The sequence below is a fragment of the Citrobacter sp. CK198 genome (assembly GCF_030333295.1).
Taxonomy (GTDB): Bacteria; Pseudomonadota; Gammaproteobacteria; order Enterobacterales; family Enterobacteriaceae; genus Citrobacter_B; species Citrobacter_B koseri.
Genome location: NZ_JAOWGE010000036.1, coordinates 176,811 through 233,833 on the forward strand (window position 1 = coordinate 176,811; position 57,023 = coordinate 233,833).

At 56.1% G+C, this 57,023-nt stretch carries 55 protein-coding genes (2 of these 55 cut by a window edge); 37 read left to right on the plus strand and 18 right to left on the minus strand.

The window, feature by feature from the left end; all coding sequences use genetic code 11:
* Nucleotides 1–1,578, minus strand: the 5' portion of a protein-coding gene (barA, locus tag OGY62_RS21815) for a two-component sensor histidine kinase BarA (protein WP_049009494.1). Its footprint begins 1,179 nt before the window's first position; the window shows 1,578 of its 2,757 coding nt (coding positions 1–1,578); the start codon lies at nucleotides 1,576–1,578; the stop codon falls past the left edge of the window.
* A gap of 57 nt (nucleotides 1,579–1,635) precedes the next feature.
* Here barA and rlmD point away from each other — a divergent pair, with 57 nt between their 5' ends.
* The 6 genes from rlmD (at nucleotide 1,636) to queE (ending at nucleotide 10,329) form a co-directional block, all read left to right on the plus strand.
* Complete coding sequence (rlmD, locus tag OGY62_RS21820) at nucleotides 1,636–2,934, plus strand: 23S rRNA (uracil(1939)-C(5))-methyltransferase RlmD (protein WP_283317586.1); 1,299 nt, start codon at nucleotides 1,636–1,638, stop codon at nucleotides 2,932–2,934.
* Nucleotides 2,935–2,985: 51 nt separating this feature from the next.
* Nucleotides 2,986–5,220, plus strand: coding sequence for a GTP diphosphokinase (gene relA, locus OGY62_RS21825; RefSeq protein ID WP_047461598.1), 2,235 nt, complete (start codon nucleotides 2,986–2,988; stop codon nucleotides 5,218–5,220).
* A 130-nt stretch (nucleotides 5,221–5,350) separates the two neighbouring features.
* A complete protein-coding gene (gene mazG, locus OGY62_RS21830; RefSeq protein WP_110493880.1) occupies nucleotides 5,351–6,142 on the plus strand; it encodes a nucleoside triphosphate pyrophosphohydrolase in 792 nt (263 codons plus the stop codon).
* A gap of 353 nt (nucleotides 6,143–6,495) precedes the next feature.
* On the plus strand, nucleotides 6,496–8,133 hold the full coding sequence (gene pyrG / locus OGY62_RS21835; RefSeq protein ID WP_012134890.1) for a glutamine hydrolyzing CTP synthase: 1,638 nt from the start codon (nucleotides 6,496–6,498) through the stop codon (nucleotides 8,131–8,133).
* An 89-nt stretch (nucleotides 8,134–8,222) separates the two neighbouring features.
* Complete coding sequence (gene eno / locus OGY62_RS21840) at nucleotides 8,223–9,521, plus strand: phosphopyruvate hydratase (RefSeq protein WP_012134889.1); 1,299 nt, start codon at nucleotides 8,223–8,225, stop codon at nucleotides 9,519–9,521.
* A gap of 136 nt (nucleotides 9,522–9,657) precedes the next feature.
* Entirely contained in the window at nucleotides 9,658–10,329 is a 672-nt protein-coding gene (queE, locus tag OGY62_RS21845; protein WP_286460538.1) for a 7-carboxy-7-deazaguanine synthase QueE, read from the plus strand.
* Nucleotides 10,330–10,423: 94 nt separating this feature from the next.
* On the opposite strand, the gene queD is transcribed toward queE, so the two are convergent.
* Complete coding sequence (gene queD / locus OGY62_RS21850; protein WP_012134875.1) at nucleotides 10,424–10,786, minus strand: 6-carboxytetrahydropterin synthase QueD; 363 nt, start codon at nucleotides 10,784–10,786, stop codon at nucleotides 10,424–10,426.
* Between the two features lie 307 nt (nucleotides 10,787–11,093).
* Here queD and cysJ point away from each other — a divergent pair, with 307 nt between their 5' ends.
* The 3 genes from cysJ (at nucleotide 11,094) to cysH (ending at nucleotide 15,447) form a co-directional block, all read left to right on the plus strand.
* On the plus strand, nucleotides 11,094–12,899 hold the full coding sequence (gene cysJ, locus OGY62_RS21855; protein WP_104868258.1) for an NADPH-dependent assimilatory sulfite reductase flavoprotein subunit: 1,806 nt from the start codon (nucleotides 11,094–11,096) through the stop codon (nucleotides 12,897–12,899).
* A complete protein-coding gene (gene cysI, locus OGY62_RS21860; RefSeq protein ID WP_286460539.1) occupies nucleotides 12,899–14,611 on the plus strand; it encodes an assimilatory sulfite reductase (NADPH) hemoprotein subunit in 1,713 nt (570 codons plus the stop codon). The genes cysJ and cysI overlap by 1 nt, the downstream gene beginning before the upstream one ends.
* Nucleotides 14,612–14,712: 101 nt before the next feature.
* On the plus strand, nucleotides 14,713–15,447 hold the full coding sequence (gene cysH, locus OGY62_RS21865) for a phosphoadenosine phosphosulfate reductase (RefSeq protein WP_058668019.1): 735 nt from the start codon (nucleotides 14,713–14,715) through the stop codon (nucleotides 15,445–15,447).
* 177 nt (nucleotides 15,448–15,624) lie between these two features.
* Here cysH and OGY62_RS21870 read toward each other — a convergent pair whose 3' ends face one another.
* Nucleotides 15,625–16,668 carry an aminopeptidase gene (locus tag OGY62_RS21870; RefSeq protein WP_248622652.1) on the minus strand — a complete coding sequence of 348 codons (1,044 nt, stop codon included), beginning with the start codon at nucleotides 16,666–16,668 and terminating at the stop codon, nucleotides 15,625–15,627.
* Between the two features lie 253 nt (nucleotides 16,669–16,921).
* On the opposite strand from OGY62_RS21870, the gene cysD reads away from it, so the two are divergent.
* From cysD to rpoS, 12 genes are all read left to right on the plus strand, one after another.
* Nucleotides 16,922–17,830, plus strand: a complete 909-nt coding sequence (gene cysD, locus OGY62_RS21875) for a sulfate adenylyltransferase subunit CysD (RefSeq protein WP_012134868.1) — start codon at nucleotides 16,922–16,924, stop codon at nucleotides 17,828–17,830.
* A gap of 9 nt (nucleotides 17,831–17,839) precedes the next feature.
* A complete protein-coding gene (cysN, locus tag OGY62_RS21880) occupies nucleotides 17,840–19,267 on the plus strand; it encodes a sulfate adenylyltransferase subunit CysN (RefSeq protein ID WP_286460540.1) in 1,428 nt (475 codons plus the stop codon).
* A complete protein-coding gene (cysC, locus tag OGY62_RS21885) occupies nucleotides 19,267–19,872 on the plus strand; it encodes an adenylyl-sulfate kinase (protein WP_058668017.1) in 606 nt (201 codons plus the stop codon). Before cysN ends, cysC begins: the two co-directional genes overlap by 1 nt.
* 49 nt (nucleotides 19,873–19,921) lie before the next feature.
* Nucleotides 19,922–20,245 carry a DUF3561 family protein gene (locus OGY62_RS21890; RefSeq protein ID WP_110493889.1) on the plus strand — a complete coding sequence of 108 codons (324 nt, stop codon included), beginning with the start codon at nucleotides 19,922–19,924 and terminating at the stop codon, nucleotides 20,243–20,245.
* A gap of 201 nt (nucleotides 20,246–20,446) precedes the next feature.
* A complete protein-coding gene (gene ftsB, locus OGY62_RS21895; protein WP_012134864.1) occupies nucleotides 20,447–20,758 on the plus strand; it encodes a cell division protein FtsB in 312 nt (103 codons plus the stop codon).
* A gap of 18 nt (nucleotides 20,759–20,776) precedes the next feature.
* On the plus strand, nucleotides 20,777–21,472 hold the full coding sequence (ispD, locus tag OGY62_RS21900) for a 2-C-methyl-D-erythritol 4-phosphate cytidylyltransferase (RefSeq protein WP_012134863.1): 696 nt from the start codon (nucleotides 20,777–20,779) through the stop codon (nucleotides 21,470–21,472).
* A gap of 139 nt (nucleotides 21,473–21,611) precedes the next feature.
* Entirely contained in the window at nucleotides 21,612–22,091 is a 480-nt protein-coding gene (gene ispF, locus OGY62_RS21905) for a 2-C-methyl-D-erythritol 2,4-cyclodiphosphate synthase (protein ID WP_012134862.1), read from the plus strand.
* Complete coding sequence (gene truD / locus OGY62_RS21910; protein WP_058668015.1) at nucleotides 22,088–23,137, plus strand: tRNA pseudouridine(13) synthase TruD; 1,050 nt, start codon at nucleotides 22,088–22,090, stop codon at nucleotides 23,135–23,137. Before ispF ends, truD begins: the two co-directional genes overlap by 4 nt.
* Nucleotides 23,118–23,879, plus strand: a complete 762-nt coding sequence (gene surE / locus OGY62_RS21915; protein ID WP_286460541.1) for a 5'/3'-nucleotidase SurE — start codon at nucleotides 23,118–23,120, stop codon at nucleotides 23,877–23,879. Before truD ends, surE begins: the two co-directional genes overlap by 20 nt.
* Complete coding sequence (gene pcm / locus OGY62_RS21920; RefSeq protein ID WP_012134859.1) at nucleotides 23,873–24,499, plus strand: protein-L-isoaspartate O-methyltransferase; 627 nt, start codon at nucleotides 23,873–23,875, stop codon at nucleotides 24,497–24,499. The genes surE and pcm overlap by 7 nt, the downstream gene beginning before the upstream one ends.
* Before the next feature lie 138 nt (nucleotides 24,500–24,637).
* Complete coding sequence (nlpD, locus tag OGY62_RS21925) at nucleotides 24,638–25,765, plus strand: murein hydrolase activator NlpD (RefSeq protein WP_024130899.1); 1,128 nt, start codon at nucleotides 24,638–24,640, stop codon at nucleotides 25,763–25,765.
* Nucleotides 25,766–25,827: 62 nt separating this feature from the next.
* A complete protein-coding gene (gene rpoS, locus OGY62_RS21930) occupies nucleotides 25,828–26,820 on the plus strand; it encodes an RNA polymerase sigma factor RpoS (RefSeq protein WP_000081498.1) in 993 nt (330 codons plus the stop codon).
* Between the two features lie 150 nt (nucleotides 26,821–26,970).
* On the opposite strand, the gene OGY62_RS21935 is transcribed toward rpoS, so the two are convergent.
* Complete coding sequence (locus OGY62_RS21935; protein ID WP_104868265.1) at nucleotides 26,971–27,375, minus strand: MarR family winged helix-turn-helix transcriptional regulator; 405 nt, start codon at nucleotides 27,373–27,375, stop codon at nucleotides 26,971–26,973.
* Nucleotides 27,376–27,543: 168 nt separating this feature from the next.
* Between OGY62_RS21935 and OGY62_RS21940 the strand changes: the two genes are divergently transcribed.
* Genes OGY62_RS21940 through OGY62_RS21950 form a run of 3 tightly spaced genes read left to right on the plus strand, consistent with a single transcriptional unit; the run spans nucleotide 27,544 to nucleotide 29,811 of the window.
* On the plus strand, nucleotides 27,544–28,137 hold the full coding sequence (locus tag OGY62_RS21940) for a non-oxidative hydroxyarylic acid decarboxylases subunit B (protein WP_286460542.1): 594 nt from the start codon (nucleotides 27,544–27,546) through the stop codon (nucleotides 28,135–28,137).
* Entirely contained in the window at nucleotides 28,137–29,564 is a 1,428-nt protein-coding gene (locus tag OGY62_RS21945) for a non-oxidative hydroxyarylic acid decarboxylases subunit C (protein ID WP_071257925.1), read from the plus strand. The genes OGY62_RS21940 and OGY62_RS21945 overlap by 1 nt, the downstream gene beginning before the upstream one ends.
* A 10-nt stretch (nucleotides 29,565–29,574) precedes the next feature.
* The gene (locus OGY62_RS21950; RefSeq protein WP_012134852.1) at nucleotides 29,575–29,811 is read left to right on the plus strand and encodes a non-oxidative hydroxyarylic acid decarboxylases subunit D; all 237 of its coding nucleotides are present in this window, start codon (nucleotides 29,575–29,577) and stop codon (nucleotides 29,809–29,811) included.
* Nucleotides 29,812–29,906: 95 nt separating this feature from the next.
* On the opposite strand, the gene mutS is transcribed toward OGY62_RS21950, so the two are convergent.
* From mutS to sitA, 5 genes are all read right to left on the minus strand, one after another.
* Nucleotides 29,907–32,468 carry a DNA mismatch repair protein MutS gene (gene mutS, locus OGY62_RS21955; protein WP_012134851.1) on the minus strand — a complete coding sequence of 854 codons (2,562 nt, stop codon included), beginning with the start codon at nucleotides 32,466–32,468 and terminating at the stop codon, nucleotides 29,907–29,909.
* Nucleotides 32,469–32,616: 148 nt separating this feature from the next.
* Nucleotides 32,617–33,465 (minus strand): iron/manganese ABC transporter permease subunit SitD, encoded by an 849-nt coding sequence (gene sitD, locus OGY62_RS21960; RefSeq protein WP_112001673.1) that lies wholly within the window; start codon nucleotides 33,463–33,465, stop codon nucleotides 32,617–32,619.
* Nucleotides 33,456–34,316, minus strand: coding sequence for an iron/manganese ABC transporter permease subunit SitC (sitC, locus tag OGY62_RS21965; RefSeq protein WP_012134848.1), 861 nt, complete (start codon nucleotides 34,314–34,316; stop codon nucleotides 33,456–33,458). Before sitC ends, sitD begins: the two co-directional genes overlap by 10 nt.
* Complete coding sequence (gene sitB / locus OGY62_RS21970) at nucleotides 34,313–35,134, minus strand: iron/manganese ABC transporter ATP-binding protein SitB (protein WP_058668011.1); 822 nt, start codon at nucleotides 35,132–35,134, stop codon at nucleotides 34,313–34,315. Before sitB ends, sitC begins: the two co-directional genes overlap by 4 nt.
* Complete coding sequence (sitA, locus tag OGY62_RS21975) at nucleotides 35,131–36,048, minus strand: iron/manganese ABC transporter substrate-binding protein SitA (RefSeq protein WP_047461652.1); 918 nt, start codon at nucleotides 36,046–36,048, stop codon at nucleotides 35,131–35,133. Before sitA ends, sitB begins: the two co-directional genes overlap by 4 nt.
* A 187-nt stretch (nucleotides 36,049–36,235) precedes the next feature.
* Here sitA and OGY62_RS21980 point away from each other — a divergent pair, with 187 nt between their 5' ends.
* Nucleotides 36,236–36,580 carry a nitrous oxide-stimulated promoter family protein gene (locus OGY62_RS21980; protein ID WP_024130896.1) on the plus strand — a complete coding sequence of 115 codons (345 nt, stop codon included), beginning with the start codon at nucleotides 36,236–36,238 and terminating at the stop codon, nucleotides 36,578–36,580.
* A 76-nt stretch (nucleotides 36,581–36,656) separates the two neighbouring features.
* Here the strand turns inward: OGY62_RS21980 and OGY62_RS21985 are convergent, their stop codons facing one another.
* The 7 genes from OGY62_RS21985 to hypA form a co-directional block, all read right to left on the minus strand.
* A complete protein-coding gene (locus OGY62_RS21985; protein WP_012134844.1) occupies nucleotides 36,657–37,085 on the minus strand; it encodes a TOBE domain-containing protein in 429 nt (142 codons plus the stop codon).
* Between the two features lie 44 nt (nucleotides 37,086–37,129).
* Nucleotides 37,130–39,208: a formate hydrogenlyase transcriptional activator FlhA gene (gene flhA / locus OGY62_RS21990; protein WP_286460543.1), complete on the minus strand. Its 2,079-nt coding sequence runs from the start codon at nucleotides 39,206–39,208 to the stop codon at nucleotides 37,130–37,132.
* A gap of 217 nt (nucleotides 39,209–39,425) precedes the next feature.
* Nucleotides 39,426–40,436 carry a hydrogenase expression/formation protein HypE gene (gene hypE, locus OGY62_RS21995; RefSeq protein ID WP_286460544.1) on the minus strand — a complete coding sequence of 337 codons (1,011 nt, stop codon included), beginning with the start codon at nucleotides 40,434–40,436 and terminating at the stop codon, nucleotides 39,426–39,428.
* The gene (gene hypD, locus OGY62_RS22000) at nucleotides 40,433–41,554 is read right to left on the minus strand and encodes a hydrogenase formation protein HypD (RefSeq protein WP_198448590.1); all 1,122 of its coding nucleotides are present in this window, start codon (nucleotides 41,552–41,554) and stop codon (nucleotides 40,433–40,435) included. Before hypD ends, hypE begins: the two co-directional genes overlap by 4 nt.
* Nucleotides 41,554–41,826 (minus strand): hydrogenase 3 maturation protein HypC, encoded by a 273-nt coding sequence (hypC, locus tag OGY62_RS22005; RefSeq protein WP_047461662.1) that lies wholly within the window; start codon nucleotides 41,824–41,826, stop codon nucleotides 41,554–41,556. The genes hypD and hypC overlap by 1 nt, the downstream gene beginning before the upstream one ends.
* Entirely contained in the window at nucleotides 41,817–42,689 is an 873-nt protein-coding gene (hypB, locus tag OGY62_RS22010) for a hydrogenase nickel incorporation protein HypB (RefSeq protein WP_012134839.1), read from the minus strand. The genes hypC and hypB overlap by 10 nt, the downstream gene beginning before the upstream one ends.
* Before the next feature lie 103 nt (nucleotides 42,690–42,792).
* Nucleotides 42,793–43,164, minus strand: a complete 372-nt coding sequence (hypA, locus tag OGY62_RS22015; RefSeq protein WP_024130894.1) for a hydrogenase maturation nickel metallochaperone HypA — start codon at nucleotides 43,162–43,164, stop codon at nucleotides 42,793–42,795.
* Nucleotides 43,165–43,373: 209 nt separating this feature from the next.
* Between hypA and hycA the strand changes: the two genes are divergently transcribed.
* From hycA to hycI, 9 genes are all read left to right on the plus strand, one after another.
* Entirely contained in the window at nucleotides 43,374–43,835 is a 462-nt protein-coding gene (hycA, locus tag OGY62_RS22020; RefSeq protein ID WP_047461665.1) for a formate hydrogenlyase regulator HycA, read from the plus strand.
* 146 nt (nucleotides 43,836–43,981) lie between these two features.
* The gene (gene hycB / locus OGY62_RS22025) at nucleotides 43,982–44,593 is read left to right on the plus strand and encodes a formate hydrogenlyase subunit HycB (protein ID WP_047461668.1); all 612 of its coding nucleotides are present in this window, start codon (nucleotides 43,982–43,984) and stop codon (nucleotides 44,591–44,593) included.
* Nucleotides 44,590–46,416, plus strand: coding sequence for a formate hydrogenlyase subunit 3 (gene hycC / locus OGY62_RS22030; RefSeq protein WP_286460545.1), 1,827 nt, complete (start codon nucleotides 44,590–44,592; stop codon nucleotides 46,414–46,416). The genes hycB and hycC overlap by 4 nt, the downstream gene beginning before the upstream one ends.
* Before the next feature lie 2 nt (nucleotides 46,417–46,418).
* A complete protein-coding gene (locus OGY62_RS22035) occupies nucleotides 46,419–47,342 on the plus strand; it encodes a respiratory chain complex I subunit 1 family protein (RefSeq protein ID WP_104868271.1) in 924 nt (307 codons plus the stop codon).
* 17 nt (nucleotides 47,343–47,359) lie between these two features.
* Complete coding sequence (gene hycE / locus OGY62_RS22040) at nucleotides 47,360–49,069, plus strand: formate hydrogenlyase subunit HycE (protein WP_286460546.1); 1,710 nt, start codon at nucleotides 47,360–47,362, stop codon at nucleotides 49,067–49,069.
* A 9-nt stretch (nucleotides 49,070–49,078) separates the two neighbouring features.
* On the plus strand, nucleotides 49,079–49,621 hold the full coding sequence (locus OGY62_RS22045) for a formate hydrogenlyase complex iron-sulfur subunit (RefSeq protein ID WP_012134831.1): 543 nt from the start codon (nucleotides 49,079–49,081) through the stop codon (nucleotides 49,619–49,621).
* Complete coding sequence (gene hycG / locus OGY62_RS22050) at nucleotides 49,621–50,388, plus strand: formate hydrogenlyase subunit HycG (protein ID WP_047461678.1); 768 nt, start codon at nucleotides 49,621–49,623, stop codon at nucleotides 50,386–50,388. Before OGY62_RS22045 ends, hycG begins: the two co-directional genes overlap by 1 nt.
* Entirely contained in the window at nucleotides 50,385–50,795 is a 411-nt protein-coding gene (locus OGY62_RS22055) for a formate hydrogenlyase maturation HycH family protein (protein WP_058668007.1), read from the plus strand. The genes hycG and OGY62_RS22055 overlap by 4 nt, the downstream gene beginning before the upstream one ends.
* Nucleotides 50,788–51,243, plus strand: coding sequence for a hydrogenase maturation peptidase HycI (gene hycI / locus OGY62_RS22060; RefSeq protein WP_286460547.1), 456 nt, complete (start codon nucleotides 50,788–50,790; stop codon nucleotides 51,241–51,243). The genes OGY62_RS22055 and hycI overlap by 8 nt, the downstream gene beginning before the upstream one ends.
* 82 nt (nucleotides 51,244–51,325) lie before the next feature.
* Here hycI and OGY62_RS22065 read toward each other — a convergent pair whose 3' ends face one another.
* The gene (locus OGY62_RS22065) at nucleotides 51,326–52,750 is read right to left on the minus strand and encodes a 6-phospho-beta-glucosidase (RefSeq protein ID WP_115625850.1); all 1,425 of its coding nucleotides are present in this window, start codon (nucleotides 52,748–52,750) and stop codon (nucleotides 51,326–51,328) included.
* A 22-nt stretch (nucleotides 52,751–52,772) separates the two neighbouring features.
* On the minus strand, nucleotides 52,773–54,227 hold the full coding sequence (gene ascF / locus OGY62_RS22070; RefSeq protein ID WP_012134826.1) for a PTS cellobiose/arbutin/salicin transporter subunit IIBC: 1,455 nt from the start codon (nucleotides 54,225–54,227) through the stop codon (nucleotides 52,773–52,775).
* Between the two features lie 263 nt (nucleotides 54,228–54,490).
* Between ascF and OGY62_RS22075 the strand changes: the two genes are divergently transcribed.
* From OGY62_RS22075 to hypF, 3 genes are all read left to right on the plus strand, one after another.
* Nucleotides 54,491–55,504, plus strand: coding sequence for a LacI family DNA-binding transcriptional regulator (locus tag OGY62_RS22075; RefSeq protein ID WP_286451168.1), 1,014 nt, complete (start codon nucleotides 54,491–54,493; stop codon nucleotides 55,502–55,504).
* A gap of 154 nt (nucleotides 55,505–55,658) precedes the next feature.
* The gene (hydN, locus tag OGY62_RS22080) at nucleotides 55,659–56,204 is read left to right on the plus strand and encodes an electron transport protein HydN (RefSeq protein WP_024130889.1); all 546 of its coding nucleotides are present in this window, start codon (nucleotides 55,659–55,661) and stop codon (nucleotides 56,202–56,204) included.
* Nucleotides 56,205–56,347: 143 nt separating this feature from the next.
* Nucleotides 56,348–57,023, plus strand: partial view of a carbamoyltransferase HypF gene (gene hypF, locus OGY62_RS22085; protein ID WP_286460549.1) — the beginning only. The gene runs 1,565 nt beyond the window's last position; the window shows 676 of its 2,241 coding nt (coding positions 1–676); the start codon lies at nucleotides 56,348–56,350; its stop codon lies beyond the right edge, outside the window.

The window sequence follows — 57,023 nt, forward strand, 5'->3', positions numbered from 1 at the left end:
GCTTATCACATTCGGGTTGAGATCGAGATTAATGTGGAACCAGAAAGTGGAACCGCGATTGGGCTGACTGTGGAACGAGATATCGCCGCCCATCTCATTGACCAGTTTTTGCGTAATCACCAGCCCCAGACCGGTTCCTCCATGACGGCGTGAAATGCTGGCGTCCGCCTGGCGGAAAGCCTGGAACAGACGCGACTGGTCGCGCTCGGGAATGCCGATGCCGGTATCGCGGATCTGGATTTCAATCTGTACTTTGGTATTACTGAGCGCGCGCTTTTCAACCAGAATGTCGATATTGCCGCTTTCGGTAAATTTAATGGCATTACCGACCAGATTGGTAATGACCTGCTGTAGGCGCAGCGGGTCGCCGATGACGTTATCCGGTACGTCATTTTTGATGTTTAACGTGAGCTCCAGCCCTTTGTCATGGGATGAATGCGCCAGCAGCGTCACCACTTCATCCAGCGTGCTGCGTAGCGGGAAGGGAATGCTTTCCAGAATCAGCTTGCCCGCTTCCAGCTTGGAAAAATCGAGCACGTCATTGATGATCGCCAGCAGGTTGTTGGCCGAACGCTCGATAGTATTGAGGTGATCGCGCTGGGTTGTATTGAGTTCGGTTTTTAGCGTCAGACGGGTAAAGCCAATCACGCCGTTAAGCGGCGTACGCAGTTCGTGCGACATGTTGGCCAAAAACTCAGACTTAATACGCGCCGCTTCCTGAGCGCGCTTCTTCGCCAGATCCAGCTCAACGTTCTGGATCTCCATCTGTTCCAGCGTTTCGCGCAGATCCGAAGTGGCCTGATCGATATTATGCTGCATCTCTTCATGGTAAGCGGCAAGCGACATCGCCATCGAGTTGATGCCGTTTTTCAGCATATCCAGCTCGCCCAGCATAAAGCCCTCGACGCGGCTGTCGAGCTGCCCACGACGAATGCGGTCAACGGTATTGACCATATTACGAATGGGGCCGGTGACGTCGCGCATCAGGCGCCAGCCAAAAATTAAGGCAATGCCGATACAGAACAGCATCATCACGCTGGAGATGAAAATCTCTTTGTACTGTTGCAGGCGGACGGACTTGAGATCCAGTTCAAGCGCCACATATCCCAACATATTTCTCGGCGTTTTGGCATCTGTTACGGGGGATTCGTCCGGCGAATACCTTTCGGAGATAATCGGCGTTCGCAGGATCATAATGTCCCCGTGGCGGGTCACGCTCAGCCTGCGGGGAAACGGCTCCCCGGTGGCGAGCTGCATTTCTGACGGATCGAGATGGAAATTGGATGTGACAAACAGCCGGTTATTCTCGTCATAAACGGAAATGGCGCGCACGATGTCGGAGTGGCGGCGATGGAGAACGCTGATGAGCTGCCCGATTGATTCGCGGTTTTGCAGGTTCATGCCATATTCGCTGGAGACCGCAAGAGGTTCGATAATGCTGGCGCCAGCATCTTCCAGTTGACGCTGCAAGTCGTTATAGCGATGCACAACGAAAAAGATACTGAGCAGTAAACCAATGAGGACGGTCGGGGCCAGGATCAGAATCATCATGCGTGCGCGCAGGCTGTAGTTGGTCATGGAGTTCCGTTATGGGACAATTAGGGTCACACTGTTCAATTGAGAAATATCTCGTCGATGGCGCAATTCTACTCTGCAAAACGACGCGTGACGACGCGTCAGATCATAACCGTTACGGTCAATGACCTCGATCCTTTTGGTCAGGGCGTGGCTCGCCATAATGGAAAGGCGCTGTTTATACCGGGATTACTGCCCCAGGAAAAGGGCGACGTCGTCATTACTGAAGATAAAAAACAGTTCGCCCGCGCGCAAGTTAAGCGTCGCCTGAATGATAGCCCGGAACGGGAAACGCCGCGCTGCCCACACTTTGGCGTCTGTGGCGGCTGCCAGCAGCAGCATGCCAGCGTCGCGCTGCAACAACGCAGCAAAAGCGCCGCGCTGTCGCGCTTAATGAAATGCGATGTCGCCGAGGTGATCGCCGATACGCCGTGGGGCTATCGACGCCGTGCGCGTTTAAGCCTGAATTATCTGCCTAAAACTCAGCAATTGCAGATGGGATTTCGCAAGGCGGGCTCCAGCGATATCGTGGATGTCAGGCAGTGCCCCATTCTGGTGCCCCAGCTTGAGGCGCTGCTGCCCCGCGTCAGGGCGTGTCTGGAAAGTTTGCAAGGACACCGCCACTTTGGCCATGTCGAGCTGGTACAGGCGGGGAATGGCACCCTGATGGTGCTGCGTCATACGGCGCCCTTGAGCGCGGCGGACAGAGAAAAACTGGAACGCTTTTCGCATTCTGAGGGACTGTCTCTGTTTCTGGCCCCTCAAAGCGACATACTTGAACCGCTTACCGGGGAGACGCCCTGGTATGATTCAAACGGGCTACGCTTAACCTTCAGCCCGCGCGACTTTATTCAGGTCAACGAAGGGGTGAACCAGAAAATGGTCGCCCGGGCGCTGGAATGGCTGGATATTCAACCTGGCGACCGGGTTCTGGATCTGTTCTGCGGCATGGGGAATTTTACTCTGCCGCTGGCGACGCGCGCCGCCAGCGTTGTGGGCGTTGAAGGCGTTCCGGCGCTGGTGGAAAAAGGCCGGGAAAACGCGCGGCGTAACGGATTACAGAATGTGACATTCTTTCACGAAAATCTCGAAGAAGATGTCACGAAGCAGCAATGGGCGAAAAATGGTTTTGACAAAATTTTGCTCGATCCCGCTCGTGCCGGGGCGGCAGGCGTGATGAAACACATTATAAAGTTAAAACCAATTCGTATTGTTTATGTATCCTGTAATCCTGCTACGCTGGCACGGGATAGCGACGCCTTGTTGAATGCCGGATACCAAATTCAGCGGCTGGCGATGCTCGACATGTTCCCACACACTGGGCATCTGGAATCAATGGTGTTGTTTGAGCGTTTGTAATGAGTCATGGCTTGCTGACTTCGGTAGGCCTGGTCCCTTAAGGAGAGGACAATGGTTGCGGTAAGAAGTGCACATCTTAATAAAGCTGGTGAGTTTGATCCGAAAAAATGGATCGCGAGTCTGAGTATCTCCAGCCAGCAGTCGTGTGAACGCTTAGCCGAAACCTGGGCGTATTGCCTGCAACAGACACAAGGACATCCCGATGCGGAACTGTTGCTGTGGCGTGGCGTGGAGATGGTGGAAATCCTCTCTACGTTAAGTATGGATATCGACACGCTGCGGGCGGCGCTGCTCTTCCCTCTGGCTGACGCCAATGTTGTCAGCGAAGATATCCTGCGCGAGAGCGTGGGGACATCGATCGTCAATCTGATTCACGGCGTGCGCGATATGGCGGCGATTCGTCAGCTGAAAGCGACGCATAACGATTCCGTCTCCTCCGAGCAGGTGGATAACGTTCGTCGGATGCTGCTGGCGATGGTGGACGACTTCCGCTGCGTGGTCATCAAGCTGGCGGAACGCATCGCCCATCTGCGCGAGGTTAAAGACGCGCCGGAAGATGAACGCGTACTGGCGGCGAAAGAGTGCACCAATATCTATGCTCCGCTGGCTAACCGGCTGGGCATCGGGCAACTGAAGTGGGAGCTGGAAGATTACTGCTTCCGCTATCTGCACCCGGCGGAATACAAGCGGATCGCCAAACTGCTGCACGAACGCCGCATTGACCGCGAGCATTACATTGAAGAGTTTGTCGGGCATCTGCGTTCTGAAATGAAAACTGAAGGCGTGAAGGCGGAGGTCTATGGCCGCCCGAAACACATCTACAGCATCTGGCGCAAAATGCAGAAAAAGCATCTGGCGTTTGACGAGCTGTTTGACGTGCGCGCCGTGCGTATTGTGGCCGAACGTTTGCAGGACTGCTATGCCGCGCTGGGGATTGTGCATACGCACTATCGCCATCTGCCGGACGAGTTCGATGATTACGTCGCCAACCCGAAACCTAATGGCTACCAGTCAATCCATACGGTGGTACTTGGCCCTGGCGGTAAAACCGTTGAGATCCAGATTCGTACCAAACAGATGCACGAAGATGCCGAACTGGGCGTCGCGGCGCACTGGAAGTACAAAGAGGGAGCGGTCTCCGGGGGCGCACGCACGGGCCATGAAGACAGAATTGCGTGGCTGCGTAAGCTGATCGCCTGGCAGGAAGAGATGGCGGATTCTGGCGAAATGCTGGATGAAGTGCGTAGCCAGGTCTTTGACGACCGGGTGTATGTCTTTACGCCAAAAGGCGATGTGGTGGATCTGCCCGCAGGCTCCACGCCGCTTGACTTTGCCTACCATATCCACAGCGATGTGGGGCATCGCTGCATCGGGGCGAAAATCGGCGGGCGTATCGTGCCGTTTACCTATCAGTTGCAGATGGGCGATCAGATTGAAATCATCACCCAGAAGCAGCCAAACCCTAGCCGGGACTGGCTCAATCCGAACCTGGGCTATGTGACGACCAGCCGTGGCCGTTCTAAAATCCACGCCTGGTTCCGCAAGCAGGATCGGGACAAGAACATTCTCGCCGGGCGGCAAATCCTCGACGATGAACTGGCGCATTTGGGCATCAGCCTGAAAGAGGCGGAAAAACACCTGCTGCCGCGCTACAACTTCAATGAGCTGGAGGAACTGCTGGCGGCGATTGGCGGCGGGGATATTCGCCTTAACCAGATGGTGAACTTCCTGCAATCGCAGTTTAATAAGCCGAGCGCCGCCGAACAGGATGCCGCCGCGCTGAAACAGCTTCAGCAGAAAACATACGCTCCGCAGAATCGCCGTAAAGACGATGGTCGCGTGGTGGTGGAAGGGGTCGGCAACCTGATGCACCACATTGCGCGTTGCTGCCAGCCGATTCCAGGAGATGAGATTGTCGGGTTTATCACCCAGGGGCGCGGAATCTCCGTTCACCGGGCGGACTGCGAACAGCTTGTGGAACTGCGTTCTCATGCACCGGAACGTATCGTGGATGCGGTGTGGGGCGAGAGCTACTCTGCGGGATATTCGCTGGTGGTACGCGTTCAGGCCAACGATCGTAGCGGCTTGTTGCGGGATATCACCACCATTCTGGCTAACGAGAAGGTAAACGTGCTGGGGGTGGCCAGCCGCAGCGACACCCGGCAGCAGCTCGCCACCATCGATATGACCATCGAAATTTACAACCTGCAAGTGCTGGGGCGCGTACTCAGTAAACTCAACCAGGTGCCGGATGTGATCGACGCGCGTCGTTTGCACGGCAATTAATTTTTCCAGGTCGGATACGCTTTGTAGGCCTGATAAGACGCGTCAGCGTTGCCATCAGGCATTGCCAGTTGCCGGATGGCGGCTGTCGCCTTATCCGGCCTACGTTGGTGACAATTTTCAGGATATTCCAATGAATCAAATCGATCGCCTGCTTGGCATCATGCAACGCTTGCGCGACCCGGAAAACGGCTGCCCGTGGGACAAAGAGCAGACGTTTGCCACCATTGCGCCGTATACCCTTGAAGAAACCTATGAAGTGCTCGACGCCATTGCCCGTGAGGACTTTGACGACCTGCGCGGAGAGCTGGGCGATCTGCTGTTTCAGGTCGTGTTTTATGCGCAGATGGCTCAGGAAGAAGGGCGCTTTGACTTTAATGATATTTGCGCCGCCATCAGCGATAAACTGGAACGTCGCCACCCACACGTCTTTGCGGACGTAGCCGCTAACAACAGTACCGAGGTATTAGCCCGCTGGGAGCAAATCAAAACCGAAGAGCGCGCGCAGAAAGCGCAGCATTCGGCGCTGGATGATATTCCCCGCAGCTTACCGGCGTTAATGCGCGCGCAAAAAATCCAGAAGCGCTGTTCGAACGTCGGCTTTGACTGGACGACGTTAGGGCCGGTTGTCGATAAGGTGTATGAAGAGATCGACGAGGTCATGTTCGAGGCGCGGCAGGCTGTCGTAGACCAGGCTAAACTGGAGGAGGAAATGGGCGACCTGCTCTTTGCCACCGTCAATATGGCGCGTCATTTAGGGACAAAAGCAGAGACCGCGTTACAAAAAGCCAATGAAAAGTTCGAACGGCGTTTTCGTGAAGTTGAGCGGATTGTTGCGGCGCGAGGCCTGGAAATGACGGGAGTTGATCTGGAAACAATGGAAGAAGTCTGGCAGCAGGTAAAACGCCAGGAAATTGATCTCTAACGAATTTAGGCAGTCAAGGGCGTTTTGTGTGATTTTTTAAATAACAAGCTCTTGATTTACGTCAAAAACATTTACCCCAAAGGGGCTATTTTCTCTTCCCGTTATGTTGATGAAACACCTTGTATACTGCCTCTTCGAGTTATTCGAGTCGCAACAAGGCGGCGACTGAAAGAATCCCCAGGAACATAGAAATGCGATGTGACTGGGGTGAGTGAAGGAAGCTAACACTGGTGCGGCTTGAAGAACGAAGGAGAGGGGATAATGAAAGTTTGTGGCGTACGCCATGTTCGGGTATACTGCTTTCCCGTCCTGGTTATTCCATCGTCTTTTAAACCTAACTTCTCAGGTTCAGCATGACAACGAACTATATTTTTGTGACCGGCGGGGTCGTATCCTCTCTGGGTAAAGGCATTGCCGCAGCCTCCCTCGCAGCCATTCTTGAAGCCCGTGGCCTCAACGTGACCATCATGAAACTGGATCCGTACATCAACGTCGATCCTGGTACTATGAGTCCAATCCAACACGGGGAAGTGTTCGTTACTGAAGACGGCGCCGAAACCGATCTGGACCTGGGTCACTATGAGCGCTTCATTCGCACCAAGATGAGCCGCCGCAACAACTTCACCACGGGTCGTATTTACTCCGACGTTCTGCGTAAAGAACGCCGTGGCGACTATCTGGGCGCAACCGTACAGGTTATCCCGCACATCACCAACGCGATTAAAGAGCGCATCATCGAAGGCGGCGAAGGCCACGACGTGGTGCTGGTCGAAATCGGCGGTACTGTCGGTGATATCGAGTCCCTGCCGTTCCTGGAAGCGATTCGTCAACTGGCGGTTGATATCGGTCGTGAGCACGCGCTGTTTATGCACCTGACGCTGGTGCCGTACATGGCCGCGGCAGGCGAAGTCAAAACGAAACCGACGCAGCACTCCGTTAAAGAACTGCTCTCCATCGGTATCCAGCCGGATATTCTGATCTGCCGTTCCGATCGTGCCGTTCCGGCCAATGAACGTGCGAAGATTGCATTGTTCTGTAACGTTGCTGAAAAGGCCGTTATTTCTCTGAAAGACGTCGATTCTATTTATAAAATTCCGGGCATGTTGAAATCTCAGGGTCTGGACGATTATATTTGTAAACGATTCAGCTTAGACTGCCCGGAAGCGAACCTGGCCGAATGGGAACAGGTTATCTACGAAGAAGCGAACCCGGCGGGCGAAGTGACTATCGGTATGGTCGGCAAGTACATTGAACTGCCGGATGCCTATAAGTCGGTGATTGAAGCGCTGAAACACGGTGGCCTGAAGAACCGTGTCACCGTCAACATCAAGCTGATCGATTCGCAGGATGTTGAAACGCGCGGCGTCGAAATTCTGAAAGATTTAGACGCTATCCTGATCCCAGGCGGCTTCGGCTACCGTGGCGTTGAAGGTAAGGTCGCGACGGCGCGTTATGCGCGTGAGAACAATATTCCTTATCTGGGTATTTGCCTGGGTATGCAGGTTGCGCTGATTGAATTTGCGCGCAACGTAGCGGGTATGGAAAACGCCAACTCAACGGAATTTGTGCCAGACTGTAAGTACCCTGTTGTGGCGCTGATTACCGAGTGGCGTGACGAGAACGGCAACGTTGAAGTCCGTACTGAGAAGAGCGATCTGGGTGGCACCATGCGTCTTGGCGCGCAGATGTGTCAGCTTTCCGATGAGAGCCTGGTTCGCCAGATGTACGGTACGCCGACAATCACTGAGCGCCATCGTCACCGCTATGAAGTCAACAACATGTTGTTGAACCAAATTGAAGCTGCGGGTCTGCGCATTGCGGGCCGTTCCGGGGATGATCAGTTGGTCGAGATCATCGAAGTGCCGAACCATCCGTGGTTCGTTGCCTGTCAATTCCACCCGGAATTTACTTCAACGCCGCGTGACGGGCATCCGCTGTTTGCAGGCTTTGTGAAAGCCGCCAGCGAATATCAGAAGCGTCAGGCGAAGTAAGAAGTAAAAAAAGTTAGAACGGCAACGCGTACCAAAGGTACGCGTTGTTTGTCTGGAGTTTTAGTTTAACTTGTACTGAGGAAAACCTAATGTCCAAAATCGTTAAAGTCATCGGTCGTGAAATCATCGACTCCCGTGGTAACCCGACTGTTGAAGCCGAAGTACACCTGGAAGGTGGTTTCGTTGGTATGGCAGCCGCTCCGTCAGGTGCTTCTACGGGTTCCCGCGAAGCGCTGGAACTGCGCGATGGCGACAAATCCCGTTTCCTGGGTAAAGGCGTAACCAAAGCTGTTGCAGCGGTTAACGGCCCGATCGCTCAGGCAATCCTTGGCAAAGATGCCAAAGATCAGGCTGGCATTGATAAAATCATGATCGACCTGGACGGTACTGAAAACAAATCTAACTTCGGTGCGAACGCGATCCTGGCTGTGTCTCTGGCTAACGCCAAAGCCGCTGCGGCCTCTAAAGGTCAGCCGCTGTACGAGCACATCGCTGAACTGAACGGCACCCCGGGCAAATACTCCATGCCGGTTCCGATGATGAACATCATCAACGGCGGCGAGCACGCTGACAACAACGTTGATATCCAGGAATTCATGATTCAGCCGGTTGGCGCTAAAACCCTGAAAGAAGCAGTACGTATGGGTTCTGAAGTGTTCCACAACTTGGCTAAAGTTCTGAAAGCTAAAGGTATGAACACTGCTGTTGGTGACGAAGGCGGCTATGCGCCGAACCTGGGCTCCAACGCTGAAGCACTGGCTGTTATCGCTGAAGCGGTTAAAGCTGCTGGCTACGAGCTGGGCAAAGACATCACTCTGGCGATGGACTGCGCAGCATCTGAATTCTACAAAGACGGCAAATACGTTCTGGCTGGCGAAGGCAACAAAGCATTCACCTCTGAAGAATTCACTCACTTCCTGGAAGACCTGACCAAACAGTACCCGATCGTTTCCATCGAAGACGGTCTGGACGAGTCTGACTGGGACGGTTTCGCATACCAGACCAAAGTGCTGGGCGACAAAATCCAGCTGGTTGGTGACGACCTGTTCGTAACCAACACCAAGATCCTGAAAGAAGGTATCGACAAAGGCATCGTTAACTCCATCCTGATCAAATTCAACCAGATCGGTTCTCTGACCGAAACGCTGGCTGCTATCAAGATGGCGAAAGACGCTGGCTACACTGCCGTTATCTCTCACCGTTCTGGCGAAACTGAAGACGCGACCATCGCTGACCTGGCTGTTGGTACTGCGGCAGGCCAGATCAAAACCGGTTCTATGAGCCGTTCTGACCGTGTTGCTAAATACAACCAGCTGATTCGTATCGAAGAAGCGCTGGGCGAAAAAGCTCCGTACAACGGTCGTAAAGAGATCAAAGGTCAGGCGTAATCCTGCTCTTCACTCTTAACGTAAAAAACCCGCTCCGGCGGGTTTTTTTATGGCGTGCGTTTGGCGCAGCTGCTGTGCATGACCTTAGCGAGGCTTTCTGCGATAATCACTGATTATCCCCTTAACAGAGAATGCTATGCAGTACCCGATTAACGAGATGTTCCAGACCCTGCAAGGTGAGGGTTACTTTACCGGCGTCCCCGCCATTTTTATTCGTTTACAGGGATGCCCGGTTGGCTGTGCCTGGTGCGATACCAAACACACCTGGGATAAGCTTAAAGATCGGGAGGTGTCGTTGTACAGCATCCTGGCGAAGACCAAAGAGAGCGACAAGTGGGGCGCGGCAAGTAGCGAAGACCTGCTGGCGGTGATAAACCGACAGGGGTATACCGCGCGTCATGCCGTGATCACCGGCGGTGAGCCCTGCATCCATGACCTGATGCCATTGACTGATTTACTCGAGAAGAATGGATTCAGCTGTCAGATTGAAACCAGCGGTACCCACGAAGTGCGCTGTACGCCGAATACCTGGGTGACGGTCTCGCCGAAGGTGAATATGCGCGGTGGCTATGACGTCCTGTCGCAGGCGCTGGAGCGTGCGAATGAAATCAAGCACCCTGTTGGTCGCGTCCGTGATATTGAAGCGCTGGATGAGCTATTGGCGACGCTGAGCGACGATAAGCCGCGAATCATTGCCTTGCAGCCAATCAGCCAGAAAGAAGACGCGACGCGTCTGTGCATTGAAACCTGTATCGCGCGTAACTGGCGCTTATCAATGCAGACACACAAATATCTGAATATTGCGTGATAAAAAATCGTTAGCGCGCTTGCCGGGCCTACGGTCATGCTCATTTGTAGGCCGGATAAGACGCAACGCGTCGCCATCCGGCAAAACGAAAAAATCACTCGCCGCGATACACGCAGCCTGCTGTGCAGGTCTCTTTTACCATTACCGCGCTCAGCAGCGGTACGGCAGGTTTAACCTGATCCCAAATCCATTTTGCCAGCACTTCGCTGGTTGGATTTTCCAGACCTGGAATATCGTTCAGATAATAATGATCCAGACGATCGTACGTCGGTTTGAACGCGGCTTTCAGTTCGGCGAAATCCATGATCCAACCGGTATGCGGATCGACGTCACCGGTAATTTCAAGGCGCACCATAAATGAATGACCATGCAGGCGGCCACATTTATGCCCTTCCGGTACGTGGGGCAGGCGGTGAGCGGCTTCAAAGGTGAAATCTTTAAACAAGGTGGTGGACATGGATGATTAACTCTCAAGAATACAAAAACCGCCGTAGGGTACCGGAAAGCACATTTTTTATCATTAACTAAAACGGCGTTGACGCGCGGATAATGAGATTTACACAAGAATTGTGAATTATTTCTTTCTATTTCAATAGGTTGTTTAATCGCTTTTGTTGTTAATAACTATAACTAAAACAGGTTAGTCCATTTGGTTATTTGTTATTTCCATCCCTTCTTTAATTGTTATTATCCCCGCCGTTAACCTTATCGCTAGTTTGGTCTTTTTGCATAAATTCCGCTTTGCTACTGGAACATAACGACGCATGACAACACAGGCCCCACCATCCGCTTTGCTTCCGCTAAACCCGGAGCAGCTGGCACGCCTTCAGGCGGCCACAACCGATCTTTCCCCCACCCAGCTTGCCTGGGTTTCCGGCTATTTCTGGGGAATGCTGAACCAGCAGCCGGGCACGCTCGCCGCCACGCCAGCGCCTGTCGCTGAAATGCCGGGTATTACGCTCATTTCTGCATCGCAAACCGGCAATGCGCGGCGCGTGGCGGAAGCCCTGCGCGATGACCTGCTGGCGGCGAAACTGAGCGTCACGCTGGTTAATGCGGGCGACTACAAATTCAAACAGATCGCCAATGAAAAGCTGCTGGTTGTGGTCGCGTCCACGCAGGGCGAAGGTGAGCCGCCGGAAGAAGCCGTTGCGCTGCGTAAGTTTCTGTTCTCTAAAAAAGCGCCGAAGCTCGACAACACCGCCTTCGCCGTCTTTGGCCTCGGTGATACCTCCTATGAATTTTTCTGCCAGGCGGGTAAAGATTTCGACAGCAAGCTGGCGGAACTGGGGGGGGAGCGTCTGCTCGATCGCGTCGATGCGGATGTGGAATATCAGGCTGCGGCACAAGAATGGCGGGCTCGCGTTGTTGACGTACTGAAAGCGCGTGCGCCGAGCGCATCGGCAGCGCAGGTCGCTGTCGCGGCAACGGGGGCCGTGAATGACGTGCATTCCAGCCCTTATACCAAAGAAGCGCCGCTGAGCGCCTCGCTCGCCGTCAATCAGAAAATCACCGGCCGCGACTCGGAAAAAGATGTGCGCCATATCGAAATCGATCTGGGCGATTCCGGCCTGCGTTATCAGCCGGGCGATGCCCTGGGCGTCTGGTATCAGAACGATCCTGAACTGGTCAAAGAGATCGTCGAACTGGTCTGGCTGAAAGGCACGGAGCCGGTTACCGTTAACGGTAAGGTGCTGCCGCTTGCCGAAGCCTTGCAGTGGCATTTTGAGCTGACGGTGAACACCGCCAATATCGTGGAAAACTACGCCACGCTGACCCGCAGCGAATCGCTGTTGCCGCTGGTGGGTGATAAAGCCCAGTTGCAGCATTACGCCGCGACGACGCCTGTCGTTGATATGCTGCGTTTCTCTCCGGCTCAGCTGGATGCTGACGCGCTGGTGGGGCTGCTGCGCCCGCTGACGCCGCGTCTTTACTCGATAGCCTCTTCCCAGGCGGAAGTTGAGAGCGAAGTGCATATCACCGTAGGCGCCGTGCGTTATGAAATAGAAGGCCGGGCGCGGGCGGGCGGGGCATCAAGCTTCCTGGCCGACCGCGTGGAAGAAGAGGGTGAAGTGCGCGTATTTATCGAACACAACGATAATTTCCGTCTGCCGGCCAACCCGGAAACACCGGTGATCATGATAGGTCCAGGCACCGGGATCGCCCCTTTCCGCGCCTTTATGCAGCAGCGTGCGGCAGATGAAGCGCCGGGTAAAAACTGGTTGTTCTTTGGCAACCCGCACTTTACCGAAGATTTCCTCTACCAGGTGGAATGGCAGCGCTACGTCAAAGAGGGCGTCCTGAGCCGCATCGATCTGGCCTGGTCCCGCGATCAAAAAGAAAAAATATACGTACAAGACAAACTGCGCGAACAGGGCGCAGAGCTGTGGCGCTGGATTAATGACGGCGCGCACATTTATGTCTGCGGCGACGCCAATCGCATGGCGAAAGACGTTGAGCAGGCACTGCTGGAAGTGATTGCCGAATTCGGCGGTATGGATGCCGAAGCGGCGGATGAATTTTTAAGTGAGCTGCGCGTTGAGCGCCGTTATCAGCGAGATGTCTACTAATGAGCGAAAAACATCCAGGCCCACTGGTGGTCGAAGGTAAACTGGCAGATGCCGAGCGCATGAAGCTTGAGAGCAACTACCTGCGCGGCACCATTGCTGAAGATTTGAATGACGGCCTGACCGGCGGTTTTAAAGGCGACAACTTTCTGCTGATCCGTTTTCACGGTATGTACCAGCAGGATGACCGCGACATTCGCGCCGAGCGCGCCGAGCAGAAGCTGGAGCCGCGTCATGCGATGCTGCTGCGTTGCCGTCTGCCGGGTGGGGTTATCACCACCAGACAGTGGCAGGCGATCGATAAATTCGCCGCGGAAAATACGATTTACGGCAGCATTCGCCTGACTAACCGTCAGACCTTCCAGTTCCACGGCATTCTGAAAAAGAACGTGAAGCCGGTACATCAGATGCTGCACTCCGTTGGGCTGGACGCGCTGGCGACCGCCAACGACATGAACCGTAACGTGCTGTGCACCTCTAACCCGTATGAGTCTGAGCTGCATGCCGAAGCCTATGAGTGGGCGAAAAAGATCTCCGAGCATTTGCTGCCGCGTACTCGCGCCTATGCGGAGATCTGGCTTGATCAGGAAAAGGTCGCCACAACGGATGAGGAGCCGATCCTCGGCCAGACCTATCTGCCGCGTAAGTTCAAAACGACCGTGGTGATCCCGCCGCAGAACGACATCGATCTGCACGCCAACGACATGAACTTTGTCGCCGTGGCGGAAAACGGCAAGCTGGTGGGCTTTAACCTGCTGGTCGGCGGCGGGCTTTCTATTGAGCACGGGAACAAGAAAACGTATGCCCGCACCGCGAGCGAGTTCGGCTATCTGTCGCTGGAGCATACCCTGGCGGTGGCGGAAGCGGTGGTGACGACTCAGCGCGACTGGGGTAATCGCACCGATCGTAAAAACGCCAAAACCAAATACACTCTGGAGCGTGTTGGGGTCGAGACGTTCAAGGCGGAAGTTGAGCGTCGTGCAGGCATCAAATTTGAACCGATCCGCCCGTATGAATTTACCGGGCGCGGCGATCGCATCGGTTGGGTGAAAGGCATCGACAACAAATGGCACCTGACGCTGTTTATTGAGAATGGCCGTATTCTGGATTATCCGGGGCGCCCGCTGAAAACAGGTCTGTTGGAGATCGCGAAGATCCACAAGGGCGAATTCCGTATTACCGCCAACCAGAACCTGATCATTGCCGGCGTGCCGGAAAGCCAGAAAGCGAAGATTGAAAAACTGGCGCGCAACCACGGCCTGATGAATGCGGTCACGTCGCAGCGTGAAAACTCGATGGCCTGCGTATCGTTCCCGACCTGCCCGCTGGCGATGGCGGAAGCGGAGCGTTTCCTGCCGACCTTCGTCGATAAAGTGGACGCGTTGATGACCCACCACGGCGTGAGCGATGAGCACATCGTGCTGCGCGTGACGGGCTGCCCAAATGGCTGCGGACGCGCCATGCTGGCGGAAGTCGGTCTGGTGGGGAAAGCGCCAGGTCGTTATAACCTGCATCTGGGCGGCAATCGCATCGGAACGCGTATCCCGCGTATGTTCAAAGAGAACATTACCGAGCCGGAAATTCTGGCGTCGCTGGATGAACTGATTGGGCGCTGGGTGAAAGAGCGCGAAGCGGGTGAAGGCTTCGGCGACTTTACGGTGCGTGCGGGCATCATTCGCCCGGTGCTCGATCCCGCCCGGGATTTCTGGGAATAACGTGCATCGCCGGATGGCGGCATAAATGCCTTATCCGGCCTACGTAGACAGTAGGCCTGATAAGCGCAGCGCCATCAGGCAAGGCAAACAGTGAGGAACTTATGTCCGTACTCGATCTAAACGCCCTGAATGAATTGCCGAAAGTCGAGCGCGTCATGGCGCTGGCTGAAACCAACGCGCAGCTGGAAAAGTTGGATGCTGAAGGACGCGTGGCGTGGGCGCTGGAGAATCTACCCGGTGAATACGTGCTCTCGTCGAGCTTTGGTATTCAGGCGGCGGTCAGCCTGCATCTGGTTAACCAGATTCGCCCGGATATTCCGGTTATCCTGACCGATACCGGCTATCTGTTCCCGGAAACCTACCAGTTTATTGATGAGCTGACGGAAAAGCTGAACCTGAACCTGAAAGTCTATCGTGCGACGGAAAGCGCGGCCTGGCAGGAAGCCCGCTACGGTAAACTGTGGGAGCAAGGCGTTGAGGGCATTGAGAAATACAATGACATCAACAAAGTCGAGCCGATGAACCGGGCGTTAAAAGAGCTTAACGCGCAAACGTGGTTTGCTGGCCTGCGCCGCGAACAATCCGGGAGCCGGGCGCATCTTCCTGTGCTGGCGATTCAGCGCGGCGTTTTTAAAGTGCTGCCCATCATCGACTGGGATAACCGGACGGTGTACCAGTATCTGCAAAAACACGGTCTGAAATACCATCCGCTATGGGATCAGGGCTATCTGTCGGTTGGCGATACCCACACCACCCGTAAATGGGAGCCCGGCATGGCAGAAGAAGAGACGCGATTCTTCGGGCTGAAGCGCGAGTGCGGGCTGCACGAAGGGTGATTGTTTTGCCTGATGGCGCTGCGCTTATCAGGCCTACCAGACAGCACGAAGGGTGATTGTTTGCCTGATGGCGCTACGCTTATCAGGCCTACAAGACACGGATAAGGCGTTTACGCCGCCATCCGGCAAGTGCAGCTCTGTAGGCCCGGTAAGGCGTAGCCGCCACCGGGCGACACATCAGGCTTTACCGGCTTTCGCCAGTTCTTTTACCAGCGGCAACATGATGCGCACGACATCGCGACTGCGGTGTTCAATTCTTCCTGGTAGCGCCTTGTCGATGTGCTGTTGGTTATCCAGACGCACATCGTGCCAGCTGTTTCCGGTCGGGAATGAAGGCGTTTTCGCACGCTGCTGATAGCCGTCTTTTTTCCCCAGATTCCAGTTGGTAGCCTCAACCGACAGCACGGAAATACCGGCTTTATCGAAGACTTCGGCGTCGTTGCAGCAGCCTGTGCCTTTCGGGTAATCCTTGTTCAGACCCGGATTGGTCGCGGCGGCGATACCGTGGCTGCGCGCAATCGCCAGCGCCCGGTCGCGCGTCAGTTTGCGTACGGCTTCCGGCGTTTGCTGCCCGCTGTTGAAGTAGAGTTTGTCGCCGACAATCAGGTTATCAAGGTTAATTACCAGCAGCGTATTTTTCTTCTCAGCGGCGCTCATCCGCTTAAGCAGGTTTTCTGCGCCCAGTTTTCCCTCTTCTTCACCGCTGGTGGCGATAAAGCGGATGCCGTACTGCGTCGGGATGTCTTTCAGGCGTTCAGCCAGTTCCAGCATCACGCCCAGCCCGGCGGCGTTATCGTCAATGCCCTGCAAGGTTAAACCGCCGAGATTGGCGTCGGTATCAGCATCGCTCAGCGGCGCATAGGTATCCAGGTGCGCCATAATAATAATTTGTTGCGGCGCTTTCCCTTCGTGCGCCGCAATAACGGTACTGCCCGTCACGTTATGCCAGTTCTTGCGATTATTCCTGGCGGTATAAATATAGCGGCTATTAAATGTTCGGATATCGCTGCGATATCCCATCTGCTCAAATTGTTGACGTAAATAATCGGCAGAGAGCATCTCCGCCGGTGTTCCGGTCATTCTGCCGGGAAAGAATGTTGCAATGTGTCGTGCCTGAATAGTGGCGATATCGCCAGGCTTCGGTGACGTTGCCTGCGCGGGAAGGATAAAGCATACGCCGAGCGCCAGGAGCGCTGCACGGAGGCGCGATGCGGAAAACATAGTGAGTCCTTAAATACAGAGCAGAAATTTTTACCCGCTTAGTATGAAACCGTGATTGCCGTAAAACAATTTCATTTGCTCTGAAATGCCCTAAATTCGGTGGGTTAAGCACTTTTTGATATTTGCTTTCTCAAATCGTTATTCCTTTGAGGAACTACTCATTCCAATTCGTAATTTCATTCGTTCTCCTGCGCTCCCTATAGTCGTGTTATCTGAATGTTTAGCAAAATAGCGGTATTGCAAAGGAACGGTTATGGACCAAAAACGACTCACCCACCTGCGGCAGCTGGAAGCGGAAAGCATCCATATCATTCGCGAGGTGGCCGCCGAATTTTCTAATCCGGTGATGATGTATTCCATCGGTAAAGATTCCAGCGTCATGCTGCATCTGGCGCGTAAAGCGTTTTATCCAGGTACGTTGCCGTTTCCGCTGCTGCACGTTGATACCGGCTGGAAGTTTCGTGAGATGTACGAATTCCGCGATCGCACCGCAAAGGCCTATGGTTGTGAACTGCTGGTGCATAAAAACCCGGAAGGGGTGGCGATGGGGATTAACCCGTTCGTTCACGGCAGCGCTAAACACACCGATATTATGAAAACCGAAGGGTTGAAACAGGCGTTGGATAAATATGGCTTTGACGCCGCGTTCGGCGGCGCGCGCCGCGACGAAGAGAAGTCGCGCGCCAAAGAGCGTATTTACTCCTTCCGCGACCGTTTTCATCGCTGGGACCCGAAAAACCAGCGCCCGGAGCTATGGCACAACTACAACGGGCAGATTAACAAAGGCGAAAGCATCCGCGTTTTCCCGCTCTCTAACTGGACCGAGCAGGATATCTGGCAGTACATCTGGCTGGAAAATATCGAGATCGTGCCGCTGTACCTGGCCGCTGAGCGCCCGGTGCTGGAGCGCGACGGCATGCTGATGATGATCGATGACGATCGTATTGACCTGCAACCCGGCGAGGTGATCAAAAAACGCATGGTGCGTTTCCGTACCCTCGGCTGCTGGCCGCTCACGGGAGCGGTGGAATCCAGCGCGCAGACGCTGCCGGAAATTATTGAAGAGATGCTGGTCTCGACCACCAGTGAACGTCAGGGGCGCGTGATTGACCGCGACCAGGCGGGCTCAATGGAGCTGAAGAAACGTCAGGGGTATTTCTAAGGAGCCGCCATGAACACCACACTTGCACAACAAATCGCTAATGAAGGCGGCGTCGAAGCCTGGATGGTTGCCCAGCAACACAAAAGCCTGCTGCGTTTCCTGACCTGCGGCAGCGTCGATGACGGTAAAAGCACGCTGATTGGCCGACTGCTGCACGATACGCGTCAGATTTATGAAGATCAGCTCTCGTCGCTGCATAACGACAGTAAGCGTCATGGCACGCAGGGTGAAAAACTCGATCTGGCGCTGCTGGTCGACGGGTTGCAGGCTGAGCGCGAGCAGGGAATTACCATTGATGTGGCATACCGCTATTTCTCGACCGAGAAACGCAAATTTATTATTGCCGACACGCCAGGGCACGAGCAGTACACGCGTAACATGGCGACCGGCGCATCGACCTGCGATCTGGCGATCCTGCTGATCGACGCCCGCAAAGGCGTGCTGGATCAGACCCGCCGCCACAGTTTCATCTCTACGCTGCTGGGCATTAAGCACCTGGTGGTGGCGATCAACAAGATGGATCTGGTGGGGTTCAGCGAGGAGACGTTCGCCCGTATTCGCGAAGATTACCTGACGTTTGCCGGGCAGCTGCCGGGGAACCTGGACATCCGCTTTGTGCCGCTTTCTGCGCTGGAAGGGGATAACGTCGCGACCCAGAGCGCCAGTATGCCGTGGTACAACGGCCCGACGCTGCTGGAAGTGCTGGAGACGGTTGAGATCCAGCGGGTTGTCGACACCCAGCCGATGCGCTTCCCGGTACAGTATGTGAACCGTCCGAACCTCGATTTCCGTGGTTATGCCGGAACGCTGGCCTCCGGCAGCGTGAAGGTCGGGCAGCGTGTCAAAGTTCTGCCGTCCGGCGTTGAATCCAACGTGGCGCGCATCGTCACCTTTGATGGCGATCTGCAAGAAGCGCACGCCGGTGAAGCGATTACGCTGGTGCTGAAAGATGAAATTGACATCAGCCGTGGCGATCTGTTGCTGGATGCAGGCGAAAACCTGCCAGCCGTACAGAGCGCCGCCGTTGATGTGGTATGGATGGCGGAACAACCGCTGTCGGCCGGGCAGAGTTATGACATCAAGATTGCCGGTAAAAAGACCCGTGCGCGCGTCGATGCCATTCACCATCAGGTTGATATCAACAACCTGACCCAGCGCGAGGTGGAAAGCCTGCCGTTGAACGGTATCGGCCTGGTCGAACTGACTTTTGACGAACCGTTAGTGCTGGATACATACCAGCAGAACCCGGTCACTGGCGGGTTAATCATCATCGACCGGCTGTCCAACGTGACCGTTGGCGCGGGGCTGGTACGTGAGCCTATTGAGCGCACCGCCGCGACGCCTTCCGGGTTCAGCGCCTTTGAGCTGGAACTGAACGCGCTGATCCGTCGCCACTTCCCGCACTGGGGCGCGCGTGATTTGCTGGGAGGCAAGTAATGGCGCTGCATGACGAAAACGTCGTCTGGCATGCCCATGCGGTAACGCGCGAAGATCGTGAAGCGCTGCATGGGCATAAAGGGGCTGTGGTCTGGTTTACGGGACTTTCCGGTTCGGGGAAATCAACGATTGCAGGCGCGCTGGAAGAGGCCCTGCATAAGCTGGGCGTCAGCACCTGGCTGCTGGATGGCGATAATGTCCGTCACGGCCTGTGCAGCGATCTTGGCTTTAGCGACGCAGACCGTAAAGAGAATATCCGCCGGGTGGGGGAGGTTGCGAACCTGATGGTGGATGCCGGGCTGGTGGTGCTGACGGCGTTTATTTCGCCGCATCGCGCGGAGCGGCAGATGGTGCGCGAGCGCATCGGGGAGGGGCGGTTTATCGAGGTTTTTGTCGATACGCCGCTGGCAACCTGTGAAGCGCGCGATCCTAAAGGGCTGTACAAGAAGGCCAGGGCGGGTGAGCTGCGTAATTTCACCGGCATTGATTCGGTATATGAAACGCCTGAATCGCCTGAAGTTCATCTGGATGGTGAACAATTAGTAACAAATTTGGTTGCCCAATTATTAGATCTACTGAGACAGGGCGATATTATCAGATCCTGAGACACCGCCGGGCTTGTATGCCCGGTGAGTCAAGGTTACAGGATTCGATATGCGTAATAGCCATAACATTATTATCACAAGGTCAGATGCCCTCACGACCGACGACGACACAACCTGGTCACTGCCGGGCGCCGTGGTCGGTTTTGCCTCGTGGCTGCTGGCGTTGGGAATTCCCTTTCTCATCTATGGCCCTAACACGCTGTTTTTCTTCCTCTATACCTGGCCCTTTTTCCTGGCGCTCATGCCCGTTGCGGTTGTGGTCGGCGTGGCCCTGCATTCAATCATGAGCGGCAAACTGTTCTACAGCATTACGGCTACGCTATTAACGGTAGGCGCGATGTTTGGCGCGCTCTTCATGTGGCTGTTGGGGTAGGTCAGCCCTCCCTTTTCATGACGGGCGAGAGTGGCCATAATTCAAACCGTAACCAACAATAAGATTATGTTCTCCCTGCACGAGATATGCGGATCGGCGGATAAATGTGGTACATTTGCCCGCGTTGTCGCGGCATTCCCGCCTCAGAGTAGAGTCTCTGGGAAAGTTATGGGATGATGGTGCCGTTTTTCAGGGGGCAGGATGGGTAAACTAACGCTGCTGCTGCTGACTTTACTGGTCTGGTTGCAGTATTCGCTGTGGTTCGGTAAGAACGGCATACATGACTACAGCCGCGTCAACGATGATGTGGCTGCGCAGCAAGCTACGAATGCGAAACTTAAAGCGCGTAACGATCAGCTTTTCGCCGAAATTGACGATCTCAATGGCGGCCAGGAAGCGATCGAGGAGCGCGCGCGTAATGAACTCAGCATGACCAAACCGGGCGAAACTTTTTACCGTCTGGTGCCTGACGCGTCTAAACGTGCTCAGGCTGCGGGGCAAACTAATCGATAAATCAGCCCAGGAAATGACATGGCAGCCACTTTATTGGACGTTTGCGCTGTGGTACCGGCTGCCGGATTTGGCCGCCGAATGCAAACGGAATGTCCTAAGCAATATCTCTCTATTGGCAATAAAACCATTCTTGAACACTCGGTGCATGCGCTGCTGGCGCATCCCCGGGTGACGCGCGTCGTTATCGCAATCAGCCCTGGCGACAGCCGCTTCGCCGAACTTCCTCTGGCGCAACATCCGCAGGTCACTGTCGTGGACGGGGGTGACGAACGCGCCGATTCCGTACTGGCTGGCTTACGGGCGGCCGGTGACGCGCAGTGGGTGCTGGTGCATGACGCCGCCCGGCCTTGTCTGCATCAGGATGACCTTGCGCGCCTGCTCTCGCTTAGCGAAACCAGCCGCACGGGTGGAATCCTCGCCGCTCCGGTACGCGACACCATGAAACGCGCCGAGCCGGGTAAAGCCGCCATTGCGCATACCGTAGAGCGTACCGACCTGTGGCACGCGTTAACGCCGCAATTCTTCCCACGCGAGCTGCTGCATGATTGCCTGAGCCGTGCGCTGAACGAAGGCGCGACCATTACCGATGAGGCGTCCGCGCTGGAGTATTGCGGTTTTCATCCCCAACTGGTTGAAGGCCGGGCTGATAATATAAAAGTCACCCGCCCGGAAGATCTGGCGCTTGCGGAATTTTATCTGACCCGAACAATCTAGACACAAAATCATTCAAGCTGCATCGAGGCGGCAACTGAGTGCATCCCCAGGAGCTTACATAAGTAAGTGACTGGGGTGAACAAAGGCAGCCAACAAAGAGGCAGCTTGAAGGATGATGTGTATATCAGGAGAATGCATAATGCGAATCGGACACGGTTTTGACGTACACGCTTTTGGCGGAGAAGGCCCAATTATCATTGGTGGCGTGCGCATCCCGTATGACAAAGGGCTGCTGGCGCATTCTGATGGCGACGTGGCGCTGCATGCGCTGACTGATGCGCTGCTCGGCGCGGCGGCGCTTGGCGATATCGGCAAACTTTTCCCGGATACCGATCCGGCCTTTAAAGGCGCGGACAGCCGCGAATTGCTGCGGGAAGCATGGCGACGCATTCAGGCCAAAGGCTATACCCTTGGTAACGTGGACGTGACCATTATCGCCCAGGCGCCGAAGATGCTGCCGCATATCCCGCAAATGCGCGTGTTTATCGCGGAAGATCTTGGTTGTCATATGGATGATGTCAACGTCAAGGCGACCACCACGGAGAAACTCGGGTTCACCGGGCGTGGGGAAGGGATTGCCTGCGAAGCGGTGGCGCTACTGATTAAGGCCGCGAAATGACCGAGTTTGAAAACCTGACGTACCTCCACGGAAAGCCGCAGGGCGCCGGGCTGCTTAAAGCGAACCCGGAAGATTTTGTGGTGGTTGAAGATTTAGGTTTTGAGCCAGATGGCGAAGGCGAACATATTCTGGTTCGCATTCTGAAAAACGGTTGTAACACCCGTTTTGTGGCCGATGCGCTGGCGAAATTCCTTAAAATTCATGCCCGTGAAGTGAGCTTTGCCGGGCAGAAAGACAAGCATGCCGTCACTGAACAGTGGCTGTGCGCGCGCGTGCCGGGCAAAGAGATGCCAGACCTGAGCGCATTCCAGATTGAAGGCTGTAAAGTGCTGGAGTACGCGCGTCACAAACGTAAGCTGCGTTTAGGCGCGCTGAAGGGCAACGCGTTTACGCTGGTGCTGCGTGAAGTCAGCCATCGTGATGATGTCGAAGCCCGGCTACAGGCTATCAATACGCGCGGCGTACCAAACTATTTTGGCGCGCAGCGATTCGGTATTGGCGGCAGCAACCTGCAAGGCGCGCTGCGCTGGGCGCAAAGCAATGCGCCGGTGCGCGATCGCAATAAACGCAGTTTTTGGTTGTCGGCGGCCCGCAGTGCGTTGTTTAATCAGATCGTCAACGAACGCGTGAAAAAACCAGACTTTAATCAAGTTGTTGATGGCGATGCGCTACAATTAGCGGGGCGCGGGAGCTGGTTTGTGGCCACGCAGGAAGAACAGGCGGAATTGCAGCGTCGCGTTGACGAAAAAGAACTGATGATTACGGCGGCGCTTCCCGGTAGCGGCGAGTGGGGAACCCTGCGCGACGCGCTGGCGTTTGAAGAGGCTGCCATTGCGGATGAGAGCGAACTGCAATCGTTACTGCTGCGCGAAAAGGTTGAAGCGGCGCGCAGAGCGATGCTGCTCTATCCGCAACAATTACGCTGGAACTGGTGGGATGACGTCACCGTTGAGCTGCGCTTCTGGCTACCGGCAGGCAGTTTCGCCACCAGCGTCGTAAGGGAACTGATTAACACAATGGGTGATTATGCGCATATTGCTGAGTAACGATGATGGGGTCCACGCGCCCGGTATACAAACGCTGGCGAAAGCGCTGCGTGGGTTTGCTGACGTACAGGTCGTCGCCCCGGATCGTAACCGCAGTGGCGCGTCAAACTCGCTGACGCTGGAGTCCTCGCTTCGTACCTTTACCTTTGATAACGGCGATATCGCCGTGCAGATGGGCACACCGACCGACTGCGTCTACCTGGGCGTGAACGCGCTGATGCGTCCGCGCCCGGATATTGTGGTTTCAGGCATTAACGCGGGCCCTAATCTGGGCGATGATGTCATCTATTCCGGGACCGTCGCCGCAGCGATGGAGGGCCGTCACCTGGGTTTTCCCGCGCTGGCGGTATCGCTTGACGGCCATCAGCATTATGAGACGGCGGCAGCGGTAACCTGCTCTATTTTGCGTGCATTACGTCGGGAGCCGCTGCGTACCGGACGCATTCTGAATATCAATGTCCCGGATCTGCCGCTGGATCAAATCAAAGGCATTCGCGTAACCCGCTGCGGCAGCCGCCATCCGGCCGATCAGGTTATTTCACAGCAGGACCCGCGCGGCAACACGCTGTACTGGATCGGCCCGCCGGGCGGCAAATGCGACGCCGGGCCGGACACCGATTTTGCAGCGGTGGATGAGGGCTATGTCTCCGTTACCCCGCTGCATGTGGATTTAACGGCGTATAGCGCGCATGATGTGGTTTCGGACTGGTTAGACAGCGTGGGAGTTGACGCGCAATGGTAAGCAGACGCGTACACACTCTTCTTGAACAATTGCGCGCTCAGGGCATCAAAGATGAGCAAGTGCTGGATGCGCTTGCCGCCGTCCCGCGTGAAAAGTTTATTGATGAAGCGTTTGAACATAAAGCCTGGGACAATATCGCTTTGCCGATTGGCCAGGGGCAGACCATTTCGCAGCCCTATATGGTGGCGCGAATGACAGAATTGCTTGAGCTGACGCCGCAATCCAGAGTGCTGGAGATCGGCACTGGCTCCGGGTATCAGACGGCGATTCTCGCGCATCTGGTACAGCATGTGTGCTCGGTGGAGCGCATTAAAGGGCTGCAATGGCAGGCGCGTCGTCGCCTGAAACAGCTTGATTTACACAATGTTTCAACTCGTCATGGCGATGGATGGCAAGGTTGGCAGGCTCGCGCCCCGTTTGACGCCATCATCGTGACGGCAGCTCCGCCGGAAATTCCGACGGCGTTAATGACGCAACTGGATGAAGGCGGGATTCTCGTTTTACCCGTGGGTGAGGAGCATCAGTTCTTGAAACGGGTGCGTCGCCGGGGAGGCGAATTTATTATCGATACCGTGGAGGCCGTCCGCTTTGTGCCTTTAGTGAAAGGCGAACTCGCTTAAGCATCCTTTAATACCCGGATTTTTCCTGGTTATTTTATAAAGGGTAAGCGTATTGTGGGGACGTTTCCAGCGTCCAGGCCGATGCCTTGCACGGTTATTACGTCACTGGTTGTTAACCAAATTTTTCCTGGGGGATAAATGAGCGCGGGAAGCCCAAAATTCACCGTTAGCCGCATTGCGGCATTGTCGCTGGTTTCGCTATGGCTGGCAGGTTGTTCCAATTCTTCGAATCCTCCTGCGCCGGTAAGCTCAGTTAATGGTAATGCCCCGTCGAGCACCAGTTCCGGGATGCTGATCACGCCGCCGCCCAAAATGGGGACAACGGCGCAACAAACGCCGCAGATTCAGCCCGTGCAGCCTGTTCAACCGGTTGCCCAGTCCCGGCAGATTCAGCCGGTCGCTGAGCAGCCTGTGCAAATGGAAAATGGCCGTATCGTGTACAACCGCCAGTATGGGAACATTCCGAAAGGCAGCTACACCGGCGGCAGCACATACACCGTTAAAAAAGGCGACACGCTTTTTTATATCGCCTGGATCACCGGGAACGATTTCCGCGACCTTGCTCAGCGTAACAACGTTCCGGCCCCATACGGCCTGAATGTGGGGCAAACGCTCCAGGTCGGCAATGCCTCAGGCACGCCAATTACCGGCGGCAACGCGATTACGCAGGCGGATGCAGTAGAGCAAGGAGTTGTGACCAAACCTGCACAAAATTCCACCGTTGTAGTTGCGTCGAAACCGACAATTACGTATTCTGAGGATTCAGGTGAACAAAGTGCTAATAAAATGTTGCCGAACAACAAGCCTGCTGGGACCGTGGTCACAGCGCCTGTAACGGCACCAACAGCGAGCACAACCGAACCGACTGCAAGCAGTACGTCAACCAGTTCGCCAATCTCCACATGGCGCTGGCCGACTGAGGGCAAAGTGATCGAAAACTTCGCGGCTACCGAAGGTGGCAACAAAGGGATCGACATTGCAGGCAGTAAAGGACAGGCTATTGTCGCGACCGCAGATGGACGCGTCGTATATGCCGGTAACGCGCTGCGCGGTTACGGTAATCTTATTATCATCAAACACAACGATGATTACCTGAGTGCCTACGCCCATAACGATACGATGCTGGTCCGGGAACAACAAGAAGTTAAGGCGGGGCAAAAAATCGCTACCATGGGTAGCACCGGAACCAGTTCTACACGCTTGCATTTTGAAATTCGTTACAAGGGGAAATCCGTAAACCCGCTGCGCTATTTACCGCAGCGATAATTCGGCGGAACCAGGCTTGCACTTGCTAGTTCCGTCCAGGGATCACGGGTAGGAGCCACCTTATGAGTCAGAATACGCTGAAAGTTCATGATTTAAATGAAGACGCGGAATTTGATGAGAACGGAGTAGAGGCTTTTGACGAAAAAGCCTTGAGTGAAGAGGAACCCAGTGATAACGACCTGGCTGAAGAGGAGCTGTTATCGCAAGGGGCCACACAGCGTGTGTTGGACGCGACTCAGCTTTACCTTGGTGAGATTGGTTATTCGCCACTGTTAACGGCCGAAGAAGAAGTTTATTTTGCGCGTCGCGCACTGCGTGGAGATGTTGCCTCTCGCCGTCGCATGATTGAGAGTAACTTGCGTCTGGTGGTAAAAATTGCCCGCCGTTATGGCAATCGTGGACTGGCGTTGCTGGACCTGATTGAAGAGGGCAATCTGGGGCTTATCCGTGCCGTCGAGAAGTTTGACCCTGAACGTGGGTTCCGTTTCTCAACATACGCTACCTGGTGGATTCGCCAGACGATCGAACGGGCCATTATGAACCAAACCCGTACGATTCGACTGCCGATTCACATTGTTAAAGAGCTGAACGTCTATCTGCGTACCGCACGAGAGTTGTCGCATAAACTGGACCACGAACCGAGCGCGGAAGAGATAGCAGAGCAACTGGATAAACCGGTTGATGACGTCAGCCGTATGCTTCGTCTCAACGAGCGCATAACCTCGGTAGACACCCCGTTGGGTGGTGATTCCGAAAAAGCGTTGCTGGATATCCTGGCCGATGAAAAAGAGAACGGCCCGGAAGACACCACGCAAGATGATGATATGAAACAGAGTATCGTCAAATGGCTGTTCGAACTGAACGCCAAACAGCGTGAAGTGCTGGCGCGTCGTTTCGGTCTGCTGGGGTATGAAGCGGCGACACTGGAAGATGTGGGGCGTGAAATTGGTCTCACCCGTGAACGTGTTCGTCAGATTCAGGTTGAAGGCCTGCGTCGTCTGCGCGAAATTTTGCAGACTCAGGGGCTGAATATCGAAGCGCTGTTCCGTGAGTAAGTGATTATTCGTCAAAAAAAGGCCAGTCTCGCGACTGGCCTTTTTCTTTGGCCGTCAGTTCGTAGGCCGGATAAGGCGTAGCCGTCATCCGGCACTTATTGCCCGATGGCGCTTTGCTTATCGGGCCGACAAAAATATCCCAGGCTGACTTTACCCCATCATCTTGCGCACCAGCTGCGTGAACTGCTCACGCTCATCGTCGCTCAGGCGCCCTAAAAATTCATCATCCACACGATCCCCCAACGGTATGGCGCCGGTCAGCAGCGTTTCTCCTTCGCCAGTGAGATAAACAAAGCGGCGGCGTTTATCTTGTGGATCGCTTTCCCGCGTCACCAGTCCCCGGCTTTCCATTCGGCTTAGCATCTCCGCCAGCGTCGCTTTTGTACTGACCGCCGCCTCCATTAGGGCAATCTGCTCAATGCCTGGATGCTCAGCAATAGCGCGCATTACCGCATACTGTGGCTTGGTCAGTTCCGGTAATTCGTGCTGCCAGCGGGACGTATGCTGTTGAAAAAGCTGACGTAACAGATGAAACGCTGTGTTTCGTAACTCCATGTGCGCTCCTGGCAAAATATCTGTTGCTATCATAACGGGTTGTAGCAATTTTTATAATGCTCAATCTTTTAGCTCTCCGTGCGGCTATGGGGAATGAAGCTTGTCCAGGTATTCCGGGTAGCGTATTTTATCTAAAACGTTCGTATACGAACAAAAATGGAGTAATGAATGAGACTGATTGTGGGGATGACTGGCGCAACGGGGGCGCCGCTAGGCATTGCGTTGCTACAGGCGCTGCGGCAAATGCCGACAGTAGAAACACACCTGGTAATGTCTAAGTGGGCCAAAACGACCATTGAGCTGGAAACGCCTTACAGTGCGCGAGATGTTGCCGGACTGGCTGATTACTGCCATAACCCGGCGGATCAGGCGGCGACGATCTCTTCCGGCTCATTTTGCACCGACGGCATGATCATTATGCCTTGCAGTATGAAAACGCTGGCGGGGATTCGCGCAGGATATGCCGAGGGGTTAGTTGGCCGTGCCGCCGATGTGGTGCTGAAAGAAGGGCGCAAACTGGTGCTGGTGCCGCGTGAAATGCCGCTCAGCACGATCCATCTGGAAAACATGCTCGCCCTTTCCCGCATGGGGGTTGCGATGGTGCCGCCCATGCCTGCTTTCTACAACCATCCGCAAACTATTGATGATATTACGCAGCATATTGTGGCGCGTGTGCTGGATCAGTTTGGTCTGGAGCATCCGCGTGCCCGGCGCTGGCAGGGGTTGCAGCAGGCGCAGAATTTTTCACAGGAGAATGAATAATGGCATTTGATGACTTACGCAGCTTTTTGCAGGCGCTCGACGAGCAGGGGCAACTGCTGAAAATCAGTGAAGAAGTGAATGCAGAGCCGGATCTGGCTGCTGCGGCTAACGCAACCGGGCGCATTGGCGACGGCGCGCCCGCGCTGTGGTTCGACAATATCCGTGGCTTCACGGATGCGCGCGTGGCGATGAACACTATTGGCTCCTGGCAGAACCATGCCATCTCTTTAGGCTTGCCGCCTAATACGCCAGTAAAAAAGCAAATTGATGAATTTATCCGCCGCTGGGACACGTTCCCCGTCGCCCCCGAGCGCCGTGTCAACCCGGCGTGGGCGGAAAACACCGTTGATGGCGAGGCGATCAACCTGTTTGATATTCTGCCGCTGTTTCGCCTCAACGATGGCGATGGCGGCTTCTATCTGGATAAAGCCTGTGTCGTCTCCCGCGATCCGCTCGACCCGGATCACTTCGGCAAGCAGAATGTGGGTATTTACAGGATGGAAGTGAAAGGCAAGCGCAAGCTGGGCCTGCAACCGGTGCCAATGCACGATATCGCGCTGCATCTGCATAAGGCGGAAGAGCGTGGCGAAGATCTGCCGATTGCTATTACGCTCGGTAACGATCCGATCATCACTCTGATGGGCGCCACGCCGCTGAAATACGATCAGTCTGAGTATGAAATGGCGGGCGCGCTGCGCGAAAGCCCATACCCGATCGCCACCGCGCCGCTGACCGGCTTTGATGTGCCGTGGGGCTCAGAAGTGATCCTTGAAGGGGTGATCGAAAGCCGTAAGCGTGAAATTGAAGGGCCGTTTGGCGAGTTTACCGGCCACTATTCTGGTGGGCGCAATATGACGGTAGTGCGCATCGACAAAGTGTCTTATCGCACTAAACCGATTTTTGAATCGCTCTATCTGGGGATGCCGTGGACTGAAATCGACTACCTGATGGGACCAGCGACCTGTGTGCCGCTGTATCAGCAGTTGAAAGCGGAGTTCCCGGAAGTGCAGGCGGTTAACGCCATGTATACCCACGGTCTGCTGGCGATTATCTCGACCAAAAAACGCTACGGCGGATTTGCCCGCGCAGTCGGCCTGCGGGCAATGACCACGCCGCATGGTCTGGGCTATGTGAAGATGGTGATTATGGTTGATGAGGATGTCGATCCGTTCAACCTGCCACAGGTGATGTGGGCGCTGTCGTCGAAGGTCAACCCGGCAGGCGATCTGGTGCAGTTGCCGAACATGTCGGTGCTGGAACTGGACCCAGGCTCAAGCCCGGCGGGGATCACTGACAAACTGATCATCGACGCCACAACGCCGGTTGCGCCGGATAATCGCGGCCACTACAGCCAGCCGGTATGTGATTTACCGGAAACCAAAGCCTGGGCTGAAAAGCTGACTGCCATGCTGGCCAACCGTAAATAAGGAGTAGCAGATGATTTGTCCACGTTGTGCTGATGAACATATTGAATTGATGGCGACCTCTCCGGTCAAAGGGATCTGGACGGTGTATCAGTGCCAGCATTGTCTGTACACCTGGCGTGATACCGAGCCGCTACGCCGTACCAGCCGTGAACATTACCCGCAAGCGTTTCGCATGACGCAGAAAGATATTGATCAAGCGCCGATGGTGCCGGGCATTCCACCGCTGCTGGCGGAAGATAAGCGTTAATAAAAAAGCCGGATGGCGGCTACGCCTTATCCGGCCTACTTATTGTGATGCTTCTTGTAGGCCCGGTAAGCGTAGCGCCACCGGGCGTTTCTGATTTACACCAGACTCTTCAACCGGTAGATCCACTCCAGCGCCTGGCGTGGCGTCAGAGAGTCAGGGTCGAGGTTCTCCAGCGCTTCAACGGCAGGAGAGGTCTCTTCCGCAACCGACAGCAGCGACATCTGCGTACCATCCACCTGGGTCGCGGCGGCATTCGGCGAGAGGCTTTCCAGCTCGCGCAGCTTTTGCCGCGCGCGTTTGATCACCTCTTTCGGCACGCCCGCCAGCGCAGCTACCGCCAGACCGTAACTCTTGCTTGCCGCCCCGTCCTGCACGCTGTGCATAAAGGCGATGGTATCGCCGTGCTCCAGCGCGTCCAGATGCACATTCGCGACGCCTTCCATTTTCTCCGGCAACTGCGTCAGTTCGAAGTAGTGGGTGGCGAACAGCGTCAGCGCTTTGATCTTATTCGCCAGATTTTCCGCACACGCCCACGCCAGCGACAGGCCGTCATAGGTCGATGTGCCGCGCCCGATTTCGTCCATCAAAACCAGACTGTTTTCGGTCGCGTTGTGCAAAATATTGGCGGTTTCGGTCATCTCGACCATGAAGGTTGAACGACCGGAAGCCAGATCGTCCGCCGCGCCTACGCGGGTAAAGATGCGGTCGATCGGGCCAATCTCAACGCTTTGCGCAGGCACGTAGCTGCCAATATACGCCAGCAGCGCAATCAGCGCGGTCTGACGCATATAGGTGCTTTTACCCCCCATGTTCGGCCCGGTGATAATCAGCATCCGGCGCTGCGGGGAAAGGTTCAGCGGGTTGGCGATAAACGGCTCGTTCAGCACCTGCTCGACAACCGGATGGCGACCTTCGGTAATACGAATGCCGGGCTTATCGCTAAAGGTCGGACAGGTATAATTCAGCGTATACGCGCGTTCAGCCAGGTTGACCAGCACGTCCAGCTCAGCCAGCGCATTGGCGCTCTGTTGCAGCTCTGCCAGGTGAGGGAGCAGCAGATCGAACAGCTCGTCATAAAGCTGTTTTTCCAGCGCCAGCGCTTTGCCTTTAGAGGTCAGAACTTTGTCTTCGTACTCTTTCAGCTCGGGAATAATGTAGCGCTCGGCGTTTTTCAGCGTCTGACGGCGGACGTAGTTAATGGGCGCCAGGTGGCTTTGCCCACGGCTGATCTGGATGTAATAACCGTGTACGGCGTTAAAGCCGACTTTCAGCGTATCCAGCCCGGTACGTTCACGCTCGCGGATTTCCAGACGATCGAGATAGTCGGTCGCCCCGTCAGCCAGCGCGCGCCATTCGTCCAGCTCTTCGTTGTAGCCCGGCGCAATAACGCCGCCGTCGCGCACCAGAACCGGCGGCGCGTCGATAATGGCGCGTTCCAGCAGATCGCGCAGTTCGGTAAACTCGCCCATTTTCTCGCGCAGGTTCTGCACGGGGGCGCTGGTTACGGTTTCAAGCTGTGCGCGCAGTTCCGGTAACTGCTGGAAGGCGTGACGCATACGGGCGAGATCGCGTGGTCGGGCGGTACGCAAGGCCAGACGGGCGAGGATACGCTCCAGGTCGCCCACCTGACGCAGCACCGGTTGCAATTCACTGGTCACATCCTGCAACGCGCCAATGGTCTGCTGACGTTCGATCAGGGTTTTCGTGTCGCGCACCGGCATATGCAGCCAGCGTTTGAGCATACGGCTGCCCATTGGCGTGACGGTGCAGTCGAGCACCGAAGCCAGCGTATTGTCCACGCCGCCCGCCAGGTTCTGGGTGATCTCCAGGTTGCGGCGCGTGGCGGCATCCATAATGATGCTGTCCTGCTGGCGTTCCATCGTAATGGAGCGAATGTGCGGCAGTGAAGTGCGCTGGGTGTCTTTGACGTACTGCAACAGACAGCCTGCGGCGCACAGTCCGCGTGGTGCGTTCTCTACGCCAAAGCCGATCAGGTCCCGCGTACCAAATTGCAGGTTTAGCTGCTGGCGAGCGGTATCGATTTCAAATTCCCACAGCGGGCGACGGCGTAAACCACGGCGGCCGTCGATCAGCGCCATTTCGGCAAAATCTTCGGCGTACAGCAGTTCTGCCGGGTTAGTGCGCTGTAATTCTGCGGCCATCGTTTCACGGTCAACCGGTTCGCTTAAGCGAAAACGCCCGGAGCTAATGTCCAGCGTGGCGTAACCGTAGCCTTTGCTGTCCTGCCAGATGGCGGCCAGCAGGTTGTCCTGGCGCTCCTGCAACAGCGCTTCATCGCTGATGGTGCCAGGCGTAACGATGCGCACGACCTTACGTTCAACCGGGCCTTTGCTGGTGGCCGGATCGCCAATCTGTTCACAGATTGCGACGGACTCCCCTTGATTGACCAGCTTCGCAAGGTAGTTTTCGACGGCGTGATGCGGGATGCCCGCCATCGGAATCGGTTCGCCCGCCGATGCGCCGCGTTTGGTCAGCGAAATATCGAGTAATTGCGAGGCGCGGCGTGCATCGTCGTAAAACAGTTCGTAAAAATCGCCCATGCGGTAAAACAGCAGGATCTCCGGGTGCTGAGCTTTCAGCTTGAGATACTGCTGCATCATGGGGGTATGGGCGTCGAGATTATCGATTGTACTCATGGAGTCGTGTCCAGTTCCCTGATTTTAAATGGATTGCGATGCTTTTTCTTTTCGTTGTTATCACATAAGGGGCACATGATAACGGAGATACGCATTTCAGGGAAAGCAGCGATGGACGACTTATCGATCCTTATTCCGTTTCTGATTTTTATAACTGCTGTTTGAGCTGCATTTCGGAACGCCGCTCCCGCAACGTAGCGTAAATAAATGCCACGATGAAGATCGCAGTGAACAATACTACGATGGTTGGCGCAGGGGCGCTGTCGAGGAAAAACGACAGATAAACGCCGAGAAAAGAGGTGACGACCGACAGCGTGACCGCCAGCATCAGCGCGCGGGCAAAACGCCGCGTCAGCAAAATCGCAATCGCGCCAGGGGCGATTAACAGCGAGATTGAAAGAATAATCCCCACCGATTTCAGCGTTGCGACGATGGTCAACGCGATCATGCACAACAGGCCATAATGCAGCAGGGTGGTATTAAGGCCGCTGGCTTTTGCCTGGTGCGGATCGAAGGCATGCAGTAAAAAATCTTTCCATTTCAGCCCGATAATCAGCGCAATACCCAGCGCAATCAGCGCCGTTTGCAGAATATCGCTGATGGACACGCCCAGCATATCGCCGAACAGAATATGATCCAGATGGACTTCAGACTGGATAGAAACGTACAGCACCAGCCCTGCGCCAAACATTCCTGAGAAGACGATTCCCATGATGGTATCGCGCTTAATACGGCTGTTATCGTCGAGATAGCCGGTGGCAACCGCGCAGAATAGCCCGGCAATAAACGCGCCGATAGCCAGCGGAATACCGGCGATATAGGCCAGCACAATGCCGGGGAACACGGCGTGACTCATGGCGTCGCCCATTAACGCCCAGCCTTTCAGCACCAGAAACACCGACAATAACGCGCAGGGGATCGCCACAATTGCCGAGACCATGAGCGCGTTGATCATAAAATCAAACTGGAAGGGTTCCAGTAAGGCGGTTAAGCGCATGGGGTCTCCTTATTCAGGCGCGCACGACGGCGGTTGGCAAGCAGGCCGTGTTTCGGGGCGAAGATAAACGCCAGCAGAAACAATAGCGTTTGCAGGACGACGATGATCCCGCCGGTCGCACCATCCAGCCAGTAGCTGAGCCAGGCGCCGAAAAAGCTGGTCAGGCTGCCGATGGCGACGGCGATGGTTAACAGGCGCGGAAAACGATCGGTCAGCAGCCAGGCGGTGGCGCCAGGCGTGACCACCAGACAGATCACCAGAAAAGCGCCGACGGTTTGCAGAGCGGCGACGGTGGAGACCGACAGCAACGTGAAAAACAGCAGCTTCAGCCGGGCGGGGTTAAGCCCAATCGATCGCGCATGGTTTTCGTCGAAAAAAGTCACCATCAGATCTTTCCACTTCAGCAGCAAAATCACCAGAGAGACCGTACCGATGATCGCCAGTTGCAGAATATCTTCCGGCGCAATAGCCAGCACGTTGCCGAGGATAATGGTCTGGATGTTGACCGACATCGGATTGAGCGAAACCATAAACAGCCCGATGCCAAAGAAAGAGGAGAAGATAAGACCGATAATCGCGTCTTCCTTCAGGCGTGAACGCTGGTTGAGAAAAAGCATGCTGCCCGCCGCCAGGCCGCCGGAGAGAAACGCGCCGAGAGAGAAGGGCAGTCCCAGCATATACGCGCCCGCCACGCCGGGGACGATGGAGTGGGAAAGCGCGTCGCCAATCAGCGACCAGCCTTTAAGCATCAGATAGCAGGAGAGAAAGGCGCACAGGCCGCCGACCATTGCCGAGACCCACATGGCGTTGAGCATGTACTGGTAGCCGAACGGTTCCACAAGCCAGTTCATGATGATTCTCCTCCGCCTGCCGCGCGCCGTGAGATAAAGGGACGCTCGTCGTCGGTGATGATATGCTCCTCGCCGCCGCTCAGCGCCACATGACGCAATACGCCGCTGAACGCCAGTTCGAGGTTTTCAGCGGTGAAGGTGGTTTCCGTCGGGCCGCTCGCCAGCACGGTGCCTTTGATCATCACCGTGTAATCGCAAAACTCCGTTACCGAGCCGAGGTTATGCGTTGAAACCAGCATGGTGCGGCCTTCATCGCGCAGCTCGCGCAACAGGGCAATAATGCGGGCTTCGGTTTTCACGTCAACGCCGGTAAAAGGCTCATCCAGAAGAATAACCTGCCCGTCCTGGGCGATGGCTCTGGCCAGAAAGACGCGTTTTTTCTGCCCGCCGGAAAGCTCGCCAATCTGCCGATAGCGATATTCCAGCATGTCCACCCGCGCCAGTGCGGCGTCCACGCTCTCACGATCACGCGCGCTGGGGCGGCGCAGCCACCCCATATGGCCGTAGCGCCCCATCATCACCACATCTTCCACCAGTACCGGAAACGACCAGTCCACCTCTTCAGATTGCGGGACATAGGCGATCAGATTCTGTTTCAACGCTTTGTTGACGGGCTGTTGCAGGATGGCGATTTCTCCCTTCGCCAGTCGGACAAACCCCATCAATGCTTTAAACAGCGTCGATTTCCCTGAACCGTTGACGCCAACCAGCGCGGCAATTGAGCCGCCAGGCACCTGAAACGTTGTGTCCCGCAGGGCAGTGTGACCATTGCGATACGTCACCGTGACGCGATCAACGGTAATCGCAGATTGACTCATTTCTGGCTCCTCAGCCCGTCAGTGATGCCGCTGACGATGGTTTCAGTTGTGACGCGCAGCAGATCCAGATACGTCGGCACCGGACCGTCGGCAGCGCTCAGAGAATCAACATATAGCACACCACCGTAGTGCGCGCCGGATTCACGCGCGACCTGGCGGGCCGGTTTATCGGAAACGGTACTTTCGCTGAACACCGCCGGGATGTGATGTTCCCTGATCGCGTCGATCACTTTGCGTACCTGTTTAGGCGTGCCTTGCTGATCGGCGTTGATCGGCCAGAGGTACAGCTCTTTCAGGTCGTTATCGCGCGCCAGATAGGAAAACGCCCCTTCACTGGTCACCAGCCAGCGTTTGTCGGCAGGAATCTTCGCCAGCGCGTCGCGTAGTGGATCGAGCGTCTGGCGGATTTGGGCTTTATAGTTTTCGGCGTTTTTCTGGTACGTCGCGGCGTTATCTGGATCGTATTTCACCAGCGCATCGCGAATGTTATCCACGTAAATCAGCGCATTTTCCGCCGACATCCAGGCGTGCGGGTTGGGTTTGCCGTTATACGGCCCTTCGGTAATGCCCATCGGCTTCACGCCGTTGGATACCGTAACTTCCGGCACGCCGGATAAGTGCTGGTAGAACCGGGCGAACCACAGTTCCAGGTTCAGGCCGTTAGAGAGGATCAGCTGCGCGCCCTGCGCCCGCTTAATGTCGCCGGGCGTCGGCTGATACTCATGGATCTCCGCGCCAGGCTTCGTGATTGAACTGACGTCCGCCGCATCGCCCGCTACGTTTTTCGCCATGTCGGCGATGACGGTAAACGTTGTGATGACCTTAAATTTATCTTTTGCATAAGCAGGCGACAGCGCAAGCATCGCCAGCGCGCTGGCAAGGAGAATGGATTTCAGACGGAGCAAGTGCGGCATAGTATCCCTCATCATAATGCGGTTAATTATTCATCGAATATAGCCTTTGCTATGTTATATAGCACAAGGTATAGATAAATGAAAATAATTCTTATTTACGTAGGGCGCTAAGGATGTGTCACCTTAGGGTGATAGTCCTGAGAGAAGATAAGGTGTATTATTTATGCAACTTATTTGTGGAGGCATCATGTCCGGTAAGCGTATTGCTCGTGAAAAACTGACGATTAAAAAAATGATCGCGCTGTACGAGAGCCAGTGCCCGCAGGCCTCAAACGAGCAAGGTCATTACGATGCGCTGTTTGCCTATGCGCAAAAGCGGCTGGATAAGTGCGTGTTTGGCGAGGAAAAACCGGCCTGTAAGCAGTGTCCGGTGCACTGTTATCAGCCCGCGAAGCGTGAGGAGATGAAGCAGATCATGCGTTGGGCAGGCCCAAGAATGCTCTGGCGCCATCCGATTTTGACCATCCGTCACCTTATTGATGACAAACGCCCCGTCCCGGAATTGCCGGAAAAATATCAGCGCAAGAAATAAATGTGTCTTGCCGGATGGCGGGAGTTAATCGCAGTTGCGTAGGCCCGATAAGCGTTAGCGCCATCGGGCAACACCATTACGCTTTGGTCGCAATCAGAATCGCTGACGCCTTAATCAGCGCAATAACGCGGCTGCCCTGCGCCAGTTTCATCTCTTCCTGACTCTCATTGGTGACAACGGCCACAATCTCAAAACCAGCGTCGGTTTTGATGTGTACAGTCGCGTTGACTGCGCCTTCCGTCACCTGAGATACGCTACCGGCAAACTGGTTGCGGGCGGAGAACTTCAGGCCGCAATCTTCGCTTGCCAGAGTAACCCAGGGGGCTTTAATCAAAGCAATGGCGTCTTTTCCGTTTGTCAGACCCAGCGCCTGCTGGCTGCTGTGAGTGACAATCGCCACCAGTTTTGCGCCGCCCGCCAGCGTCAGTTCAACTTCATCATTCACCGCACCCGTTGCGACTGCGCTAACCGTACCGGTCAGTTGATTACGTGCTGATACCGCCATACTGCCTCCTTTCGTTGAGATATCTGCCAGTATAGCCAGAGATGCTATACCAATGCATCTTTATCAATGCCTAATCGTTTCATGCGAGAGAGCAGGGTGGTGCGCTTCAGCCCCAGACGCTGCGCGGCGCCTTTTGGCCCCGCCACCACGCCATTTGTCTCTTTCAACACGCGCATAATGAGCTGAAATTCATCCTCGCCCTCCTGGGCGACTTCGGTGGCGACCGGCGGCGCGCCCGGCGTGAGCATTCCCATGTCCGGCAGCGAGAGTTGCAGCACGTTGCCCCGCGTTAGCAGAACGGCGCGCTCGACGACGTTTTCCAGCTCGCGGACGTTCCCCGGCCACTCCATATTGCTCAGCGTGCGCAGCGTTTCGGCAGGAATACTGTTGATGTTGCGCCCCATCCGGCGGGCGATTTTAAAGGTGAAGGCTTTGACCAGCAGCGGAATGTCCTCCGGGCGCTCGCGCAGCGGCGGGAGCTGGATCGGAAAGACGTTCAGACGGTAATAGAGATCGTTGCGGAACTCACGATCGGCCACCATTTTTTTCAGATCGCGATTGGTGGCGGCGATCAGCCTGACGTCCGTCTGGATCAGTTTATTGCTGCCCAGACGTTCAAATTCCTGCTCCTGGAGCACGCGCAGCAGTTTCGGCTGTAGCTCCAGCGGCATGTCGCCCACTTCATCAAGAAACAGCGAGCTTTTATCCGCCAGCTCAAAGCGGCCAATACGCTGCGCGCTGGCGCCGGTAAAGGCGCCGCGCTCGTGACCAAACAGATCGCTTTCCAGCAGCCCCGCGGGCATCGCCGCGCAATTCATCTTCACCATTCGCCGTGCGTTACGCCCGCTCAGATTATGAATCGCCCTGGCGATCAGCTCTTTACCGGTTCCTGTTTCACCGAGGATCAGGACGGTGCTGTCGCTTTGCGCCACCATCTCCACCTGCTTGAGCACGTTGTACATGGCTTCGCTGCGACCGATTATCTCGCCAAATTCGCTATCCACGTTATTGAGCTGCTCGGTAAGCGCCAGGTTCTCGTCGACCAGACGCTCTTTCAGCCGGTGAATTTCCTGATAGGCGAGGGCGTTGTCCACGGCAATCGCCACGCGTTCGGCAATCTGGCGCAGTAGTTTGAGGTTGGCGGTGGTAAACACTTTCTCTTCGCATTGCGCCAGCTTCAGCACGCCGAGCATTGTATTGCCGGACATCAGCGGCAGCAGACACAGGGTCTGTATCTGGTTGCCCCAGGTGTCGAACAGCATACGTTCGTACGGCGCAAGCGTATCCCGCTCGTTCAGGTTAATCAGCAGCATCTCTTTGCTTTTGAAAACCCGTTCAGAGAGCGTTCCCGCTTCGTCCACTTCGCTTTGTTCATGCGCGGGATTATGTTCATCCAGATAATGTGTGGAATAGATGCTCAGCTTGTTTTTGCGGGAGCTGTGCAGGACGATGCTAATGGCATCGATATTAAAGTAGTGGTGGATCTCTTTCGCGACTTCGCTCACCAGTTCGTCGATGTCCAGCCGTGAAAGCACGGCATTGGTGATCGCCACCAGAATGCGGAAGTTGTCGCGCTCACGGCACAGGAGATCGTAGTCAACGTTATTGCTGACCCGACACTGAATTTGCTCAGCGACCACTGCGACAATCTGGGTGAAGGTTTGCAGACGTTCGTACTCTTTCTCGCTCCACGGCTGGTCGTTTTGGCGGATGAATTCGCAGCCGCCAAAAATGCGCCCTTCAGCGGCCAGCGGCAGCAAACAGTAGTGGCCAAATTCACCGTACAGCCCGCTTGTCGCCAGTTGCGGCCAGGTTTCGCTGAATTCATGATGATTGCAGTGCAGCGCATCGGGGCGCGAGAGAATGCGCCGAACCGGGCCGTGTGCCAGCACGGTTTCGTCTTCATACGCGACAGGTTTACCATTTTCGCGAGTTGCATAATAACGCGCGCGTTGTGTCTGTGGCTGCCATAACACAATAGCCGCGATGTCGGCCAGCGCTGAGCGCTTGACCAGTTGCGAAAGCGCTTCACTGAGCGACGCCAGGTCGGGCTGCTGCAATAATGTACGAGTGATGTCGAACAAACCTTGTTGTCCGAGATCGCTCATCGGTGTATACGACATGTTGCTTTTCCAGAAAAGCACCGCGATGCGGTGCGAAAACGGTAAATAAATTATAGATATAGGTAATATATTTTGGGTATCACCGCAGGCCTGTCCATCCGCAGGCCTGATAAGCATAGCGCCATCAGGCGCCTTTGCCGGATGGCGGCGTAAACGCCTTATCCGGCCAACAAACTGCGTTGAACCGTAGGCCTGATAAGCACAGCGCCATCAGGCGCTAGCATATACGCGGCAACGGTTCGGCGTGGGGTAAATCAAGGGTACGTTTCACGCCATACAGACCGGCCAGGCGAACGCCTCTGCGTTCAACTACCTCGCCGATCGGCGCCACATCGCGGCCCAGCGGGTGCGCGCGCAGCGCGTCAAGCACCGCGTCTGCGGCCTGGCGTTCAACGGCGATCACCAGTTTGCCTTCATTGGCAAAGTTAAGCGCATCCAGCCCCAGCAGTTCGCAGACGCCGCGCACCGCCGGTTTGACCGGCAGCGCGGATTCAGACAACTCAATACCGAAGCCGCAGGCGGCGGCAAACTCATGGGCGACAGCATTCACGCCGCCGCGCGTCGCATCGCGTAAGGCTTTCACGCCAGGAATATCACGCAGCGTCTGAATAAGCGGGGTTAATACCGCGCAGTCGCTGACCAGTTCGCCATCCAGCCCCAGTTGTTCACGCAAATTGAGGATCGTTGCGCCATGATCGCCGAGCGTGCCGCTGACCAGCAGCACATCTCCCACGCTTAATGTCTGCGCCCCCCAGTGAATATTGGCGGGAATCGCCCCCATCCCGGCGGTGTTGATGAACAGCTTATCCGCCGCGCCGCGCTGAACGACTTTGGTATCACCGGTCACAATGGCGATACCGGCTTCGCGCGCGGTTGCCGCCATGCTGTTCACCACGCTTTTCAGCGTCTCCATCGGCAGACCTTCTTCGAGGATAAAGCCGCAGGAGAGATAACGCGGGATTGCGCCGCTGACCGCCACGTCGTTGGCCGTGCCGCAAATCGCCAGTTTGCCGATATTGCCGCCGGGGAAAAACAGCGGGTCAATAACATAGCTGTCGGTGGAGAAGGCCAGGCGGTCGCCTTCCGCCGCCAGTTGCGCCAGTTCAAGACGCGCCTGATCTTCCTGCTCAGCCAGCCACGGGTTGGCAAAAGCTTCCATAAACAGGCTGTTAATCAGCTGCTGCATGGCCAGACCGCCGCTGCCGTGGGCAAGTTGTACGCTGTTCATGCTTCACACTCCTGCTGACGATATTGATACCAGGCGGCGCATGCCCCCTCGGAGGAGACCATTAACGCGCCGAACGCCGTCTGCGGGTTACAGGTCGTGCCAAACAACGGGCACTGGTGCGGTTTGCACTTGCCGGTGAGCACTTCTCCGCAGCGCGCACGCGGATCGTCGCACACCTGTTGCGGCGCCGGGCGGAAGTGCGCTTCGGCGTCAAACCGCTGGTAGTCTGGCGTCAGGTGGACACCGGACGATTCAATCACGCCCAGCCCGCGCCATTCGCTGTCGCCGTTGACGCAAAACACCTCGGCGATAGCCTGTTGCGCCAGTAGATTACCGGCATCCGGCACCACGCGACGGTACTGGTTCTCAACCTGGCTATGGGAGGCTATTTTCTGCTCAACCAGCATGACGACGCCTTGCAGTAGATCAAGCGGTTCGAATCCCGCCACCACCAGAGGACGATGGAAATCCGTCGCGATGAAGCTATAGGCGTCGGTGCCGATCACCATGCTGACGTGACCCGGCGCGAGAAACGCGTCAATTCCGTTATCCGGCTGCTCCAGCAGGCTGCGCAGCGTTGGAATAAGCGTGATGTGCTGACAGAAAAAGTAAAAGTTCTGCACGTTGCGAAGCTTCGCCTGTTGCAGCGTGATGGCGGTGGTCGGCATGGTGGTTTCAAATCCCAGACCGAAGAAAACGACTTTGCGCGTTGGGTTTTCCTGCGCCAGTTTCAGGGCATCCATTGGCGAATAAACAATGCGGATATCTGCGCCACGGGCTTTGGCCTGCAATAGCGAACCCTGTTTCCCCGGTACGCGTATGGCATCGCCAAAGGTGCAGAAAATCACCTCAGGATGGCTGGCGATCTCCACGCAGCTGTCAATTCTGCCCATCGGCAGCACGCACACCGGGCAGCCGGGGCCGTGGATAAACTCCACGTTGTCGGGCAGCAGCTGGTCGAGGCCGAACTTGAAGATGGCGTGAGTATGGCCGCCGCACACTTCCATGATGCGCAGCGGACGTTCGGCGGTATAAGGGAGATGCACGGCACGTTCACGCAGGTGATCAATCAACTGCATCACCTGTTCCGGTGCGCGATATTCGTCAACAAAACGCATTATTTTTCCTCGCCATACAACAAAGCGCCGACGTCCGGTTCGACATCAAACATGTTTTGCAGCGCGTCGAGGGTGTCGCGCGCTTCCGCTTCGTTAATCACACTCATGGCAAAACCAACGTGAACCAGCACCCACTGGCCCAGACGCGGCTCACCGCTCTCATCGCAACTGCCAACCAGCGTCAGGTCGACATCGCGCTGGATGCCGCAGACATCGACTTTCGCCTGATTGCCGTCAATGGAGCGAATTTGCCCCGGAACGCCTATGCACATCGCTGTGCCTCCAGCCAGTTCAGCCACCGATCCATCCCTTCGCCGCTGGTGGCGGAGATGAGGATGATCTCAATGTCAGGATTGACTTCCCGGGCGCTGGCGATGCACTTCTCAACGTCAAAATTGAGGTACGGCAGCAGATCGACTTTGTTCAGGAGCATGAGCGAAGCGGCGGCGAACATATGCGGGTATTTCAGCGGCTTGTCTTCGCCTTCCGTAACGGAAAGCACCGCCACTTTATGGCGCTCGCCGAGGTCAAAGCTGGCCGGGCAGACAAGGTTACCGACGTTTTCGATAAACAGAATACCGTTGTCGGCCAGCGGCAGACGCGGAGCGGCATCGGCAATCATTTGCGCATCAAGATGGCAGCCTTTGCCGGTGTTGACCTGAATCGCAGGCGTACCGGTCGCGCGGATGCGGGCGGCGTCGTTGACCGTTTGCTGGTCGCCTTCAATCACCGCGCACGGCACACTGTCTTTTAACTTCATCAGCGTTTCGGTCAGCAGGGTGGTTTTACCGGAACCGGGGCTGGAGACAAGGTTGAGCACCAGATGCTGGCGGGCGGCGAAGCGGGCGCGGTTGCGCTCGGCCAGACGGTTGTTTTTGTCCAGCACGTCAATTTCGACTTCCAGCATCCGGCGCTGGCTCATACCCGGCGCATGGGTTCCCGCTTCACCGTGACCGTAGTGCAGATCGCCTTCTGCGGTCTGGCTCGGGGTAAAGGCGGATGTCTTCACGCCGGTGATGTTCAGTGCCGGGCGAGCCGCCGGGGCAAAAGGCGCGCTACGAAACGCCGAATGGGGATTATGCTCATCTCCCTCTATATAAAGGTTGCCTTCACCGCAACCGCATGTCGTACACATCGCTCACTCCTGATCTCTATCTTGCGGTAAATCTATTGCCGGATGGCGGCTTTGCTTTATGCAGCCTACAACTCAGGCCATTCCTGTCGGCCGGATAAGACGCTCAGGCGTCGCTATCCGGCGTTGGATTACTGTCTATTTCAATTCGGCGAATCTGCAACCCGTCATCGGCCACAATGCGTAGCGTGTCGCTCTGGCATTGCGGACAACGGCGCACGCGCTGCGTCAGTAGCGTGACGTACTGCTGACAAGACTCGCACCAGCATTCGGCTTCTTGTTCTTCGAGGTGGAGTTTACAACCTTCCGCCAGGGTGCCACGGCATACCAGATCAAAACAAAAGGCGAGAGCGCTGGTTTCTACGCAAGAAAATGCGCCAATTTTGAGCCAGACCCCAGTTACCCGTTTTGCACCGTGCGCTGCGGCCTGTTGTTCAATTAATTCCAGTGCCCGTTGGCAGAGAGTTATTTCGTGCATATCGCCTCCCGAATTCATTGCCCTGAATAAGCAATAAATATGCCAGTTATTTTTCCCTTGCTTGTGGCAATGACGACGATGACGAAATGACATGTCGTCACAGCGTCGAACGTGATGGCTGTTTTTGTATCATCATGAAAAATAAAGGTTTAAAAACTGGCATGGAAAATGCTTAAGGCTGGCTATCTCTGCTAACCGGGTAACCTGACATGACTATTTGGGAAATAAGCGAAAAGGCTGATTACATCGCGCAGCGGCATCATCGCCTGCTGGACCAGTGGCGAACCTACTGCAACTCACTGGTTCAGGGGATCACCTTATCAAAAGCGCGTCTGCATCACGCCATGAGCTGTGCGCCGGACAAAGATCTGTGCTTTGTGCTTTTCGAGCACTTCACGATTTACGTCACCCTGGCGGACGGTTTTAACAGCCACACCATCGAGTATTACGTCGAAACCAAAGACGGTGAAGATAAGCAGTTGATTGCACAAGCGCAATTGACCATCGACGGCCTCGTTGATGAGAAGGTCAGTAACCGCGATCGCGAGCAGGTGCTGGAGCACTATCTCGAAAAAATCGCCAGCGTTTACGACAGCCTGTACACCGCCGTGGAAAACAATCGCCCGGTGAATTTACGTCAACTGGTAAAGGGAAATAGCCCGGCGGCATAAGCACGAGGCGCTGCCCGTTGTTACTCGCGGCGTGCGCTTCACGCTGCATATGAATGTTTGAGGGGATGGGAATGTCGATAAGTGTCGAAAATGACATTTTTCAGACATGTTTTCGTCAAAAATGACTATCACCTGAGGAATGCCTGGTGAATCGTTTTGTAATTGCTGACTCCACGCTCTGTATTGGCTGCCACACCTGTGAAGCAGCCTGTTCAGAGACGCATCGCCAGCACGGCCTGCAATCAATGCCGCGGCTGAAAGTGATGCTCAATGAAAAAGAATCCGCGCCGCAGCTGTGTCACCACTGTGAAGATGCGCCCTGTGCCGTGGTGTGCCCGGTGAACGCCATCAATCGGGTAGACGGCGCCGTACAGCTGAATGAAAGCCTGTGCGTAAGCTGCAAGCTGTGTGGCATTGCCTGCCCGTTCGGCGCGATTGAATTTTCCGGCAGTCGTCCGCTGCATATTCCGGCGAATGCCAATTCACCGAAAGCCCCGCCGGCGCCTCCCGCGCCGGCACGCGTCAGTACGCTGCTGGACTGGGTGCCGGGCGTGCGCGCCATCGCGGTCAAATGCGATCTGTGCAGCTTCGACGAACAAGGCCCGGCCTGCGTGCGGATGTGTCCGACCAACGCGTTACACCTGGTGAATAACATGGATATCGCCCGCGCCAGCAAGCGCAAACGTGAGCTGACCTTCAACACCGATTTTGGCGATCTCACCTTGTTTCAGCAGGCGCAAAGTGGGGAGGCAAAATGAACGCAATTTCATTGATCAATAGCGGTGTGGCCTGGTTCGCGGCGGCGGCCGTACTGGCATTTCTGTTCTCCTTTCATAAAGCGCTGAGCGGCTGGGTCGCCGGTGTCGGCGGCGCAGTCGGCAGTCTGTATACCGCGGCGGCGGGTTTTTCCGTCCTGGTGAATGCGACAGCGGTCAGCGGCGTGATGCCGTTGATCGGTCATGGTTTACAAATCACCCCGCTGAACGCCATCTGGCTGATTACGCTTGGGCTGTGCGGGCTGTTCGTCAGCCTGTACAACATCGACTGGCATCGTCACCCGCTGGTGTTAGCCAACGGGCTGCTGGTAAACCTGCTGATGGCGGCGGCAGTTTGCGCGGTCGTCGCCAGCAATCTCGGCACGCTGGTGGTGATGGCGGAAATCATGGCACTGTGCGCGGTGTTTCTTACCGGTTGCAGCAAAGAGGGCAAACTGTGGTTTGCGCTGGGGCGTATCGGTACGCTGCTGCTGGCTGTCGCCTGCTGGCTGGTGTGGCAGCGTTACGGCACGCTGGAACTGCGTCTGCTCGATCTGCGCGCCCAGGCGTTGCCGCTCGGTTCTGACATCTGGCTGCTCGGCGTAGTCGGTTTTGGTCTGCTGGCCGGGATTATCCCGCTGCACGGTTGGGTGCCGCAGGCGCATGCCAACGCCAGCGCGCCGGCGGCGGCCCTGTTCTCTACCGTGGTGATGAAAATGGGTCTGCTGGGCATTCTCTCTTTATCGCTGATTGGCGGCAATGCGCCGCTGTGGTGGGGCGTTCTGCTGCTGGTGCTCGGCATGATCACCGCGTTTGTCGGCGGTCTGTATGCGCTGATGGAACATAACATTCAGCGTCTGCTGGCGTACCACACTCTGGAAAACATCGGCATTATCCTGCTCGGTCTGGGCGCGGGCGTCACCGGTATCGCCCTTAATCAACCGGCGCTGATTGCGCTCGGCCTGACCGGTGGTCTCTATCATCTGGTCAACCATAGCCTGTTCAAAAGCGTGCTGTTTTTGGGCGCGGGCAGCATTTGGTTCCGTACCGGGCACCGCGACATCGAAAAACTGGGCGGTATTGGTAAACGTATGCCGGTGATTTCTGTCGCGATGTTGATTGGCCTGATGGCGATGGCCGCGCTGCCGCCGCTGAACGGGTTTGCCGGTGAGTGGGTTATCTATCAGTCCTTCTTCAAACTGGGCAACAGCGGCGCGTTCATTGGCCGTCTGTTAGGGCCGTTGCTGGCCGTCGGGCTGGCAATTACCGGTGCGCTGGCGGTGATGTGTATGGCGAAAGTCTATGGCGTTACGTTCCTTGGCGCGCCGCGTACCAAAGAGGCGGAAAACACCTGCTGTGCGCCAATCCTGATGGGGGTGAGCGTCGTCGCGCTGGCCATTTGCTGCGTGCTGGGCGGCGTTGCCGCGCCGTGGCTGCTGCCGCTGATCTCCACCGCCGTGCCTCTGCCGCTGGAGACGGCGAACACCACCGTTTCTCAGCCGATGATCGCGCTGCTGCTGATCGCCTGTCCGCTGCTGCCGTTCATCATCATGGCGATTTTCAAAGGCAACCGTCTGCCGTCGCGTTCACGCGGCGCGGCCTGGGTCTGTGGCTACGACCACGAGCAGTCGATGGTGATTACCGCCCACGGTTTCGCCATGCCGGTGAAAGAGGCCTTTGCCCTGGTACTTAAGTTGCGTAAATGGCTTAACCCGGTATCGCTGGTTCCGGGCTGGCAGAATGCGGCGGCACCGGCTCTGTTCCGCCGCCTGGCGCTGATTGAGCTGGCGGTGCTGGTGGTGATTGTGGTTTCACGAGGAGCCTGAGAATGAGTGTGTTATATCCGTTAATTCAGGCGCTGGTGTTATTCGCCGCAGCGCCGCTGCTGTCCGGTATTACCCGCGTGGCGCGTGCCCGGTTGCACAACCGTCGTGGGCCGGGCGTTTTGCAGGAGTATCGCGACCTGATCAAACTGTTGGGGCGCCAGAGCGTTGCGCCTGCCGATTCCGGCTGGGTCTTTCGCCTGACGCCGTTTGTGATGGTCGGCGTCATGCTGACTATCGCGACCGCGCTGCCGGTGGTGACGGTTGGTTCGCCGTTGCCGCAGTTGGGCGATCTGATCACCCTAATCTACCTTTTTGCGATCGCCCGTTTCTTCTTTTCTATTGCCGGTCTGGATACCGGGAGTCCGTTTACCGCGATCGGCGCAAGCCGCGAAGCGATGCTCGGCGTACTGGTGGAGCCAATCCTGCTGCTCGGCCTGTGGGTGGCGGCGCAGGTGGCCGGTTCCACACACATCAGCAATATCACCGACACGATTTACCACTGGCCGGTAGCACGCAGCATTCCGCTGATGCTGGCGCTGTGCGCCTGCGCGTTCGCCACCTTTATCGAGATGGGCAAACTGCCTTTCGATCTGGCGGAAGCGGAGCAGGAGTTGCAGGAAGGCCCGCTGACCGAATACAGCGGCAGCGGCTTCGCGGTGCTGAAGTGGGGCATCAGCCTGAAACAGCTGGTGGTGCTGCAAATGTTTGTCGGCGTATTCCTGCCGTGGGGACAGATGGAAACCTTCAGCGCAGGTGGGCTGCTGCTGGCGCTGGTGATTGCCATCGTCAAGCTGATCGCTGGCGTACTGGTGATTGCCCTGTTCGAAAACAGCATGGCGCGCCTGCGTTTTTGCGCCACTTCACGCGTGACCTGGGCCGGTTTTGGGTTTGCGTTTTTAGCATTCGTCTCCTTGCTGGTGGCGTGATTTAAGAGAGTTTGAGCATGTCTGAAGAAAAATTAGGTCAACAATACCTTGCGGCGCTGCACCAGGCTTTTCCGGGCGTGGTGCTGGACGAAGCCTGGCAGACCAAAGATCAGCTGACCCTCACCGTGAAGGTGAACTACCTGCCGGAAGTGGTGGAGTTTCTCTACTACAAACAGGGCGGATGGCTCTCGGTACTGTTTGGCAACGACGAACGCCAGCTGTGCGGCCACTATGCCGTTTACTACGTGTTGTCGATGGAGCAGGGGACGAAGTGCTGGATAACCGTGCGCGTTGAAGTCGATGCCAACAAACTGGAGTTTCCGTCCGTGACGCCGCGCGTGCCGGCTGCGGTGTGGGGCGAACGCGAAGTGCGCGACATGTATGGCCTGATCCCGGTCGGCCTGCCTGATGAACGCCGCCTGGTGCTGCCGGATGACTGGCCGGATGAACTCTATCCGCTGCGTAAAGACAGCATGGATTACCGTCAACGTCCGGCGCCGACCACCGATGCCGAAACCTACGAATTTATCAACGAACTGGGTGACAAGAAAAACAACGTGGTGCCGATCGGCCCGCTGCACGTCACCTCTGATGAACCGGGTCACTTCCGTCTGTTTGTTGACGGCGAAAACATTATCGACGCCGATTACCGCCTGTTCTACGTCCATCGCGGCATGGAGAAACTGGCGGAAACCCGCATGGGCTACAACGAAGTCACCTTCCTGTCGGATCGCGTGTGCGGCATTTGCGGCTTTGCTCACAGCACCGCCTATACCACCTCCGTCGAGAATGCGATGGGCATCGTGGTGCCGGAACGCGCGCAGATGATCCGTGCCATTCTGCTGGAAGTTGAGCGTCTGCATTCACACCTGCTGAACCTCGGTCTGGCCTGCCACTTTACCGGCTTTGACTCCGGCTTTATGCAGTTCTTCCGCGTGCGTGAAACGTCGATGAAAATGGCGGAGATCCTTACCGGGGCGCGTAAAACCTACGGTCTGAACCTGATCGGCGGGATTCGTCGCGATCTGCTGAAAGAGGACATGATCCAGACCCGTCAACTGGCGCAGCAGATGCGCCGCGAGGTGCAGGAACTGGTGGATATGCTGCTCAGCACGCCGAACATGGAGCAACGCACCGTCGGCATTGGGCGCCTCGACCCGGAAATCGCCCGCGACTTCAGTAACGTGGGGCCGATGGTGCGCGCCAGCGGTCACGCGCGCGATACCCGCGCCGATCACCCGTTTGTCGGCTACGGCCTGCTGCCGATGGAAGTGCATAGCGAGCAGGGCTGTGACGTCATTTCCCGTCTGAAAGTGCGCATCAACGAAGTGTACACCGCGCTGAACATGATCGATTTCGGCCTGGACAACCTGCCGGGCGGCCCGCTGATGGTGGAAGGCTTTACCTATATCCCACACCGTTTTGCGCTGGGCTTTGCCGAAGCGCCGCGCGGGGATGACATCCACTGGAGCATGATCGGCGACAACCAGAAGCTGTACCGCTGGCGCTGCCGTGCGGCGACCTACGCCAACTGGCCGACCCTGCGCTATATGCTGCGCGGTAACACGGTCTCCGACGCGCCGCTGATCATCGGTAGCCTCGACCCTTGCTACTCCTGTACCGACCGCATGACCGTGGTGGATGTGCGTAAGAAGAAGAGCAAAGTCGTGCCGTACAAAGAACTTGAGCGCTACAGCATTGAGCGTAAAAACTCGCCGCTGAAATAAGGAATCGCCATGTTTACCTTTATCAAAAAAGTTATCAAAACCGGCGCGCCGACGTCGTCATATCCGCTGGAGCCGATTGCGGTTGATAAAAACTTCCGTGGCAAACCGGAGCATAACCCGCAGCAGTGCATTGGCTGCGCAGCCTGCGTCAATGCCTGCCCGTCGAATGCGCTGACGGTTGAAACCTGCCTTGTTACCGGCGAGCTGGCCTGGCAGTTCAACCTCGGGCGCTGCATCTTTTGCGCCCGCTGCGAAGAAGTGTGCCCGACGGCGGCGATTAAACTCTCGCAGGAATATGAGCTGGCGGTGTGGAAGAAAGCGGATTTTCTGCAACAGTCCCGCTTTACGCTGTGCAATTGCCGCGTGTGCAACCGTCCTTTCGCGGTGCAGAAAGAGATTGATTACGCCATCGCGCTGCTGAAACACAATGGCGACAGCCGCGCGGAGCATCACCGTGAAAGCTTTGAGACCTGCCCGGACTGCAAGCGTCAGAAATGCCTGGTGCCGTCCGACCGTATTGAACTGACTCGCCATATGAAAGAGGCCAGCTGATGAGCAATTTATTAGGCCCACGCGACGCCAACGGCATTCCGCTGCCGATGACGGTGGATGAATCCATCGCCAGCATGAAGGCGTCTTTGCTGAAAAACATTAAGCGTTCGGCGTATGTCTACCGCGTGGACTGCGGTGGCTGCAACGGCTGCGAAATCGAAATTTTTGCCACCCTTTCTCCGCTGTTTGACGCCGAACGTTTTGGCATCAAAGTCGTCCCGTCGCCGCGTCATGCGGATATTCTGCTGTTCACCGGGGCGGTGACGCGCGCAATGCGTTCTCCGGCGCTGCGCGCCTGGCAGTCCGCGCCGGACCCAAAAATCTGTATCTCTTACGGCGCCTGCGGCAACAGCGGCGGTATCTTCCACGACCTGTACTGCGTCTGGGGCGGCACCGACAAAATCGTACCGGTGGATGTCTACATTCCGGGCTGCCCGCCGACGCCTGCGGCAACGTTGTACGGTTTCGCGATGGCGCTGGGTTTGCTGGAGCAGAAAATTCACGCCCGCGCGCCGGGTGAACTGGACGAGCAGGCGGCAGAGATTCTGCATCCCGACATGGTGCAGCCGCTACGCGTGAAGGTGGATCGCGCGGCGCGTCGTCTGGCGGGTTATCGCTATGGCCGTCAGATCGCCGATGATTACCTGACCCAACTGGGGCAGGGTGAACATCAGGTGGCGCGCTGGCTGGAAGTGGAAAACGATCCGCGTCTGACCGAGATTGTCACTCACCTGAATCATGTGGTTGAAGAGGCGCGTATCCGATGAGTGAAACGGTGGTGTTCAGTCAACTGAGCCGTAAGTTTATTGATGAGAACGATGCGACGCCCGCCGAGGCGCAGCAGGTTGTCTATTACAGCCTGGCGATTGGCCACCACCTTGGGGTCATCGACTGCCTGGAAGCGGCGTTAACCTGCCCGTGGGAGGATTATCTGGCGTGGATTGCGACTCTGGAAGAGGGAAGCGAGGCCAGACGTAAAATGGAAGGCGTGCCGAAGTATGGCGAGATCGTCATCGATTTTAACCATGTGCAAATGCTGGCGCGCGCTTTCGACAGCGCGCTCGCTGCGCAAAGCCCGCAACAGCAGGCGTGGAGCAAGCTGATGCTGAGTATGCTCCACGATATTCATCAGGAAAGCGCCATCTATCTGATGGTGAGGAGACACCGTGACTGACGTTTTATTGTGCGTCGGCAACAGTATGATGGGCGATGACGGCGCCGGGCCACTACTGGCCGAGATGTGCGCCGCGGAGCCTAAAGGCAACTGGGTTGTTATTGACGGCGGCAGCGCGCCGGAGAACGATATTGTCGCGATCCGCGAACTGCGCCCGGATCGTCTGCTGATTGTCGATGCGACCGACATGGGGCTGAATCCGGGCGAGATCCGCATCATCGACCCGGATGACATCGCCGAAATGTTTATGATGACCACCCACAATATGCCGTTGAATTACCTGGTGGATCAGCTGAAAGAGGACGTTGGCGACGTGATTTTCCTCGGCATCCAGCCGGATATCGTTGGCTTTTATTATCCGATGACGCAAGCGATTAAAGACGCGGTTGAGGTGGTTTATTCAAGGCTTGCAGAGTGGGTTGGCGACGGGGGATTTTCTCCGCTCTGAGCAGGTGCCCGGTGGCGCTACGCTTACCGGGCCTACGGTTTTGTAGGCCGGGTAAGGCGAAGCCGCCACCCGGCAAAACGGGCTACGCCAGATCTTCCCCGTTACTCGCAATCACTTTCTTGTACCACCAGAATGATTTTTTGCGGGTACGCGCCAGCGTGCCGTTGCCAGCGTCGTCACGGTCGACATACACAAACCCGTAGCGTTTGCTCATTTCGCCTGTCGAGGCGGACACCAGATCGATGCAGCCCCAGGTGGTGTAACCCATCAGCGGCACGCCGTCTTCAATGGCGTCGGCCATCGCCCGAATATGCTCGCGCAGGTAGCTGATGCGGTAATCATCATGGATCTCACCTTTCGCGTCCGGCTCATCTTTCGCGCCGAGGCCGTTTTCCACCAGAAACAGCGGCTTCTGGTAGCGGTCATACATCATATTCATGGTGATGCGCAGACCAAGCGGGTCAATCCCCCAGCCCCATTCGCTGACGTCAAGGTGCGGATTGCGCAGCGATTTCACCACGTTGGCGGCGTTGGTGTTATTGGCGTTCATCTCCGCTGAAGCGCAGCGTGACGCGTAGTAGCTAAACGAGACGAAATCGACGGTGTTCTTCAGGATAGCGTCGTCTTCCGGGGCTTTTTCAATCACCACGCCTTTCTCGCGAAAGACGCGGGCGGAATAGGCCGGATAAGCGCCGCGCGCCTGCACATCGATAAAGAACAGGTTTTCGCGGTCTTTCTCCAGCGCGGTCCAGACGTCCTGCGGTTTACAGGAGTAAGGATAAAAATTGCCGCCCGCCAGCATACAGCCGACCTGGTTTTGCGGGTTGACCTCATGGGCGATTTGGGTCGCCAGCGCGCTGGCAATCAGCTCGTGATGCGCGGCCTGATACTTCACCTGATCCTGATTTTCACCTTCCTCAAACACCAGGCCCGCGCCGGAGAATGGGCTGTGCAGCATGATGTTGATTTCGTTGAACGTCAGCCAGTATTTCACCAGACCGTCAAAGGCTTCAAAGCAGGTTCGCGCGTAGCGGGTAAAGAATTCCACCATTTTGCGATTGCGCCAGGAGCCGTACTCCGTCACCAGGTGCATCGGCACATCGAAGTGGCACAATGTGACCAGCGGCTCAATACCGTACTTTTTACACTCTTCAAACACCGCGCGATAAAACGTGATGCCTTCTTCGTTCGGCGTCAGCTCATCGCCGTCAGGGTAGAGACGGCTCCAGGCGATCGAGGTGCGAAACACCGTGAAGCCCATCTCCGCCATCAGGGCGATATCGTCTTTATAGCGATGGTAAAAATCAATCGCGTCATGGCCTGGATAAAATTCGTCATCCCGCAGTTGAAAGCGTTTCTCCAGCCCCAGTTTTACCGGCATCCGGTGCTCGCCGTGCGGGATCATATCGACGGTGCTCAGCCCTTTGCCGCCTTCCCGGTATGCCCCTTCAGACTGGTTGGCGGCCAGTGCGCCGCCCCATAAAAATCCTTGCGGAAATACAGACATAGTCATCCTCAATATGCGCCAGTCAGATGCTGGCTTCTTTTGCAGTAGTCGGTTGCGCGGCCTGGTTTTTTCTTGCCTGTGCGGCTGCGTCTTCCACGGGGATATCTTCAAAGCCGAGGAGCAGCGTCAGAACAAAAGAGAGCACCACGGCCAGCGCCATCACGCCAAACACCCAGGCGATGGTCATCGGGTTTGCCGGGTCGAAGAACTGGACGCTGGTGAACAGGCCCGGCGCCGCCATCGAGTGGCTGGCAAGCCCCGCCATACCTGCCACCGCGCCGCAGATAAAACCGCTGATCAGGCTCGCAATCAGCGGACGCTTCAGACGTACCGCCACGCCGTACAGCGCCGGTTCGGAGATCCCCGCCATAATTGCGGAAGCGGCGGCGGCAAGCGCCGTCTGGCGCAGTTCCGGGTTCTTGGTTTTCCATGCGACGGCCAGAGAGGAACCGCCCAGCGACAGGTTAGCGCCAATTTCAGACGGCATGACCATGCCTTCTTTGCCGGTTTCAGCAATGGTCTGGATGATGGTTGGGGTAAAGACGCGGTGCATCCCGGTCATGACCAGCAGCGGCCACAGCGCGCCCATGATGGCGACGGAAAGCCAGCCCAGATAGCCGTGAATGGTGTAAACCAGCGCGGAGATGGCGCTACCGATCCAGATCCCGATTGGGCCGATTAAAACAATGGCGAGCGGGGCGGCGATCAGGACGATCAGCATTGGTTTCAGGAAGTTTTTCGTGACGGCTGGGGTAATGCGATCCACCCAGCGTTCGATGTATGAAAGACACCACGTCATCACCAGCGCCGGGATCACCGTGTAGGTGTATTTCACCGCCGTCACCGGGATCAGGGCAAATTCAACGTGTTCACCTTCGGCGGCTTTCGCCATCAGGTCGATAAAACTCGGGTGAACCAGCACGCCTGCGATGGCAATCGCCAGCGACATGTTTGTTTTGAACTTGATTGCCGCTGACGCCGCCACCATCAGCGGCAGGAAGAAGAATGCGCCGTCGCCAATTACCGTCAGGATGGTCAGCGTGGAGGCGCCTTTTTCCAGCAGCCCCGTCATTTCGAGGATCATGGCCAGCAGTTTCAGCATCGATCCGCCGATAATCGCCGGGATCAGCGGGGACATGGTACCGATCAGCGCGTCAAGGATCCCCGCGCCGATGCGTTTAAAGGTGAGTTTAGGTTTGCCGACGGGCGCTGCGGGCTGCATATCGGTCGGCAGCAGACTGACGACTTCGCGATACGCCTGTGAAACGGTGTTGCCGATAATCACCTGACACTGGTTGTCGCTGCGAACCACGCCGAGAACGCCGCTGAGGGTTTTCAACGTCGCGCTGTCGACCTGCGCGTCATCTTTGAGAACGAAACGCAGACGCGTCATGCAGTGTGTCACGGCGGTGATGTTATCCACACCGCCCAGCGCCGTCACCACGGAGCGCGCCAGTGCCGCATAATTCTTAGACATCGGATTTTATCCTGTTTTATCAATAGGGTAGTTTTATCGTCTTACGCCTTTTCGCTAAAAAACGTGGGCAATGAAACGCAAAATAGGAAACCGGTTCCACAAAATCATGAATAGTTTCACTGAGTGATACAAGATCACAATTCGATCATTTTTTATAATTGTGAGAATGATCACTTGTTGTTTTGGGCGGTGATTTACCATCAAGGACAACAACGGTACGGTGAAGTACACTGCGTGTCATTGAGTGCTAATGGATGAGTAATATGACGACGATGCTGGAGGTGGCGAAGCGCGCCGGGGTGTCGAAAGCGACGGTTTCCCGGGTGCTTTCAGGTAACGGCTACGTCAGCCAGGAGACCAAAGACCGCGTGTTTCAGGCCATTGAAGAGAGCGGCTATCGACCCAATTTGTTAGCGCGCAGTCTGGCGGCGAAGAAAACGCAGACCCTCGGTCTGGTGGTGACGAACACCCTTTACCACGGCGTTTATTTTAGCGAGCTGTTATTTCATACGGCGCGAATGGCAGAGGATAAGGGGCGTCAGCTTCTGCTCGCGGACGGCAAACACAGCGCGGAAGAAGAGCGTCAGGCGATTCAGTATCTGCTCGATCTGCGCTGCGACGCCATTATGATTTATCCCCGTTTTCTTAGTGTGGATGAGATTGACGACATTATCGACTCACACGCCCAGCCCATTATGGTGCTTAACCGTCGGCTGCGAAGAAACAGCAGCCACTGCGTTTATTGCGACCAGAAGCAGACCAGTTTTAACGCGGTGGAACAGTTGATCGCCGGGGGGCATCGCGAGATTGCGTTTATCACCGGTTCGATGGATTCCCCTACCGGCGTGGAGCGTCTCTCAGGGTATAAAGACGCATTGACGCGACACGGCATCGCTATCAATAACGAATTGATTGTCAACGGAAAGTGGACGCCCGCCAGCGGTGCTGAAGGGGTGGATACGCTCCTGGCGCGCAAGGTGAGTTTTACCGCGCTGGTAGCCAGTAATGACGATATGGCGATTGGCGCCATCAAACAGTTACACGAGCGTGGCATGAGCGTGCCTGCGCAGACCTCGGTCATCGGATTCGACGACATCGCGATGGCGCCCTATACCATCCCGGCGCTTTCCAGCGTTAAAATTCCGGTCACGGAGATGATTCAGGAGACGATTGGACGTCTTATCTTCATGCTGGACGGCGGTGAATTTACGCCGCCAAAAACCTTTACCGGTGCGCTGATCCTGCGCGATTCGGCAGCGCCGCTGCCTGTCCGCTGATCCCGCTTTACATTGTCATTTGTCATCGTCATTCGTGACGATGACAGTGCCTGGTCACAACGTCATCATCAAATATCAAGCAATAACAATCAGTTAAAAACTGGCACGATTTATGAATGTTTCGGCACATAATCTGTCATTGCTGGAGAATTTGATGAACCGTTTCATCATTGCCGACGCCAATAAATGCATTGGTTGCCGTACCTGTGAAGTGGCCTGTGTGGTGTCTCATCAGGAAAACCAGGACTGCGCGTCGCTGACCCCTGAAACTTTCTTACCCCGCATCCATGTGATCAAAGGTGTGAATGTCTCCACGGCGACGCTGTGCCGCCAGTGTGAAGACGCGCCGTGCGCCAATGTCTGCCCGAACGGCGCCATCAGCCGTGATAAAGGTTTCGTACATGTGATGCAGGAGCGTTGCATTGGCTGTAAAACCTGCGTGGTCGCTTGCCCATACGGCGCGATGGAAGTGGTTGTGCGTCCGGTGATTCGCAACAGCGGCGCGGGTCTGAACGTCCGGGCGGAAAAAGCGGAGGCCAACAAATGCGACCTTTGCCACCACCGCGAGGCCGGCCCTGCCTGTATGGAAGCCTGTCCGACCCACGCGCTGATTTGCGTCGATCGCAACAAACTTGAACAACTGAGCGCGGAAAAACGTCGCCGTGCGGCGCTGGACTCCTCCGCGTCTTTGCTTTTCTGATTACTGAAAAACCGCGTAAAATACGGTGGTATTCATGCCGGATGGCGGCCTTGCCTTATCCGGCCTACTGTTCGTATCCCCGTAGGCCTGATAAGCGTAGCGCCATCAGGCAAACCGGGATAGATGACTGCGGGAACGACTTCATGACAATAAACAACCACTCCGGCGTACAGCTGCGTATTCGTGGCAAGGTGCAGGGCGTTGGATTTCGCCCCTACGTCTGGCAACTGGCGCAGCGGTTACAACTGCATGGCGACGTGTGTAACGACGGTGACGGTGTGGTTGTGCGCTTACAGGAAGATCCGGCGGAGTTTATTGTGCAGTTACATCAACATTGCCCGCCGCTGGCCCGTATTGACAGCGTCGAGAGCGAGCCGTTTGCCTGGTCTCAACTGCCTGCCGATTTCTCCATCCGCCAGAGCGCGGGCGGAACGATGAATACGCAAATTGTGCCCGATGCGGCCACATGCCCGGCCTGTCTCGCCGAAATGAATACGCCCGGCGAGCGGCGCTACCGTTACCCTTTTATCAACTGCACCCACTGCGGCCCGCGTTTTACGATCATTCGTGCGATGCCTTACGACCGTCCGTTTACCGTGATGGCATCGTTTCCGTTGTGCAGGAAGTGTGCGACGGAATACCGCGATCCGTACGACCGCCGTTTCCACGCCCAACCTGTTGCCTGCCCGGCCTGCGGCCCGCATCTGGCGTGGCGCTCTGGCAGCGCGCGGGCGGAAAAAGACGCTGCGCTACAGGCTGCCGTCGCGATGTTAAAAGCGGGGGGCATTGTCGCCATCAAAGGTATTGGCGGCTTTCATC

Coding starts and splice junctions, on each gene's coding strand:
- rlmD (WP_283317586.1), top strand. CDS start 1,636: ATGGCGCAATTCTACTCTGCAAAACGACGCGTGACGACGCGTCAGATC.
- relA (WP_047461598.1), top strand. CDS start 2,986: ATGGTTGCGGTAAGAAGTGCACATCTTAATAAAGCTGGTGAGTTTGAT.
- mazG (WP_110493880.1), top strand. CDS start 5,351: ATGAATCAAATCGATCGCCTGCTTGGCATCATGCAACGCTTGCGCGAC.
- pyrG (WP_012134890.1), top strand. CDS start 6,496: ATGACAACGAACTATATTTTTGTGACCGGCGGGGTCGTATCCTCTCTG.
- eno (WP_012134889.1), top strand. CDS start 8,223: ATGTCCAAAATCGTTAAAGTCATCGGTCGTGAAATCATCGACTCCCGT.
- queE (WP_286460538.1), top strand. CDS start 9,658: ATGCAGTACCCGATTAACGAGATGTTCCAGACCCTGCAAGGTGAGGGT.
- queD (WP_012134875.1), bottom strand. CDS start 10,786: ATGTCCACCACCTTGTTTAAAGATTTCACCTTTGAAGCCGCTCACCGC.
- cysJ (WP_104868258.1), top strand. CDS start 11,094: ATGACAACACAGGCCCCACCATCCGCTTTGCTTCCGCTAAACCCGGAG.
- cysI (WP_286460539.1), top strand. CDS start 12,899: ATGAGCGAAAAACATCCAGGCCCACTGGTGGTCGAAGGTAAACTGGCA.
- cysH (WP_058668019.1), top strand. CDS start 14,713: ATGTCCGTACTCGATCTAAACGCCCTGAATGAATTGCCGAAAGTCGAG.
- OGY62_RS21870 (WP_248622652.1), bottom strand. CDS start 16,668: ATGTTTTCCGCATCGCGCCTCCGTGCAGCGCTCCTGGCGCTCGGCGTA.
- cysD (WP_012134868.1), top strand. CDS start 16,922: ATGGACCAAAAACGACTCACCCACCTGCGGCAGCTGGAAGCGGAAAGC.
- cysN (WP_286460540.1), top strand. CDS start 17,840: ATGAACACCACACTTGCACAACAAATCGCTAATGAAGGCGGCGTCGAA.
- cysC (WP_058668017.1), top strand. CDS start 19,267: ATGGCGCTGCATGACGAAAACGTCGTCTGGCATGCCCATGCGGTAACG.
- OGY62_RS21890 (WP_110493889.1), top strand. CDS start 19,922: ATGCGTAATAGCCATAACATTATTATCACAAGGTCAGATGCCCTCACG.
- ftsB (WP_012134864.1), top strand. CDS start 20,447: ATGGGTAAACTAACGCTGCTGCTGCTGACTTTACTGGTCTGGTTGCAG.
- ispD (WP_012134863.1), top strand. CDS start 20,777: ATGGCAGCCACTTTATTGGACGTTTGCGCTGTGGTACCGGCTGCCGGA.
- ispF (WP_012134862.1), top strand. CDS start 21,612: ATGCGAATCGGACACGGTTTTGACGTACACGCTTTTGGCGGAGAAGGC.
- truD (WP_058668015.1), top strand. CDS start 22,088: ATGACCGAGTTTGAAAACCTGACGTACCTCCACGGAAAGCCGCAGGGC.
- surE (WP_286460541.1), top strand. CDS start 23,118: ATGCGCATATTGCTGAGTAACGATGATGGGGTCCACGCGCCCGGTATA.
- pcm (WP_012134859.1), top strand. CDS start 23,873: ATGGTAAGCAGACGCGTACACACTCTTCTTGAACAATTGCGCGCTCAG.
- nlpD (WP_024130899.1), top strand. CDS start 24,638: ATGAGCGCGGGAAGCCCAAAATTCACCGTTAGCCGCATTGCGGCATTG.
- rpoS (WP_000081498.1), top strand. CDS start 25,828: ATGAGTCAGAATACGCTGAAAGTTCATGATTTAAATGAAGACGCGGAA.
- OGY62_RS21935 (WP_104868265.1), bottom strand. CDS start 27,375: ATGGAGTTACGAAACACAGCGTTTCATCTGTTACGTCAGCTTTTTCAA.
- OGY62_RS21940 (WP_286460542.1), top strand. CDS start 27,544: ATGAGACTGATTGTGGGGATGACTGGCGCAACGGGGGCGCCGCTAGGC.
- OGY62_RS21945 (WP_071257925.1), top strand. CDS start 28,137: ATGGCATTTGATGACTTACGCAGCTTTTTGCAGGCGCTCGACGAGCAG.
- OGY62_RS21950 (WP_012134852.1), top strand. CDS start 29,575: ATGATTTGTCCACGTTGTGCTGATGAACATATTGAATTGATGGCGACC.
- mutS (WP_012134851.1), bottom strand. CDS start 32,468: ATGAGTACAATCGATAATCTCGACGCCCATACCCCCATGATGCAGCAG.
- sitD (WP_112001673.1), bottom strand. CDS start 33,465: ATGCGCTTAACCGCCTTACTGGAACCCTTCCAGTTTGATTTTATGATC.
- sitC (WP_012134848.1), bottom strand. CDS start 34,316: ATGAACTGGCTTGTGGAACCGTTCGGCTACCAGTACATGCTCAACGCC.
- sitB (WP_058668011.1), bottom strand. CDS start 35,134: ATGAGTCAATCTGCGATTACCGTTGATCGCGTCACGGTGACGTATCGC.
- sitA (WP_047461652.1), bottom strand. CDS start 36,048: ATGCCGCACTTGCTCCGTCTGAAATCCATTCTCCTTGCCAGCGCGCTG.
- OGY62_RS21980 (WP_024130896.1), top strand. CDS start 36,236: ATGTCCGGTAAGCGTATTGCTCGTGAAAAACTGACGATTAAAAAAATG.
- OGY62_RS21985 (WP_012134844.1), bottom strand. CDS start 37,085: ATGGCGGTATCAGCACGTAATCAACTGACCGGTACGGTTAGCGCAGTC.
- flhA (WP_286460543.1), bottom strand. CDS start 39,208: ATGTCGTATACACCGATGAGCGATCTCGGACAACAAGGTTTGTTCGAC.
- hypE (WP_286460544.1), bottom strand. CDS start 40,436: ATGAACAGCGTACAACTTGCCCACGGCAGCGGCGGTCTGGCCATGCAG.
- hypD (WP_198448590.1), bottom strand. CDS start 41,554: ATGCGTTTTGTTGACGAATATCGCGCACCGGAACAGGTGATGCAGTTG.
- hypC (WP_047461662.1), bottom strand. CDS start 41,826: ATGTGCATAGGCGTTCCGGGGCAAATTCGCTCCATTGACGGCAATCAG.
- hypB (WP_012134839.1), bottom strand. CDS start 42,689: ATGTGTACGACATGCGGTTGCGGTGAAGGCAACCTTTATATAGAGGGA.
- hypA (WP_024130894.1), bottom strand. CDS start 43,164: ATGCACGAAATAACTCTCTGCCAACGGGCACTGGAATTAATTGAACAA.
- hycA (WP_047461665.1), top strand. CDS start 43,374: ATGACTATTTGGGAAATAAGCGAAAAGGCTGATTACATCGCGCAGCGG.
- hycC (WP_286460545.1), top strand. CDS start 44,590: ATGAACGCAATTTCATTGATCAATAGCGGTGTGGCCTGGTTCGCGGCG.
- OGY62_RS22035 (WP_104868271.1), top strand. CDS start 46,419: ATGAGTGTGTTATATCCGTTAATTCAGGCGCTGGTGTTATTCGCCGCA.
- hycE (WP_286460546.1), top strand. CDS start 47,360: ATGTCTGAAGAAAAATTAGGTCAACAATACCTTGCGGCGCTGCACCAG.
- OGY62_RS22045 (WP_012134831.1), top strand. CDS start 49,079: ATGTTTACCTTTATCAAAAAAGTTATCAAAACCGGCGCGCCGACGTCG.
- hycG (WP_047461678.1), top strand. CDS start 49,621: ATGAGCAATTTATTAGGCCCACGCGACGCCAACGGCATTCCGCTGCCG.
- OGY62_RS22055 (WP_058668007.1), top strand. CDS start 50,385: ATGAGTGAAACGGTGGTGTTCAGTCAACTGAGCCGTAAGTTTATTGAT.
- OGY62_RS22065 (WP_115625850.1), bottom strand. CDS start 52,750: ATGTCTGTATTTCCGCAAGGATTTTTATGGGGCGGCGCACTGGCCGCC.
- ascF (WP_012134826.1), bottom strand. CDS start 54,227: ATGTCTAAGAATTATGCGGCACTGGCGCGCTCCGTGGTGACGGCGCTG.
- OGY62_RS22075 (WP_286451168.1), top strand. CDS start 54,491: ATGACGACGATGCTGGAGGTGGCGAAGCGCGCCGGGGTGTCGAAAGCG.
- hydN (WP_024130889.1), top strand. CDS start 55,659: ATGAACCGTTTCATCATTGCCGACGCCAATAAATGCATTGGTTGCCGT.